This is a genomic window from Pyxidicoccus fallax (genome assembly GCF_012933655.1).
Lineage (GTDB): Bacteria > Myxococcota > Myxococcia > Myxococcales > Myxococcaceae > Myxococcus > Myxococcus fallax.
This window is the reverse complement of the sequence record NZ_JABBJJ010000048.1, coordinates 1-51,719: the sequence shown is the minus strand read 5'-3', so window position 1 is coordinate 51,719 and position 51,719 is coordinate 1. Positions and strand designations below refer to the sequence as shown.

Sequence of the window (51,719 nt, the reverse complement as noted above, 5' to 3'; positions counted from 1 at the left end):
GGGCAGGGTGGCGGGCGCGGCGGCGGGGCTGATGTTGCTGACCCACTGCGGCGGAGCGGAGGAGACAGCGGCACGCGAGACGTCTCCGGTGGAGGACACGTCGAAGCAGGAAGCCGGGCTGGACGCGTGCCAGCCGGTGACGCGGTACACGGACATCACGGTGAAGGTCCGGGAGGACACCTACGTGGCGGAGGCGCAGCCGAATGCCACGCATGGAAGTGAGACCCTGCTGCTCGTGGATGGGTCGCCGCGGATGGAGGCGTACCTGCGCTTCGGAATCGAGCCCTACCTCCTCCAGGACGTCACGCTCACGCGGGCGCGGCTGCGGCTGTTCGCCACGGACGGCAGCACCGACGGACCGGCCATCTACCGCACCAGCGGGAGCTGGGACTCGAGCACCCTGACATGGAACACCCGCCCCGCGCGGGTGGGCAGCGCCCTGGGAGACCTGGGCGCCGTCGCCAGCAACAGCACGGTCGAGTACGACCTGACCGCGGCCATCACGGGCGCGGGCACCTACGACTTCGCGCTGGTGCCCACGGGCGGCAACGGCGTGGACTTCTCCTCCCTGGAGCATTTCACCGCCGACCCGCACCTCGTCCTCACCGTGGCCCGGACCGCCTGCGAGCGCCGGGGCACGGGCGGCAACCTCACCTGGGGCTGGGGGCGCGGCGGCGTGGGAGAGCAGTCCCTGCGCGCCATGGCCATGGACCCGCAGGGCGGCTTCGTCGCCGCCGTCTCCCACTTCCACAGCGGCAACTACGGAGGGCAGACCTTCACCTCGCCGTACGGCCTCGGCCTGGTGAAGTACGACTCGACGGGGACGCACCTGTGGTCGCGGGTCTACGTCGAGTCCAACCTCGACAGCCTGATTGAAGTCCGCGACCTGACCCTCACCCCGCTGGGGAACATCCTCATGGTGGGCTCTTACCAGGGCGCACCCGACCTCGGCACGGGTCCCCTGCCCTACATCGACGGCACGTGGGGCCTCTTCATCGCCAAGTTCTCGCCCAACGGCACCCCGGTGTGGACCCACGGCTTCGCGCCCTCTGGAGAGGTGGACTCCATCTTCGCCTCGGCGGCCGCGGTGGCCACCGACGCCAACGGCAGTCTCATCGTCACCGGCGGCTTCATCGGCGGGCTGAACCTGGGCGGTGAGGAGCTCCAATCCGGGGAGACCCTCTCCCAGTCCGGCATGTTCCTCGCGAAGTTCTCCTGGGAAGGCGAGCACCTGTGGTCGCTGGCGGTCCCCGCGGGTACCAGCAACCCCTGGAGTGACAGCACCGAGGGCCGGGACCTGGTGACCAACGCGGAAGGGCGCATCTTCGTCGGTGGGATGGCGGGCAGCGGTCGCCTGGGTGCCACCCACGGTACGACGCCCTTCGTCGCCGCCTACGGCCCCGAGGGCGCGCTGCTCTGGTCCCGTGCGCTCAACGACGCGCAGGGACACGTGCAGTCGCTCGCGCTCCTGCCCAGCGGCAACGTGGCCTTCGGGGGCGTATTCTTGGGCTCCTTCAGCTTCGCGGGCACCACGCTCACCAGCACCCCCCTCCCCTCGGGCGATCCCGGCATGGACGGCCTGCTCGGGGTGCTGTCGTCAGCGGGCGGCGACACCTGGGTGAAGGCGCTGGGCAACTCCAGCCATGACGTCATCAACCGCCTCGCCGCGGACCCGGCCGGCAACCTCTCCTTCCTGCTGTTCACCTACGGCCAGGTGGACCTGGGGGGCGGCGTGCTGGGACATCCGACACAGGGCACCACCGCCCTGGCGCGCTACACCACCTCCGGCGCGCACCGCTGGTCCCGCGTGCTGGACCCGGCGCTCACCACCGTGACGCTGGGGACCTCGCCCGAAGGCGGGACGGTGGTGGGGGGCCTGTACGAGCGCTTCGTCACCGTGGACAACTCGCTGTTCTACGCGCCCGACGCGGAGCAGGAATTGCTGTTCCTGAAGTTCGGCCCGTAGCGCGCGGCACGATGCATCCAGGCCCGGCGTCCGGAGAGGAGCCCCTCGGCTCCGGCCCCGGGGCGCCGGGCCCTTTCGCTTCGAGCGCGAGCGTTCATGGCATGCTGCGGCCCCATGCCCGCCACCACCGTCGCCCAGTACCTCGCCTCGCTTCCCGCGGACCGCCGCCAGGCCCTGGAGGCGGTGCGGAGCGAAATCCTGAAGAACCTCCCGGAGGGATACGAGGAAGGGATTCACTTCGGGATGATTGGCTACTGCATCCCGCTCGCCCGCTTCCCGGACACGTACAACGGTCAGCCGCTGATGCTCGCGGCGCTCGCCTCGCAGAAGCAGTACATGAGCGTGTACCTGATGACCGTCTACGGTGACCCGAAGCTGGCCACCTGGTTCCAGAAGGCCTACGCGGCGGCGGGGAAGAAGCTCGACATGGGCAAGTCGTGCGTGCGCTTCAAGTCGCTGGACGCGCTGCCCGTGGAGCTCATCGGCGAGGCCGTCTCCAAGGTGAGCGTCGACGAATACATTGCCCACTATGAGCGCGTGAAGGGCGCCTCGAGCACCCGGAGCGCCACGAAGAAGGCCGCGCCGCGGAAGGCGGCCCCCGCGACGAAGAAGGCTCCGGCGAGGAAGCGGGCGGCCAGCAAGGCGCCGTCGAGCAAGAAGGCTCCGGCGAGGAAGCCGGCCGCCGGGAAGACCCAGGCGAGGAAGGCTCCGGCGAGGCAGCCGACGGCGCGCAAGACGTTGGGCAGAAAGTAGCCCTCGCAGAGGAAGACCTCGGCCACGGAAGGCCCATGGCACCACCCACACGTCATGGGCTCGGACGAATATCGTCGACTGGCGAGGACCTCCCGCTCCGTTGTAACTGTTGTTTCGCAATGGCAGACAGCGCCCTCCCCCCGCGCTCCGTCCGCCAAGCCCTGAATTCGCGCACGCTTCCTGGAACGGTGCCCGCGTGCCGTGCCTCTCCTGAAACATGAACCACCGACCGAGGCGTTGGTACGGCGTTTGTATCGGGTGAGGCCCGTCACCGGCCGAGGCGCAACAGCTCGGGGCCAGAGCGGCGGCCGGGTGACTACTGCACCATGAATGCAGTAGCAACGGGCGAGGAGCAGCACATGTCGGGGTGGAAGGTGTGGCAGCAGGCGGGCAGGGTGGTGGGCGCGACGGCGGGGCTGATGTTGCTGACCCACTGCGGCGGAGCGGAGGAGACGGCAGCGGGGGGACAGCCCCAGGCGGGGGAAGCGGCGAAGCAGGAAGCCAGTCTGGATTCGTGCCAGCCGGTGACGCGGTACATGGACCTCCAGGTGAACCTCCAGGAGGACGCCCACGTGGAGGCGGCCATGCCGGATGCCTCGCATCCGCTTGACGACCTCCTGGTGGTGGACGGGTCGCCGCAGCAGGAGGCGTACCTGCGCTTCCAAATCGCCCCCCACCTGCTCCAGGACGTCACCGTCACACGCGCGCGGCTGCAGCTGGAGCTCAAGGACGGCAGCTCCAACGGGCCGGCCATCTACCGCACCAGCGGGAGCTGGATCGCGGACACCCTGACGTGGAACACCCGCCCCGCGCGGGTGGGCAGCGCCCTGGGAGACCTGGGCGCCGTCGCCAGCAACAGCATGGTCGAGTACGACATCACCGCGGCCATCACGGGCGCGGGCACCTACGACTTCGCCTTGATTCCCACGAGTGGCGATGGCGTGGACATCTACTCCGCGGACTCCGCCTCCCGCGCGCCGCGAGTCATCGTCACCGTGGCCGGCACCTTCTGCGAGCGCCGGGGCACCGGAGGTGATGTCAGCTGGAGCCAGGCGCGCGGCGGCGAGAACGACCAGCACGTGCGCGCCATGGCCATGGACTCGCAGGGCAACTCCGTCGTCGCCACGAACTTCTTCCACAAGGGCAACTTCGGCGGACCGACCTTCGCCACGCCCTACGGGTTCGCCCTGGTGAAGTACGCCCCGGATGGGACGCACCAGTGGTCGCGGGTCTACGTCCAGCCCGACCCGGACAGCGAGGTCATCGCCAGCGACCTGACCGTCACCCCGCTGGGGAACATCCTCATGGTGGGCACCTACAAGGGTGAGGTCGACTTCGGCGCGGGCCCCCTGCCCGTTGTCAGCAGCTACGACCATGGGTTCTTCGTCGCCAAGTTCTCTCCCACGGGCGCCCCCGTGTGGGCCCACGGCTTCAACGCGTCCGGCGAGGGGAGCCGCATCCGGGAGTACGCGGCCGCGGTGGCCACCGATGCCAACGGCAGCGCCATCATCACCGGCCACTTCACCGGCTGGCTGAACCTGGGCGGCGAGGAGCTCCAGTCCGCGGAGACGCCCACCCAGGACGGCATGTTCCTCGCGAAGTTCTCCTGGGAGGGCGAGCACCAGTGGTCGCTGGTGGTCCCCGCGGGCAACAGCAACCCCTGGAGCGACTCCTCCATGGGCGAGGACGTGGTGACCGACGCGCAAGGGCGCATCATCGTCGGTGGCCAGGTGGGCACCGGTCGGCTGGGCGCCACCCGTGACTCGACGCCGTTCGTCGCCGCCTACAGCCCGGAAGGCGCGCTGCTCTGGTCCCGCGCGCTCAACGGCGCGCGCGGGCAAGTGAGCTCGCTCGCGCTCCTGCCCGGCGGCAACGTGGCCTTCTCCGGCGCCTTCTCGGGCTCCTTCGACTTCGCGGGCACCACGCTCACCAGCACGCCCAACACGAGCTGGTCCCCCGCGGACGGCCTGGTCGGCGTGCTGACGTCGGCGGGCAGCGACCTCTGGGCGAAGGGGCTGGGCACCCCCCATTATGACGCCATCGACCACCTCACCGCGGACCCGGCCGGCAACATCACCTTCATGATGACCGCCTATGGCCGGGTGGACCTGGGGGGCGGCGTGTTGGGTCATCCGATGCAGAGCGCCTACGCGGTGGCGCGCTTCTCCGGCTCCGGCGCGCACCGCTGGTCCCGCCTGCTGGACCCGAACATCACCCTGAGGGTCCTGGCGGCGTCGCCCGACGGGGGCACGGTGGTGGGCGGTGAGTTCATGCACCCCATCACCGTGGACGGTACGCCGTACACCACGCCCGACCTGGAGTCCGAGCTGCTGTTCCTGAAGTTCGCCCCGTAGTCCGTCCCCGCGCCCCACCCAGGGGCCCGGCGTCCGGGCGAGGGCCTCTCCGCCCCCCGCTCCCAGGGCGCCGGGCCCCGGCGTTTCGAGCGTGTGTGAAAGGTTCCGAAGCGGTTGCTCGCCCGTCGGAACCGACCCACGCCGCGCCGGTGGTCTGGTCCTTCCGTTCACGGTAAGCCAGGGGTGTGGGCCCCGGGCCCGCGGGAGGACCGACATCATGACCGAACACAACGCCATCGCCGCTGGCTTCGTCACCCACGAAGTCACCAACCAGCCCCCGCCGCTCGTCTACGACGCCTGGAAGACGGACACCGTGCTCCGCGAGGCGGTGACCCGCGAGGGCGGCGGCTGGGCCGAGGCCGAGCTGGCGAAGTACGGCCCCGTGGTGTCCGGGGAGATGCAGCAGCTGGCGGTGCTGGCCAACGAGAACCGGCCGAAGTTCAAGCCGTTCGACCGCTATGGCCACCGCCGCGACGAGGTGGAGTTCCACCCCGCCTACCACCGGCTGATGGAGCTGGGCGTCTCGCACGGCGTGCCCGGCTTCGCCTGGCGCAACGAGGACAAGCCCGGCGCCCACGTGGCGCGCATGGCGCTCTTCTACCTGCACAACCAGGCGGACCAGGGCACCAGCTGTCCGCTCACCATGACGTACGCGTGCGTGCCCGCGCTGCGCCACCAGCCGGAGCTGGCGCGCGAGTGGGTGCCGCGCGTGACGTCCACCACGTATGACGGCCGCTTCATCCCCGCGTCGCAGAAGGCCGGCGTCACCGTGGGCATGGGCATGACGGAGAAGCAGGGCGGCTCGGACGTGCGCACCAACACCACGAAGGCGCAGCGGCTGGGCAGCGCGCGCGGTCCCGGCCAGCCGTACGGGCTGGTGGGCCACAAGTGGTTCTTCTCCGCGCCCATGAGCGACGCGTTCCTCGTGCTCGCGCAGGCCGAGGGCGGGCTGTCGTGCTTCCTGATGCCGCGCTTCACGCCGGATGGCGCGCTGAACGCCATCCGAATCCAGCGGCTCAAGGACAAGCTGGGCGACTGGAGCAACGCCTCCTCCGAGGTGGAGCTGGAGGGCGCCTTCGCGTGGATGGTGGGCGAGGAGGGCCGCGGCGTGCCCACCATCCTCGAGATGGTCGCCATGACGCGGCAGGACTGCATGATTGGCTCCAGCGGGCAGATGCGGCAGGCGCTGGTGCAGGCCATCCACTTCACGCGCAACCGCACCGCCTTCGGCAAGCGCATCATCGACCAGCCGCTGATGCGCAACGTGCTCGCGGACCTGGCGCTGGAGCTGGAGGCGCACGTGGCGCTCACCGCGCGCGTGTCCCGGGCGGTGGACGCCAGCAAGCGCGACGCGAAGGAGGCCGCCTTCGGCCGCATCGCCACCGCGGTGGGCAAGTACTGGGTATGCAAGCGCACGCCCGTCTTCATCAACGAGGCGCAGGAGTGCCTGGGCGGCGTGGGCTACGTGGAGGAAGCCAACCTCGCCCGCCTGTACCGGCAGGCCCCGCTCAACTCCATCTGGGAGGGCAGCGGCAACATCCAGTGCCTGGACGTGCTGCGCGCCGCCTCGCGCGAGCCGGCCAGCCGCGAGGCCCTCTTCGCGGAGCTGCTCACGGCGCAGGGCGGACACCCGGCGTTCGACGCGGCGACGGCGCGCCTGCACAAGGAACTGGCCAACACGGACGCGCTGGAGACGCGCTCGCGCTTCATCGTCGAGGGGCTGGCCCTTGCGCTCCAGGCGTCCCTCCTCATCCGCGCGGGCAACACCCTGGTGTCGGACGCCTTCTGCGAGTCGCGCCTGGGCGGCGCCCACGGGCAGACGTACGGCACCCTGCCCGCCCACGCTCCCATGCAGGCGCTCATCGAGCGCGCCTTCGCCGAGGGGGTGCAGTGATGTGGAGCCTCGATGAGGTGCTCACGGTGGCCGCTCGGAAGTACGGCGCGAAGGAAGCGCTCGTCACCGCGAACCGCCGGGTGACATTCGCCGAGCTGGACGCGGCCGTCACCCGCTTCGCCCACCACCTGCGGGCCCAGGGCGTGAAGCCGGGCGACAAGGTCGCCGTCTTCGGCCGCAACTCCATCTCCTGGGCGGTGGGCTTCCTGGCGACGCTGCGGCTCGGAGGGGTGACGGTGCCCCTCAACCACAAGCTGGCCCCGCCGGAGCTGGCCTTCATCGTGGGCCACAGCGAGAGCCGCATCGTGCTGGCGGACGCGGACCTCGCCGCCAGTGTGCCCGCCAGCACCCGCGAGACGAGCCGCGTGCTGCTGCTCGGGGGCGACGACACCCTCGACGGGGTGACGCTGTTCGGCGGCGACGCTCCAGCGCCCCTGCCGCGCGTGGCGTCCTCCGGCGACGTGGCGGAGATTCTCTACACGTCGGGTACGACGGGCCTGCCCAAGGGCTGCCTGCACTCGCACGCCAACGTCCTCTTCGCGGGCATGGCCAGCAGCCTGGCCTACGGCCTGGACTCCACCGACCGCGTGCTGCTGGCCATGCCGGTGTGGCACAGCTTCCCGCTCAACAACCTGCTGCTGGGCAGCCTCTACGTGGGCGCCACGGTGGTGATGATGCCGGAGTACCACCCGCTCGAGATGCTGGAGACGATTCAGCGCGAGCGGTGCACGCTGTTCTTCGGCGCGCCGGTGGCCTTCCTCCTGCCGCTGCGGACCGTGCCGGACTTCGAGCGCTACGACCTGACGAGCGTGCGCACGTGGCTGTACGGCGGCGGCCCCATCGACGCGGACACCTCGCGCCTGCTGGCGAAGCGCTACCGCACCGAGCGCTTCTTCCAGATTTTCGGCATGACGGAGACGGGCCCCACGGGCACGCTGCTGCGACCCGAGGAACAGGTGGCCAAGGCGGGCTCCATCGGCCGGTACGGCGTCAGCGGCTGCGACGTGAAGGTGATGCGCGACCCCACCACCGAGGCGAAGCCGGGCGAGGTGGGCGAAATCTGGATGCGGTGTCAGTCGATGATGCTGGGTTACTACCGTGACCCGGAGGCGACGGCCGCGGCGTTCCATGACGGCTGGTACCGCACGGGGGACGTGGCCCGCATCGACGAGGACGGCTACCTGTTCATCGTCGACCGCATCAAGGACATGATCATCACCGGCGGTGAGAACGTGTACTCGAAGGAGGTCGAGGACGCGCTCGCCAGCCACCCGGACCTGGCCGAGTCGGCCGTCATCGGAATCCCCCACAAGGACTGGGGCGAGACGGTGGCCGCCATCCTCGTGCTGAAGAAGGGGGCCACCTTCGACGAGGCCAGCTTCCAGGCGCACTGCGAGTCCCGGCTGGCGCGGTACAAGTCGCCGCGCATCTACCACGTGGTGGAGTCCCTGCCGCGCACGCCCTCCGGCAAGGTCATCAAGGTCGAGCTGCGGAAGAAGTACGCGGCGCGGGCGTAGGCGAGCCGACCCTCGGCGCCGCCGAGCGTGCGGAAGTCCACGGCCCGTTGCTCCACGGGGCAACGGCCGTTGCCGGGGTGGGCGCCCCTGGTGACACTGCCGTCACCATGCGCAAGCCCCTGATGCTGCTCTTCCTGGCCTCGGTTCCCTTCTGGTTGTCGGCGTGCGGTGATGACGACGACGAAGGCACGCCTCCGGGAGGAGGAGGGCCCGACACCGAGCTTCCCGCCGAGACCTGGTCCTGGGTCGACGTCACTGGCTCGGCCTGTGGCAACGGCCAGCCGACCGGCATTGGCGTCAACCCCACGAAGGACAGCGACGACCTCTTCATCTACATGCAGGGCGGCGGCGCCTGCTGGGACGAGCAGACGTGCTTCGTCGCGCGCACCGCGACCAACCTCGCCACGGGCTATCAGGCGACGCAGTTCCAGTCGGAGACCACCCGCGGCGCCCCCTTCTTCTCCCGGACCCAGGCGGAGAACCCCTTCCGGGACATGTCCTATGTCTTCGTCCCGTACTGCACGGGTGACGTGCACGCGGGCACCGCCGTGCAGACGTACGGCTCGCGGCAGGTGCACCACAAGGGCGCGAGCAACGTGGACGCCTGGCTGCCGCGGCTGGTGTCGACCTTCCCGAACGTGAAGCGCGTGTTCCTGGGCGGCAGCAGCGCGGGCGCCTTCGGGGCGCAGCTCCACTACGAGCGCGTCGCCGCCGCGTTCCCCCAGGCCGAGGTGCACGTGCTGGCGGACTCGGGGCAGATGATCAACCCCAATGGCAACCTCGTCACCACGTGGTTCAACAACTGGGGCGTGTCGGTTCCGGCCGCGTGCACCGGCTGCGAGACGGACTTCACGCGCTACCCCGCGTACCTGGCGGACACCTATCCGGAATCGCGCTTCGCCCTCCTCGCCTGGGACCAGGACGTGGTGCTCCGGACCTTCTTCGCCTACCCCGCGGCCACCTACGAGACGCTGACGCGGCAGCTGCTCACGACGGCCTACGACGGGAACGCCAACGCCCGGTACTACGTGAAGAATGGGGCGAACCACACGTTCCTGGGCACGTTCAACGACATCACCAGCACCACCGGCGTGGCGCTGGATGACTGGCTCTCTGGCTGGGTGGACGGCAACCCGACCTGGAACAACGTGCTGGAACCGTAGCGGAGGCATTTTCGTCCTCCCGGGGGTGCGCTTAAGTGGGGGTCCGCGTCGCCACACACCGCGGGCCCCGCGCCCGCCAGGAGGAATGGAATGTTCGGGAAGCTCGCCGCCGATGCGCTCGGCCTCAGTGACATCGGCTCCGTCATCGCGCCGTCGGACTACGACAAGGTGGACTCCGACGACTACGTGATGCACGAGGACCAGGAGAAGATCTTCTTCCTCATCAAGTCCAAGTCCGACGAGTACTGCTTCACCAACAAGGCGCTCATCCACCTGGACGGCACCAGCGCCGCCAGCAAGAAGCGCATGCTGCGCCGCTACAACTACAGCTCCCACCCCATCTCGGGGGTGATGCTGGAGACGGCCGGCAACATGGACATGGACGTCGAAATCAAGTTCCGCCTGGGCTCGAAGGACTTCTCCATCGACGTGCACAAGAAGCAGCTGGAGCAGGTGAAGGACCTCTACAAGGCGCTGTTCCGCATCTCGGAGATGATGATCGAGAACGAGATCGCGCTCGGCCACGCCAAGGCCAGCCTGGAGGTGGCGTCGTCCACGCTCGGCCGCGGCCAGGCGGGTGGCACGCCCACGGTGGAGGCCTTCAAGGAGCTGAACCAGGCCGCCTTCGCCTGGCTCGCCGGGGCCCAGCAGAAGTACCACGTGAAGGACTTCGGCGCCGTGTTCGAGCGGTACATCAAGAACTGAGCCGTCTGGCGGGGGAGCTGTCGCTTCGGCTCCCCCGCGGCGCGCACCGCTCGTTACGTCCCCCTCCCGACAACGAAGGATTCCAGCCGCGCGCGCAGCTGCACTGGCATTTCCCGCCCCATCCTGTTCAACTGTCCAAGCAGATTTTGGAGGAACACATTTGTGTCGTCTGAGAAGGCCTCAGGCGTCTCAACGAACAGGGGCCATATCGTATCAACAGCCTCCTGCATCGACTCCAATGCCTCCGTGGACTGCCCCAACGCCTGTTGCACGACCCCCAGACTGTTCAAGGAACCTGCCAGTTCCGACAAGAACATCCTGGGCTGTGCTTGCGCCAGCTCACGCCAGAGAGCCACTGATTTCTCGTGAGTCTTCAACGCCTCCCCGAGTTGCCCCATTGCCTCTTGAACCATCCCCAGGTTGTGCAGTGCTTTTGCCCGACCAGAAAGAAACTTATCCGGATATTCATCCGCCAATTCGCGATAGAGACTTTCGGCCTCCTTCAAATCCCTCAATGACTCGGGCAAGCTCTCGGATTTCCGCCAAGCAGAGCCAAGGTTCAGCAGACTCATTGCAAGCGTAGGGAGGAAAGCCCGGGGATGCACTTTTGCCAGCATCCTGAAGAGCCTCACCGCCTCCTCCATCGCGGCTACCGCTTCTTCCAGCCGACCCACGCGCTCAAGTCGGTTTCCCAGGTTGCTCAAGCAGCCCGCCAACTGCTCAGAGACAGCTTCCGGTTGGGTTTCCGCTAGCTTCCGGAAACCATCAACAGCCCACTGAGCCGAAACCAACGCTTCCTGATTCAGCCCGAACTCGGACTGCCGGACTCCTAAGTTGTTCCATGCCGACGCCAGGGAATGCAGAAATGCGTCCGGCCGCATCTCCGCCAATTGACGGAGTATGGAGACCGCCTCTTGTGTCGAGAGCAAGGCATCTCTCAAGAGCCTCATCTGCCCCTGAACGCTCCCCAAATTCAGCAAGACCGAAGCCAGTTGAGGTAGGAATCTATCAGGATGAGTCCTTGCCAACTCGCGCGCAAGCTCCACGGACGCCTGTAGTGCCTGCAACGCTTCCGCGTGCTGGCCGACTGCCTCCTGGGTCATGCCCAGCACGTCCAGACTCGCAGCCAACTCAGATTGAAACTTCCCTGGATACATTGCTGACAGCGAGCGATACGCGACGACCGCTTCTTGGAGTGTTCGTAGCGCTTCGGTCTGTCGTCCGACCTCCGACAACATCAAACCGAGATGAAGCAGTCCATTCGCCGAGACCACCAACTCTTCGGGGCCCGGGTACTTGCTCGCCAGCCGCTGATGGATAGCCACGGCTTCCATGCTAGACGCAAGTGCCAGTTCCCTCAGTCCTGACTCTCGCTGCCGTGCGCTCAAGATATCAAGGCTTCGTGCCAGGAAGACTTCAAGTTCCAGCCGCTTGAGTTCATCCTTCTGGCGCCTCAACTGCCTCCGGTAGATGAAGACTGCCTCCCGACTTGCTGCCATGGCAGCGTCCAGACGACCCAACGTAGCCTGGAACCGACTCAGCCTATCGAGCATAACAGCCCGTCGCATTGCGTCCTGTGAGTGCTTGGCGCCGGGAAGCGCTCGCAGGAGGGTTTCGGTCACCCACTCACCGGCCTCCAGCAATGAAACGGTCAACTCGGGAGTTCCCGCCATCTCTAGCCGCATCGCAACCTCAATGGAGCCCTCACGCTTCAAGACGTCGGCGAGGCATAGTCCGAGACTCGCGTGAGCTGTCCGCTGGCCCAGTGCCTTCGCTGCTTCCAAGGCCGCCACCCCACGACCATTCAGGTCCCGCTCTAGCAGCCGCGTCATCCAGCGGCTGGTTTCCTCGGGGCACTCCAGCGATAGACGACCCAGCAACTCGAATCCCGCCCGAAGCCCTCGTACTCCAGCATTCTGGAAGACACGTTCCAACCACGCTTCGGCATCAATGCCCTCATGAAGCAGGGCACGCAAGACCATGGCGTCGCCCAGGAGATCTGGCTCAAGCCCTCCCAGATAGGCAAGTGAGCCCTCTCTCCACCCCCCTGGATACAGGTCGTGCAACCCGAGCACCAGCGCCTCGTCCCTGATGCCACAGGCACGTGACACCAGTGCCTCGGCTTCGGAACGACTGATGGCGCCACCCAGAAGAGTCAGCGCCGCAACCGCCCTGCGGGTCCGCTCCTTGAGCAGGCGCCTCTCTGCTTGGAACTGGGCCCCGGACTGAACGTTTTGCGCGAGCCAGAAGCGCTCCTCGTGATCGAGGACGTGCCCCATCAAGCTCTCGGCCGTGAACGCCAACCCCTCCACGGTAGCGAGCGCAGCCATATGGATATAGAGGATTCTTTCAAACCTGGGGTCCTTCAAGTCGGGAGGCGACGACCTCAAAGTTGCGCATCCGCGCACCTCCGCAAACCTTCCCACGGCCTGCCGGAACATTTCCTCCCGTTCGGGAATGGACGTGCTACGCGCGGTCACCTCCAGAGGTGGATGCTCGCTCAGCAGTTCCTGAATGAGTGCATCTCCCGCCTGGAGTTCGAGGAGCCAGTCTCCCGCTGTCCGAGCCAGCAGTACAACTCGAAAGGCTGCTCCGCGCCTCGATTCACGCTGGCGTGCGACGAGCTGGAGAAGCGCCTCCAACTGCATACGACTCTCAGCGTAATCGATAACGATGAGCGTAGGATGCTCCGACAGCATCAGAGCCTCGAACCGCGCAGCGTCTGCGGACCGCATCAAGAAGCCTGCGAGCCAGCCTTCCGCCCGCAGCCGCTCGCACCATTCGATGAGCAGGCGCGTTTTCCCGGCTCCTCCTGCTCCGTGGAACACCCGTGCGCTTACCGGCTCCTCGTCGTCACACCAAGCTCGCAGCTCGCGCAACAACTCCGCTCGCACTGGCTCATAGAAAGGAACGTACCGGTAACGAGCACTCAAGAGGGCCGCAGGCCCCGGCCTGGAAGGTGGTCTGGCACTGCCTGCTTCGAGGATATCGCTGAAATCCTCCGCTTGACCTGCCTCGCCTGTCCGCTGGCCGGTGGCAGCGTTCGCCGAAGGCAGGTGTGCACATAGGAATGCGAGCAGGCACTCTGCGGATGCCCGGGCGGCAAACGCTTTGAATCTATCGTCCTTCTCCTCATCACCGAAATCCATGACTCCCTTCATGACGAGCAAGAAAGGAGTCTGGAGTTCGTACGCAACCACTCCGATGGCCCACCCTTCCATCTCCGCCCCAAGCACCGTCCGCACCGCCTCGGACAAGCGAGGAAAGAGACTCCGGTCCTGGGTTACTCTATTCACCGAAGCGATGGCGCCCACATGCACGTGGAAGGGCCTGGGCTCTGGAACGCCCTCCGGATGCAGGAGCCTCTCACGCTCGATGTGACGCCGACCCGTTTCCGTGAGCTTCAGTGTCCCGTCCTCGAGCCATCCCAATTTCCAGAGCCGCTTCAGCACCTCCTTGTAGTCGGCGCATTTGAGTTTACGCTCTGGATGGGAGACTGGGTTTTCATACAGCACGAGACGTTCGAGCAGCCAGTCCCGCTGTGCTTCATAGGGTCTCGGGCGTTCACCCAGCCAGCCGCCGTCTTTGGGTGGGGTGAACGTGGAGGCCTTGCGCCTCCACTCGGCATTGAGGTGATGGACCGAGGCTTCTCTCAGCACACGCTCTTGGCGCTGCCCCGAGTCATCACTCCCCGCTATCAACTTGCCCGCGTCGTGCGCCCATAAGGTGTCCGCAATGATTACGTCACCAAGCTCCACCTTGCCGCGATAGCCAGCGCACACTCCACACATGGCCAAGCACCTGGGAGCGTACTGCTTCACCATCAGGCTCGCACTGACAGTAGCCGATACGCCACCCAGCTCCAGCGCCCGAACCACCGCCACGCGCAGGGTGCCCCCATCCGCAGCTTGGAACGAACGAACAACCACTCCCGGCTCCAGTTCCTCCCATCGAGAGCCAGGTTGAGCCTTGGAGTCGACCTTCAACACTGCGTCGTACTCGTCCCGTATCGCCGTGACGATGAGGACATCGACGCGACTGGCCGAGGCTCGGTTGGCGCCCGACCTACCCATGTTCCCTCCAGCGCGCACTCGCCCAGTGCCAGTTCCGGACCTCATACCCACCTTGTAGCTATGACTCCCGGCAGCGCCAACTGAAGCCGCCTGGAAGCGTGCTCGCCCCCACAGGCCCCTCGCCACATGTTCGCGGTGGGGACACGACTCACACTCCAACTTCCCGGGAATATCCTGCCTGCTAGCATGTCTGGAGGTCCGCCGGGGAGCAGCAGACTCCCCGGGTTCCCGAGCCCCCACATGTCCACCTCTCGCAGGCAGTTGTTGCAGTACTCGCTGGCCGCGGCGTCGATGCTGGCCGTTGGAGTCGACGCGCAGGCCCAGTCGAAGTCCGGCGCGAAGTCCCCGGTGAAGAAGGCAAAGACGCCGAAGAAGATTCTCATCCTCGGCGGCACCGGCTTCCTCGGCCCGGCCATCGTGGCCGCCGCCCAGGCGCGCGGCCACACGCTGACGCTCTTCAACCGCGGCAAGACGCGCCCGGAGCTGTTCCCCAACGTGGAGAAGCTCCAGGGCGACCGGGACCCCAAGAAGGACGAGGGGTTGAAGGCGCTCGAGGGCCGCAAGTGGGACGCGGTCATCGACACCTCGGGCTACTACCCGCGCATGGTGAAGGCCTCCGCGGAGCTGCTGGCGCCCAACGTGGGCCAGTACGTCTTCATCTCCAGTATCTCGGCGTACGCCAAGAACGACATCGTGGGGCAGGACGAGTCCGGCGCCACCGCCACGCTGGCCGACCCCAACGTGGAGGAGATGGGGAAGAACTTCGAGAACTACGGCGGACTCAAGCGGGCCTGCGAGGAAGCCGCCGAGAAGGCCTTCCCGGGCCGCACCGCCAACGTCCGCCCGGGTTACATCGTCGGCCCGGAGGACCGCTCGGACCGCTTCACCTGGTTCCCGGTGCGCTACGAGCGCGGCGGCGAGATGCTCGCCCCGGGCAGCCCGGCGGACCCGCTGCAGATCATCGACGTGCGCGACCTGGCCGAGTGGCTGGTCCACGTGGTGGAGAACAACATCACCGGCGTCTACAACGCGCTGGGCCCCGAGAAGCCCTGGTCCATGGGTGAGCTGTTCGCCGCGTGCAAGAAGATTACGGGCAAGGACACGAAGCTGACGTGGGTGCCGTCGGAGTTCCTCGTGAAGCAGGGCGAGGACGGCGACGGGGAGATTCCCATCTGGGCGCCGCCCCTCGGCAAGTACACGGGCATGCACCGCTACAGCAACGCCAAGGCCGTGAAGGCGGGGCTCAAGTTCCGCTCGCCCGCCACCACCACGGCGGACACGCTGGCGTGGTTCAAGAGCCTGCCCCAGGAGCGCCGCGACAAGATGCGTGCCGGGCTGAAGCCGGAGCGCGAGCAGGAGCTGCTCAAGCTGTGGGCCGAGGCCCAGAAGGGCCAGGGCGCTGCCGCCCCGGCCGCGGGCAACAAGACGCCGTAGCCGCCGGACTGGACGCCTTCACTGCCGTGAGAAGTCGATGAAGGCGTCCCGCTTCCAGTAGTAGTTGAACGCTTGCACGAGTTCGGAGGGGGTGACTTCGGGCCGCTGCATCCGGGCATTCATGACGATGCCCTGTGCCTGGTCCACGGACAGCGTCCTCCGCAGGCCGTGGGCCACGGCGAGCGGAGGCGGCTCGTCCGAGTAGACGTCGTACGCCAGCACCATGGCGCGAGTCTTCGTTTCGAAAGGAGCGTTCCCCTCCACGTAGAGCGCGTGCCCGAACCACGGATACGTCTCGATGCGGGAGAGGATGTTCCCGAGCCACTCGAAGTTCGACATGCGGCTCACTCTACATGCCGCCGTCCAGCCGCACCCACCGGCGCGCCGCGTGAGACTTCCGCACGGCGTCCAGCACCCGCTGGTTGCGCCACCCTTCCTCCAGCGTGACCGTGCCCTCCACCGTAGCGTGCCCCCTGGTCGTGAGTCCCTTCTCCAGTTCGAGCTAGAAGAACAGCCTCTCTTAAGGATCTGCCCGGGCTGTCCTCATCGGGAGAGTGATATACCTGCCCGCCTACAGCCCCGGCTTCAATCCCCCGAGTTGTGGTGGACGCACCTGAAGCGACAGCTCCGCGAGCGCACCCTTCTCGCTACCGCGGAACCGTCCCGAGCGGTGCGGTAGCTGAGTACGGATACACCTCTCAGTCAGCTCGTCTTCTGGTTCCTCTATACCCTATCCTGGCTTCAACTCAACTGCTCTCCGAAACAACGCAGAGCAGGGTAGACACAGACACCCCGGCAGCCGCGCTGTACTGGGTCTGCACTACCCTGGCATCTGCTCGTGCAATACCCCTACAGGGGTATACAAGCCCACTGCTTGAAACTTGTGCACCCCCTGATGCCCGCCTACCCTACCTGCCTCGTAGGGATGCTCAGCCGCAGACCTAAGCGCCAATTGGAGGGGGACAGTGCGTCTCGCTGAAATAGAAATCCGAAACTTCAAGGGACTTGGGAACATAACTATAACAATCCCTGCTCTCGACCCGTCTCGCCCGGGCTCAGCGAACTTTGTCTCCATCATCGGTCGCAACAACGTAGGCAAATCATCAATTCTGCAAGCCATCTGCCTTGCAAGTCCGCACGTTCCCCCTACTGCTCCGAATGAAGATCACTTCCCACATCGAAGCCTCAGCAGAGGCCCTATTGAAGTAACGCTGACCTTCGACAACCTTACGGAAACCGATCAGCAGGAACACGCAATCCGCGCCCATATTCACGAGGGACGGTATCGCGTTCGCAAGCGATGGCACCTAGACGAAGATGAAAACAAGATCGTCAGAGCCATCGAAGCATACGCCCCAACCGAGACTTTGGATCTTCCCAAGGACATCACCTGGGCGCAACTCCTGCAGCATAGCGCCGCCACAATTGCACTGGCCGAAGAGTACAAGCGTAGGCACGACAAACCGCCCAGGAACAAGCTGTCGCCCAAAGTCATTGACGCACTCAAGGACATCGCCCGAGAGATAAACTCCCCGCTTCGTCAACCCAATCTTGAGTGGAGCACCAATCCCGGCGGCATTTCGCCCAACGTAGACAAAGTATTCCCACGCGTCATTTTTCTTCCGGCGCAGACGGAAACAAAATCCGCGATCAGTTCGGGCATCAAGGATTCTGCGTTGTATCAAATCGCAGACGCGATGTTTACCGACGAGCTATCGAAACACAAAGCGGTGCGCACCTTCAAGGCGGCCGCCGACTCGCTCACCCATTTGTTCTCTGACTTGGGGAAACACCGGATCGTGGGCAACTTGGAAAGCGAGATCTCCAGTCGCCTAGGACGGTTCATCGATCTCACCGCAGAACTGGACCTAAGAGCGCCTGATGTAACTGCCGATCTAGCCAAGATGACGTCTATTTGGGTGAAAGATGGGGTACTGAGAACCTCGCCAGAACACCAAGGCCATGGCGCTCAGCGTGCCCTGGTTCTTTCCCTGCTTCATTTACTGGCGGAGAAGAAACGACATAGCCAGGACGCATCTCAAGCAATTCTCCTCCTCGTAGAGGAACCAGAGGCATATCTCCACCCCCAGATGTGCCGTAAAATGCGCGACGTACTTGTTGACATCGCAAGGAATAGCGTAGCCCAAGTCATCTGCACAACGCATTCGCCAGTATTCTTGGATCTAGCGGACAGGCATGATGGCATCGTTCTCCTTCGGAAGGCGGAAGGAGAAGCCCAGGCACTACAGCGCAAGGAAGATCTCTTCGGCGGCGCATCGGAACAAAGGGAGCGGCTCCGTATGCTCCTCAACTTCGATCCCACTGTGAATGAGGTTTTCTTTACGGGAGGCCAGGCAGTATGCCTCTTCGAGGGGGATACAGAACTGGTGGCGCTTGATGCGATAGCTGAGCGGCTGGAGACCTTAAGCCGCCTCGATCGGCAAAAGTACCTGACCGCACGCCGAGACGTCACCACAGTCAACTGCCGAGGCAAATGGACCATTAGAGCATTCCAGCGTGTCCTGAATAACTTCAACATTGGCTATCGGGTTGTACACGACCGTGACCGCGAAACCGCAGCCGAAGGCGCAAACTCGAAAATCCTTGAGCTTGCGAGCGATCCGAGTCGGGTCCATATTCACTGCGAAAATATTGAAGAGGCATTCTTTGGCGCTCCTTTGAAAAGCGACAGAGACAAGCCCTGGCAGATCAGAAAGAACATCCAAGCGATGAGCGAAGCCGATCTCACCTCGCCATCAAGTGCCCTTCGTAAGTTCTTCGAGTTTGTTCTTGGGTGTAAACTTGAATCATTGGCGCCGAACATACAAGCTCAAGCTATTGACTCACCTATTGAGCAGGACACCACATCGTCGACATTGTTCTCGCAACGCGCTCGGCGGAATCATCGTGAACGCATCGCTACAGTTTCAGCATCGAGCCTGAAGTTCCACCAAAGCGAACAGCTTTCTGTGCTTCTGCCTACCTCCAGACAGGGGCTGCGGGTACCACAACTCGAACGCCAAGCCATACGGGTCGTCCATACAGTCCTCGGAGACCTACTAGCGGTACGCATCGCAGATGAATCCATGAGGGATACGCTTGCTCCAGCAGACGTTGTCCTCTTAAAGCCCATGGACTTCCTGCTGCCATGCTATAGGCCTGACGCAAGCATCATGTCTTTGGCCTCATTCAAGCAAAGCGTCGACAATGAAGACATCGTTCTCGCCGCCGTCAATGAAGACATTGCAGACGGGCATTACGACCTCCGCCGCGTGACTTTGAGAGACCATGGGAAGCACGGAAGCGAGCGCTGGAGCCTCAGACTCCATGCAGACAATCCCGAAACTCGTTGGGGCGATCGTGGCACGATGCTCATTTATAAGGAAGATGCGGTTCGTTTCTTAGGAAAGGTTGTTGGCAGGTTGCCTGAGGAGGATGGGGATGCGCTCCGTAGACGACCGGCCGAAGCGCTTATTGCAGCAGCACTGCGATTGCCAGAGAAGCCGTTCGTCGTGGAACCTCCAAATCCCTTGCAGCAGATCGATGCGACAAACGTGATTCCCAAGACTTAAGACGCTTCTTCTGCACGGCAAGCAGCCGCTTCCTCCTGCTGATTTATGCCAGCAGGAGGATGGTCGCACTGGAGGCTAGCCTGGATCGATCACGAGTAGAGGGGACGCCGCGTAGCGACCGACCGATAACAGGAGAGTTCTCAAGGCTTTCCACCCATCGGCAGGAGCTACGCGGTGAAAACAGCGTGTCCCCCAAAGCAGCTTGAGTTCGGCGGCGTCGGACGGCGGAAGTTGGTAGCCACGTTCGATGCGGACCACATCTCCTCGGACGGGGGGCTGGTGCTGCTGCACCGGACCGACCGGCGGTTCGGGCTGATGCGCAAGATCGCGGCCTGTTTCCGCGACCTTCGCGCCCCGGACCTCATCCACCACTCCGTGGAGGAGAAAGAAGAATTGTTCCCTACACAGGGGCTTCCGACAACAGCCATGATCAGCTTGGAGTCGGCAGTAGTAATCACATCTTTCATACGCTCCCGTCCAGCCGCACCCAGCGGCGCGCCGCGTGGGACTTCCGCGCGGCGTCCAGCACCCGCTGGTTGCGCCACCCATCCTCCAGCGTGGCCGCGCCCTCCACCGTGGTGCGGCCCGCGCGCAGCGCCTCCGTGAACGCTCGGGCGTAGCGCAGGAAGCCGCGGGCCCACTCGTTGTCCGGCAGGCCCTGCGGCAGCGGCTCCTCCGCCGGCAATTCCACGCGCTCCCACGTGCGGCCGCCCACCGTGGAGCGCCACAGCTCCCGCCCCTCCACGCGCAGCCCGCCGCGCTCGCACGACACCTCGATGCCGTGAACGGGCTTGCCCGGCGCCACCGATGACAGGTCGATGGACGCCGTCGTCTTGCCGAAGCGCAACAGCAGCCGCGCCTCGTCGTCGCTCGTCACCGGTCGCACCTGCCCGGTGAGCGGGTCCGGCCGCGAGGTGGTGTGCGTCGACATCTCGCCCAGCACCTCGTCCGGCTCCCCCGCCAGCAGAAAGCGCAGCGCGTCCACCGCGTGCGAGCCCAGCGCGCCCAGCAGTCCCCCACCCTGCCCCGCGTCCGACCACCAGTCCCACGGCCGGTCCGGGGGCGCGCGGTTGTCGTTCCGGTAGTACACGTGCGCATGCCGCACCGGGCCCAGCTCCCCCGAGTGCAGCAGCTGCCGCATCCGCTCGCGCTCCGGTAGGAAGCGCAGCTCGTGGTCCAGCAGCGCCAGCACGCCCCGCTGCCGCGCCGCGCGCCACATCACCTCCGCCTCCGCCGCGTCCAGCGCCGTGGGCTTCTCGCACAGCACCGCCTTGCCCATCTCCAGCGCCGCCAGCGTCATGTCGCGGTGCAGCGCGGGCGGCGTGGCGATGCACACCAGGTCCACGTCCGGCCGCATCACCACCTCGCGCCAGTCCCTCGCCACGTGCGGCACCCCGAGCTGACGCGCCGCGTCCTCCGCCCGCTCCCGCCGTGCGCTGGCGATGGAGACGACCTCCACCCCCGGGAGCGCCCGGAACGCCGGGACCTGCGTGGTGCGCGCGAAACCCGCGCCGATGACGCCAATTCGAATGAGACGTGCGGCGGTCATGACCCCTCCTTTGGGAGCAGACGCACCCGCAAGCCTGCGGTCCTAACGAACCCGTTGCCAGCGGCACCAGTTTCCAAGTATCCGAGAATTGGCAGCTTTCACCGGCTCACAGGCCTTCCTGATGACTTCCAGAAAACTCCGCTGGTCCGCGGTCGCAGGCGTCCTGCTGCTCGCGGCGGCCGTGGCGCTCGTGTGGCCCCGCGGCGACACCTCTCCCACCTCTGGCGACAGCACCCCGCCCGAGTCCGCTTCCTCCACCCTGGCCACCGCGGGAGGCCCGGGCGCGGGCTCCGGCGCGGCCCCCTCCCCCGAGGAGCCGCAGCCCGCGGTGGAGCAGATTCCGATGCCGGGGTGCTGGGACGGGCTCCAGGAGTTCGACCGGAGTGTGTCCATGGACACGTTCCGCGCGGCGCTGCTGGCGGCCATCTCCAACAAGGACCGCTACCTCGCCGCGTACCTCCAGGAGCGCCTCACGGAACTGGTGGGCAATGACGCGGGCCGCGCGCTCCAGGTGCTCGAGTGGTCCAAGGGCACGAGCCACCCCGAGCTGGGCATCTACATGGAGGCGCTGAAGGCCGCGCCCGCCGTGCACGACCCGAAGGTGTCCGGCCAGCTCATGAAGATGGGCGAGGACAAGGGCGCGACGCTGCAGGCCCGCTCCGCCGCGCTGGACGCGCTGGAGACGCAGAAGCACCTGGGCGCGGGAGACCTCAAGCGGCTGAAGAACGTGGCGCTCGACGAGACGGTGGACTCCGTCGCCTGGGTGGCCACGCGCACCATGGGCCGGGTGATGAAGGAGGACTACGAGCGCACCGGCAACTACAAGCCCTACTGGAAGGAGCTGCTCGACATCAGCGGCAAGTCGGACGACATGGCCGTGCGCCTGCTGGCGCTGGAGATGCCGTCGTACTCCAACCCGCTCATCGAGGACGACTCCTTCGCTGAGCTCAAGCGCATCCTCTCCAGCGACCGCGAGCGGGACGTGCGCGAGATGGCCGCCTTCCGCCTGGGCGTCACCAGCTCCCCGGACAAGGCGCTCGCCATCTACAAGGAGGCCTTCGACAAGGAGCACGACGTCTGCGTGCGCTGGGCCATCTTCCGCTTCGCCGTGCGCGTGGCCGGCGCGGACGCGCTGCCGCTGCTGGCGGAGTTCGCCGCGAAAGATTCGCGCTTCACGCAGGACTACACCGAGTTCAGGGACCTCTACGCGTCGGGCACGGTGGACTTCGCCCGCATCTGGCTGGGCAAGGCGGAGCACCACTCGTGCCTCGTCGAGGAAGGAGCGCCGCACTGATGCACCCCACGACGATGAAGACCTTGAAGCGCGCGGCGCTCGCGTCCGCCCTGCTGTCGCTGTTCCCCGCTTCCGCCCTGGCGACGGGGCCCCAGACGACGCCGCTGAAGCCGGCCACCTGCACGGTGGAGTCCATGCTGGACGACGTGCGCGCCGCGCTGAAGGGCGGCTCGCCGGCGCTGCAGCGGTACGTGAAGTGGCGGCTGCGGGAGGCGGCGCTCGCCATGCCGGCGGAGGGGCTCCAGGCGGCCCTGGCCCGCGAGACGGACCCCGCCGTGCTGGAGGCGCTGGGCGGCGCGCTGGCCACCAAGGCGAGCAACGCCGAGTCCCCCGCGCTGGTGCAGCCGCTGCTGGCACGGGCAAGCGGTGACTCGGACCCGGCCATCCGCGCGGCGGCGGTGCGCGGACTGCGCGGCGTGCCCTCCGTGGAGTTCATGGAGAAGAACGGCGGCGTGGTGACGTACGAGCAGCTCGTGCGGGACGCCTCCCCCGAGGTGCGCGCGGCGGTGGCGGACAACCTCGTCTCGGAGAGCGCGGACGTCTACAGCGGACATGACCGCCGCGTGTCGGAAGCGGCGGTGGCCACGGCGGCCGCGGCGGAGGACCCGGCGGTGGCGGCGAAGCTGCTGGGCGAGGTCTCCATGGAGGCCGTGGGCCCCGCCGCGGTGGAGCAGGTGACGAACCAGCTCCGCGCCGAGGACCCGAAGCTGCGCGCGGCGGCGGCCACGGCGCTGGGCGGCGTGCCCGGCGCGGCCTCCCAGGGCGCGCGCGGCTCGCTGGTGGACCTCTTCAAGAACGACAAGGACCCGGCGGTGCGCAAGGCGGCGCTGCAAGGCATTGCCCGGCTGGGCATGTCCGGCGCGAAGCCCGTGCTGGAGTCGCTGCGCGGCGTGGACCGCGCGATGGACCCGGAAATCGATGCGTGGCTGTCCGCCCTGAGCCTCAACCTCCAGGAGTGGGAGCTGCTGCTGCGCGAGAAGCAGCGGCTCCGGAGGTGACCCCTGCCTCACCGCAGTACGCAGTGCCGCAGCGTAACCCCCAACGAAAGAAGCCCCTCATGAAGACGATGAAGTTGACGATGGCCGCAGTGGCCCTCGTGGCGGCCGGCTGGGCCACCACCGTGGCCGCGGCGACGGCCGTGGGCCCCATCTGTGACACCGCCGCGCGCGTGGGCTCCACCACGTACTACTCGTGCTCGGGCAGCAGCCACAACGCGCTCGACATGAGCAACGGCACGTGCAGCGTGTGGAACCACCGCGGGATGATCAACGTCAGCCGCTACTACGGCTACTACGGCGGGTGTGCGAACAACTGCAGCGGCGGCACCACCTGCAACGGTGGCGCGGGCAACTACTACGTGGTGACGGGCGGCAGCGGCTGGGACTTCCGCCAGCTCCACCTGAACTCCAACGTGTCGTCCGGCTCCAAGACGTGCGACCGCTGCGCGCTGGGCCTCGTGGGCTCCACGGGTAACTCCACCGGCGCTCACGTGCACGCGGACAACCGCCAGTACGGCACCCGCAAGACGGCCTGGTACACCAGCGTCGGCACCACCTGCGGCTCCAGCGCGTACTGCAACAACCGCGTCGGCACCCCGACGCTGTAATCCGCCCTGCTCCCCATGCCCCGCTCCGGCCTTCGTGTGCCGGAGCGGGGTTGTTTGTTTTCAGGGGTGAATCACGGAAGCGCCGGGGTCCATTCGTCGACCTCGACCTCCAGAGGGGACTCCGTCGCGACGGCCCCCAGGGCTCTCCTGAGCGTTCTAGCGTCGCTGCCCCCCAGGAAGAACCCCATGACACGGGCTGGGTCTGCCCTTGGCGTGCTCTTGCAAATCAGTACCGCATCTGCCCGCTCATAGAGCCCGCAGAAGGAGCCGGTAGGAATCGGGGTCCGGAATCCAAGACGCCTCAGGACGGGGTCGAGGCTCGGGAGGATATCGGGCGTTTCGCCAGCAAAGCTGCCTTCGCACTGCTGCGGCAGCTTGTCGACCTTGAACGTCCAGAGCGCCCTGAATGCCAACAACTCACGGAAGGTCTCGAATCCGCCATGGACCTCGCCTTCCGGAGTAAATGCATCGAAGACGCTGGCATCTTCTCGAACCGGAGCATCGAGGTCGTAGAAGGTATGAGGCATCATGTCCCTGGACTCACGTCCAATGAGCAGGAACCGAGGATGTGACGCCACCTTCCGCTCGGCGTAACAGGCAATCACCCCCTGCGCGGAGAAGTCGATGTACGGATGCGTCAGGGCCCCCATGCTCCGTCCCATGCGAGACAAGAACCAGCGGTAGAACCCTGGCAACGGTCTCCCCGCAATCCGCTCCACCTGCGCGATCTCCTCGGGCGTCGCGCCGCGCCATTGCGCCTCGAGCCCCGGGATGGCTCGTAGGAGCAACTCCTCGAACTCGGATTCTAGCCCTCGTGCTGACATTTTTCCTTCTTGTCTCCAGGACACAACATCAGAGGGAGAAGAAGCTCACACGCCCCACAGGGAGGAACGGTTTCTCCATGGTGAAATTGCCGTTCCTCAACCTCCCCCGTCTTCGCGTTCCGGAACTTGATCTTCTCCCTGGTTGGATTGCCAGAAGTGCCTCCAAACCAGCGTTCCGTCAGGGAGCCGGGATAGGCATCATGCTCCAATGCGGGCAGAAGGGCCTTGGGACCAGCACAGCTTCCTGGTGGGTAGCTCGTGGGAGAACTCTTGGCCTCTTTGAACCTCAAGAAGCGACGTTCTGCCTGGTCCCAGATCTTCTCCAGGCGTTTCTCATCCTTATGGAAACGCCTCTTGAGAAAGTCGCGAACGGCTTCGCGTGTGGCCTTGCTATCTCGTCCCGCCCGAGGCTTATCGACGAACACATCCGCTTCTTTTGGTGCTCGCCAGCCCGCACCGAGTTCCTTGACACTATCGTAGAGCGCTCTACAGGTCACACTCGATTGGTCAGCATATTTCCACGTCTTGCATTGACATTGAACAACACCAAGCATTGTCGATGAGACGTCTTCGTCGGAGCTACCACGCACCTTGCTCTCAAATTTTCTCGCGAGATCTTGCGCGCAGTTCCTGGTTTCTTGAGACTCTTCCAGGGCACCATGCTGTTTCTGGCAGAGAGGACAGTTATCTTTGCCATCCACCGCCGAAACAAAACCGCTTGCTTGAATCACTCCCAGCATCGTCGCCGCGTTAGCGGGGCTCCCGCTCGGCCCGCAGTTGTTGAGCATGGGGTCGCCAAGCAACTGGACGTTCTTCCCGTCGAACTTCACGTCCATCGAACCAGGGCCCACGAAGCGGGTCGGCCCTTCGACGTTCGCTGACACCAGGCCGCCACCCGTTCCTTTACTCGCCACATCTCCCATGGAGCCGAAGGTGGCTCCACGGACGGCGACCTTCTTCCCCGCGATGGTGACGGTCTTGGAGTAGTTCTTCGGGTCCTGTCCGCTCTTCCCGATGTTGGGAAGCGGAGTCGGTACGAAGGGCGCGGGCGGCCCTGGCATCTTGCAGACGTTGGGCAGGGTCGCGGCGGCAACCCCGCTGCTCCCCTCTGTCACCGGCGTCTTCGGCGCATTCACCGTGACTTTCGTCATGCTTTTGCCCCCTTGCCCCCTGTGCTTGTCCCCACAGGGTGCATCACACCTTCCATTCTACCATCCAAGCCCCGCTCACGCGTCCGGCGGCTGTCCCTCCGTGGAGATTCGGCGCAGCAGCTCGGCCGTGGGCCGGTCCGCGGGGAAGAAGGACTCGATGGCCAGCTCGGACAGCATGACGTCCACCGGCGTGCCGAACACCGTCGTCGTGCTGAACAGCGACAGCAGCCCGTAGCGCGTGTTCAGGCGCAGGGGAACGACGGCCCCCAGGGGCTCGCTCTTCGCGGAGCTCTTCGCGTGCGCGCCACCTCCGGGCGCGGGCAGAGCGCTCAATTCCTCATGCAGCGCGGCGAGCTTCGTGTCGGCGGTGATGTCCACCTGCCGGTGCAGCCGCCCCAGCACGTGGTGGCGCCACTGCGCCAGGTCGGCGATGTGCGGCGCGAGCCCCTTCGGGTGCAGGCTGACGCGCAGCACATTGACGGGCGGTTCGAGCAGCTCGGGCGAGACGCCCTCCAGCAGCAGCCCCACCGCCTTGTTCGCGGCCACCAGCGTCCAGTAGCGGTCCACGGCCAGCGCTGGATACGGCTCATGCCCGGTGAGCACCATGTCCACCGCCTCGCGCGCGGCCTGGAGCGCGGGCGCGTCCAGGCTCCCCTCTGGATAGACGGGCGCGAAGCCCCCCGCCACCAGCAGCGCGTTGCGCTCGCGCAGGGAATGTCGAGCTCCTCCGCGAGGTGCAGCAGCATCTCCCGGCTTGGCTTGGAGCGGCCGGTCTCCATGAAGCTGACGTGGCGGGCGGACACCTCCGCGCGCAGCGCCAGCTCCAGCTGGCTGAGACTCCGTCGCTGGCGCCAGTCGCGCAGCATCTCTCCCACGGGGCGGCTTTGCGTCATCATCATGCCCGGAACATAGAAACGCGGCGTAGTGCGTCCAATTACCTCGCACGTAATTGAGGGCGGAACGCGGTCCGCGCATCTTGGTCCCATCAAGACGACGGCGGGAATCGCCGCCGCTCCTGACCACCCGATGGAGACCCGACCATGACCGCGATTGCTTCCTCGAAGACCCTGCTGGGCCGCACCCTGCTGCTGGATGGCGTCATCAGTGGAGCCACCGGCGCGCTGATGTTCCTGGCCGCCGCGCCCCTGTCGAACCTGCTGGGAATGGGCGAGAGCCTGCTGCGCATCGCCGGCTTCAGCCTGCTGCCCTTCGCCGCGCTGCTGCTGTTCCTCGCCGCGCGGCCGAGCGTCCCCCGTGCGCTCGTGTGGGGCATCGTCGGCGCCAACGTGCTGTGGACCGCCGACAGCCTCCTGCTGCTGACCACCGACTGGGTGGCGCCCACCACGCTGGGCTACGCCTTCACCCTCTTCCAGGCGGTGGCTGTCGCGGGCTTCGCCGCGCTCCAGTACGTGGGGCTGCGCGGCGCGCGCACGCTGGTGCACGCCTGAGATGACCTACCCGACCCATGAAGGCGCTGTCACCGCCCGGCTCGGCCACGAAAAACGGTTCCCGAGACACACCGCTCGGGAACGACCTCCCTGCTGCTTCAGCCCGCCAGCAGCGCCGCGCCGATGAGGCCGCTGTCGTCGCCCAGCTCGGCCTCGGTGATGAGCAGTCCCTCGCGGGCGGTCTGCGACGCCCACGCCTGGACGCCCTCCACCACGCGGCGCCGCAGGCCGGGACAGTGGGTCAGCACGCCGCCGCCCAGGATGAGCCGCGCGGGGTTGAGCACCGTCACCTGGTTGGCCACCGCCATCGCCAGGAACAGCGCCGCCCGCTCGTAGACCTCGCGCGCCGCGGCGTCGCCCGCCTCGACCGCCTGCTCCAGCGTCACCGGGGTGATGCGCGCCGGGTCTCCCCCGCTCAGCTTCGTCACCGCCGGGGACTTCCCACCCTCCAGCAGCTCGCGCGTCTGCGCGATGAGGTTGTGGCCGCCCGTGTAGGCCTCCAGGCAGCCCTGCTCACCGCAGCCGCAGCGCCGGCCATTGGGCACCACCTTGATGTGGCCCAGCTCACCCGCCACGCCGCCCGCGCCGTCCACCAGCCGCCCGTTGGCGATGATGGCGCTGCCCACGCCCGAGCCCACGAACACCACCAGCACGTCCTGGGCCCCGCGCCCCGCCCCCGCATGGAACTCGCCCCAGGCCGCGGCGGACAGGTCGTTCACGATGCGCACCGGCTGCCCCAGGCGCGCCTTCAACATCTCGCCCAGCGGCACGTTGCGCCAGCCCAGGTTGGGGGCGACCGACAACACGCCCGAGTCCTTGTGAATCTGCGCGGCGGCACCGACGCCGCACCCGCCCACCAGCACTCCGGCGGACTTCACGGCCTCGGACGCAGCCTGGGCAATGGTCTCCACCACGCCCGCGGGGTTGCGCTCGGCCAGCGCCACCTTGGCGGAGGCCAGCATCTTCCCCGCCGCGTCCACCACGGCGGCGCGGGCAAAGGTTCCTCCCAGGTCGATTCCCAGCGTCGGCATCGGAATTCCTTTCTCAGCCCTTCAGCCTGGAGACCAACGTCCCTACCAGCGCCTCGACTTCCTTCTGGCGCGCCTCGTCCCGCAGCCTGCCCTCCGGCGTGAAGGCCTCCGCGGCCTTCTGCACATGCACCTGGGTGGGGAGAACGTGCGCCCCCACCGAGGACATCACCTGCCGCAGGTGCGGCTGCATGCGCGCCGTGCCGAACACGCCCGGCGAGGCGCCCATCATCGCCACCCACTTCTCCTGGAACAGCCGGCCCGGCGGACGCGACACCCAGTCGATGGCGTTCTTCAGCCCACCCGGAATGGACGAGTTGTACTCGGGGCTCGCGATGATGAGCCCCCGCGCCTTCCCCAGCCGCTCGCGCAGCTCCGCCACCGCGGGCGGCAACCCCTGCGCCTCCACGTCTCCGTCGTAGAGGGGCAGGTTCAGCGTCTTCAGGTCCACCACGTCCACGTCCGCTCCGAGCGAGCGGGCGTGGGCCACGGCGGCCTCCAGTAGCATGCGGTTGAAGCCCCCGGTCCGGAGGCTCCCACTCACGGCGAGGATGTGCGGGCCGGCCATGGCTCAGCCACCGACTTCCTTCTGCACCTTCGCCACCGTGCCCTCGATGAGCGCCTGGATTTCCTTCAGCCGCTCCGGGGTGTTGGCCTCGAAGCGCAGCACGAGAATCGGCTGCGTGTTGGAGGCGCGGATGAGGCCCCAGCCGTCGGGGAACGTCACGCGCACGCCGTCCACGTCGATGATGTCGTGCCCCGCCGCGCGCAGCGTCTCCGTGGCGCGCTTGACCATCTCGAACTTCTTCTCCTCCTTCGTGTCGAAGCGCAGCTCGGGGCTGGCGTACGTCTTGGGCACGTCGGACAGGAGCTGCGACAGCGGCTTGGGCTCGTTGGTGAGGATTTCGAGCAGGCGCGCCGTGGAGTAGATGGCGTCGTCGAAGCCGAAGTAGCGGTTCTTGAAGAAGATGTGGCCGCTCATCTCGCCGGCCAGCTCCGCGTGCTCCTCCTTCATCTTCGACTTGATGAGCGAGTGGCCCGCCTTCCACATGACGGGCTTGCCGCCGTGCTTCTTGATGTCGTCGTACAGCGTGTAGCTGCACTTCACCTCGCCGACGATGGCCGCGCCCGGGCTCTCCTTCAGCACGTAGCGGCTGAAGAGCACCATGATCTGGTCGCCCCAGAGGATGTTGCCCTGGTCGTCGATGACGCCGATGCGGTCGGTGTCGCCGTCATAGGCGATGCCCACCTCGGCCTTCTCGCGCTTCACCGCCTCGATGAGGTCCTCGAGGTTCTCCACCACCGTGGGGTCCGGGTGGTGGTTGGGGAAGGTGGCGTCCATCTCGCAGAACAGGGGCACCACGTCGAAGCCCATGGCCTTGAACAGGGGCACCGCCACCGCGCCGCCCGTGCCGTTGCCGGCGTCGATGACGATGCGCATGCCCTTGCGGCCCATCTTCACCGTCTGCTGGATGAAGTGGTTGTACGAGGTGATGATGTCGTAGGGCTCCACGCGGCCCTTCTTCGAGCCCACCTCGAAGTCCTTCGCCTCGATGAGCTTGCGCAGGGCCTGGATTTCGTGGCTGTGGAAGGTCGTCTTCCCGGCGCCAATCTTGAAGCCGTTGTACTCGGGCGGGTTGTGGCTGCCGGTAATCATGGCGAGCCCGTCCACCGGGAGCGTGTTGGCCGCGAAGTAGGTCAGCGGCGTGGGCACCACCCCCACGTCCAGCACGTTGAGGCCGGTGGAGGTGAGGCCCGCGCAGAGCGCGTCACGGAAGCGGGTGGAGGACTCACGGCAGTCCCGGCCCACCACGATGGAGCGGCCGCCCTGACGCCGGATGATGGTGCCCAGGCCCTTGCCCAGCAGCTCCACCACGTCGACGGTCAGGTCCTTGTCGACCAGACCGCGGATGTCGTACTCGCGAAAGATATGCGTGTTCATGAAGGTGTCCCCGCCCCCCGGGATACCGGTGGGCATGACAGAGGGCGGCGGACTCTACACGAGCACGGGGCTTCGCGGCAGACGACTCACGGGCCGGGCTGACTGCTGAACGACTCGGCGCCCCGGGGCTGCCGGCCGTACGCCTCCCCTGGGGCCAGCGGGGCGTACCAGAGCAGGTCCAGCGCCATCATCCCCGCCTCGTCGAACAGGCCCACCTCCGAGCGGTTCGGGTCCAGCGTCAGGGGGAAGGTGGCGTGCTCCCCCGGCGCCAGCGTCCGGGCCGGAAGTTGGGGGGCAAAGGGTACCCGGGTGTCATTGGACAGGCGCAGGCCGCCCAGCTTCACGGGCTCCGTCCCCCGGTTGTAGAGCTGGACCCAGAAGGCGCCGGACGCGTCCTTGCCCACCCGGTCGATGACCAGGGGGCCCTGGCCATGCTTCTCCAGCTCGTCCAGGTGCGCGAGCAGCCAGGCGCGGCGCTCGCGCACGAAGCGGCGCAGGTACTTCGCGCTCTCGGCGGCGTGGCCGGTGCTGACGTACGGGTCCAGCGCCTTGCCGTCCTTGCCGGGCAGGATGAAGGGGGCCAGCAGCGCGTGCATCTTGTCGATGCGGGCGCCCAGCTCCTCCTCGGTGAGGCGCGTCTCCAGCAGCTTGCGCATGCGGGAGATGTAGCGCTTGCGCAGGTTCGGGTCGTCCATGATGCGCGTGTCGAGCGTGCTCCAGGTGGGCCGCATGTCGGCGTAGCCCAGGTCATCCCGCCGGTGGACGTACAGCTCGTAGACCTTGGGGGAGTACCCGGTGAAGCCCGGGTGCGGGTAGTCCTTCTTCACGCCCTGGTTGGTGTGGAGCACCTTGCGGTTGTAGAGGCTGAGCGCGTTGTTGAGGTCCCACGGGACGAACGTCCAGCGCGCCGTCTCGCGGCTGTAGATGAGGAAGCTGCGGGCGTCCTGGTGTGTGTGATTGACGATGAAGGAGTCCAGCACCATCCAGGTGATGTAGTCGTCCAGCTCGAAGTTCTTCTGGACGTAGGCCTCGAAGCGGTCCGGCGGCGTGCGGTTGAGGCCGTCCAGCAGCTTCCACAGCCCGGTCCACGGCTGGTCCTCGTTGGTCCGCTTCTCCCAGGTCTCCATGTACGACTGCTTGGGCAGCGGCCGCAGCTCGCAGTCGTGCATGGCGCAGCGGTAGATGTCGCCGTCCTCGTCGATGCCGTGCGAGCGCAGGAAGTCCTTGGTGATGGACTCCAGCTCCGTATAGACGCCCTGGTACTCGTTGTTGACGTACAGGTTCACGTAGCGGGCGCGGGGCACGTCCAGGCCCAGGCTGGCCGCCGTGTCGTACCAGAGCTTCTCCGTGAGGTAGCCGCCGTCCTTGTACGCGGCGAGCAGCTCGATGCGCTTCACGCCCTCGAAGCGGTCCTCCTTGTCGAAGCGCACCTGCCAGGGCTTCTTCACCTCTTCGCGCGTGGAGCGGCCGCGGTAGCGCACGTCCACGGTGTACGTCTTGCCGCCCGCGGTGAACTGGGCCGGTACCTCGTAGTCGCGGTCCTCGAGGTTGTCGTTCAGCGCCTGGAGGTTCTCGGCGGAGACGGTGAGCCGGTACTCGGGGATGGAGGTCTGCAGCACGGGCCATTGCGGCGGCGGCTTCGTGGGGCCTCCATCCGGCGTGCCAGAGTCGGGTGTCCCCGAGTCGGGTGTCCCAGAGTCCGGCGTGCCCGAGTCGGGCGTCCCCGCGTCGTCGGGCGTCCCGGAGTCCGGTGTCCCCGCGTCGTCGGGCGTCCCCGCGTCGGGGAGCGGCGTGGGCCGGTCATCCAGGCCAGGGTCGTCCGACGGAATGTCCGGAGGTGGAGGAATCGAGGACGCGTCACCACACGCGCCCAGCAGCAACATCAATCCAGCAAGCAGGGCAAATCGTTTCATGTCACCCGGCGCCTACAGCAAGCGACACGCCAGGGGATTTGGCCCGCCTCTTGCCAGGAGAGGCGAAGCGCGGGGACCCGGGGAGGGAAAGGCTTTGCCCGCCCCGGGTGGCGAGCCTCTCAGGGCATGGCCCCGGAGGACAGGGTGGAGGCCGCCGGGGCCACACCGTGCGCCTTCTGACGGAGGTCGTCATAGTGGCGCAGCCAGGACACGTTGAGCGGGTCCAGCGAGAGCGCCTCGGCGTAGCGGGACAGCGCGTCACGCAGGGCGCGCTGCACCTCCAGCGCGTGGCCCTGCGTGAAGAGGGTGCGCGCGCGGGCCTCGGCGGCGGGACGCGCGGCCAGGAAGGCGCGGCGCATCGGCTCCACGGCCTCGTCGGAGAGGCCCGCCCGCACGCAGCAAGACAGCCCGGCGAGGTTGCCGCGGATGGCGTCGAAACCGGCGCGGTTCAGCGGCTCGCCCAGGGTGCGCCGGGCGGCCTCCACCCGCTGGCGCAGTGACTCCAGCGCGCGGCGCTGCTCGGCGGGCAGCGTGCGCTGGCGGAAGGCCTCCAACCGGCGCAGCGCGGCGATGGCGCGGCGGCGCACCTCGTCGAAGTCCACGTCGGGCCGCGCGCCCAGGAGGGCGTACGGGTCGCTCGCCACGGCGGCGGCGCGAGACAGCAGGCGGGCAAGCTCCCCGTCCGGCCGGGGCTCCGCGCCGCGCGGCCGCTCTCCCGCGAGCGCCTGGGCCAGCAGCTGGCGCAGCGGCTCCCCGGGCTCGGCGTACTGGACGAAGACGCCCGCGTCCACGTTCCACAGGCGCGCCTCGTCCTGGGTGACGAGGCGGACGACGTCGCACTCGCACGTCACCGTCCGCCCGGCGAAGGACAGCTCCGCCGGCAGGCGCGCCGCGAGCGGGGGCAGCACGCCGTTCCACGCGGCGAAGAAGCCGTCCGTCGTCACGTCACCGGCCTTCACGGCCACCAGCTCCTGGGAGACGGGCAGGCCCACGCGCACGGCCAGGCCCGGAGGCGCGGGGACGCACGGCGCGGAGACCTCCACCACCGGCGCGGGAGGCAGGCCCAGGGAGGCCTCCCTCAGCGCGAGGTGCAGCGGCGTGGCGCCGTCCTCCGGGACGACGCCTCCGAAGATGCTGACGTTCACCCCCGGCACCAGGGGAATGGGCCGCGCCATCATGCTCGGCGTCAGGGGAATGGGGTGCGGGAGGATGTCCCAGGGCACCCCCGTGACGGGAGCGGCGTCCACGGGCCTGGCCACGGGCGCATCTCGCACCAGGTCGTCCACCACGATTTCGATGTCCTCCAGCTCCTGCTCCTCCACGGGAGCGGGGCGCGGCGCGGGACGCGCGGCAGCGCCGAGGCAGCCCGCGAGCGCCTCGCGGAAGGCGCGGGCATCCGGGAAGCGCTCCTCGGGGCGCTGGGCCAGGGCGCGCAACAGCACGGCCGAGAGCGCTCCGGGCACGCTGGGGTTGAGCGCGTGCGGCTCCGGCGGCGCCAGCTCGCCCACGCGGCCGAAGCCGAAGGGCAGCCGCCCGGTGACGAGCAGGTAGCCCACCACGCCCAGCGCATACAGGTCCGCGCGGCCGTCCACGGCCTCACCCGCCCACTGCTCGGGCGCGATGAAGGCGGGCGAGCCCACCACCATGCCGCAGGCGCGCTCCTCCTCGGAGAGGCTGGCGCTGAGGACGGCGCTGGCGCCGAAGTCGAGCACCTTCACCCGCCGCTCGCCGCGCGCGTCGCGGGTGAGGACGAGGTTGTCCGCGGAGAGGTCGCAGTGCACCAGCCCGCGCGCGTGCGCGGCCTCCACCGCCTCCAGCGCCTGGACGAGCAGCTCCACCGCCTCCACCGGCGCCAGCGGCATGGGCAGCCGCGAGAAGGGCTCCCCGTTGGCGTACTCCATGAGGAGGCACGGCAGGCCGCCGGGGCCGGGGCGCGCGTCGAGCGCGCGGGCCACATGCCGGTGCGTCAGCTCGCGCAGGGCGCGGGCCTCCCGGTAGAAGCGCGTGCGCATCTCCGGCCGCGCGGCCAGGTGCGGGTGCAGCACCTTCACGGCGAAGCGGTGCCCGGTGGGCGGATGCTCGGCGAGGTACACCGTGCCCAGCGCCCCCGCGCCCAGCCGGCGCTTGAGCACGAGCGGCCCGTGCCGCTGACCCTCCAGCGAGACGGCCGGGCAGGCGCTCCCAGCCGCGTGTTCCACCGCGCAGTGCTTGCATGCCATCGACGCCACCACCTCTTGCGCCCCGGGGTTGGGGCGGGCGGCGTTGGCACTGCAACCTCCGTGCAGTGGCGCTTCGTCCGGGAGTGGACAGGGCAACCTCCCGGGAGAGCGAGTGCGCAGGGGAGCGGGTCAACACGCACCCGTAATTCTTCCAGAGGGAGCCAAGGAGGGCCTCGGAAGATTCGACTGTCACCCCCGCCCGCGGGCTCCGGTGCCGAGGGGGAAATCCTTCCATGCCCGTCCGTCACCTCGGCCGCCGCGGCTGTAGCACGCACAAGCACAGCGGCTGGCTTCATGCCCTGTTCCTCGCGCTCGGAGTGCCGCGGGCTTCGGCCCTCGGCGCGTCGGAACGAAAGTTCCTCACAGGCGCTCGGCCGTCGGACTGCTGGGTTGCTGCTTTCACGCTGCTCGGGCGGAGCGGGCTTCCCAGATTCAGGGGGGCCCAGGGCCTGGGCTGCGCGTGGAGGTTCCGCACATGTCGAGTCAGCCAGTGATGCCAGCGGCCTTCCTCGGGCACGGCAGTCCCATGAACACGCTCGAGCACAACCGCTACACCGAGGCGTGGCGCGCCTTCGGTGCATCCGCCCCCCGCCCGCGGGCCATCCTCATGGTGTCGGCGCACTGGTACATCAACGCGACGGCGGTCACCGCGATGCCGAGGCCCAAGACGATTCACGACTTCTACGGCTTTCCCCAGCCGCTCTTCGACGTGCAGTACCCCGCGCCCGGTCTGCCCGAGCTCGCCGAGGAGGTCGCGGACGTGGTGAAGCCCACCTATGTGGGCGCGGACGTGGACAGCTGGGGCCTGGACCACGGCACGTGGTCGGTCCTGGTGCACGCCTTCCCGGCCGCGGACGTGCCCGTGGTGCAACTGTCCATCAACGCGCTCAAGCCACCCGAGTACCACCTGGAGCTGGGAGCAAAGCTGGCCCCGCTGCGCGAGCGCGGCGTGCTCGTGATGGGCAGCGGCAACGTCGTGCACAACCTGCGGGCCATCGACTGGGGCTCGCCCCAGGGCGCCTTCGACTGGGCGCGGCGCTTCGACGAGCAGGCCCGCGCGTTGATGAGGGAGAAGCCCGCGGACGTGCCGTCCCTCGTCGGACACCCGGACTTCCCGCGCGCGGTGCCCACTCCGGACCACTTCGTTCCGCTGCTCTACATCGCCGGGCTCGCGTCAGCCGCCGGCACGTCAGCGAACGTGCTGGTCGATGGATACGCGTACGGCTCACTGTCCATGACGTGCTACACGCTCGGCGCGCGCTGCCCTCCCGTGGGGCAAGGGCGCGAGGAGTCGGCCCCCCTGACCGGCGCGGCACCGCCCGACAGCGCCAACGTGTGAGCGCGCACGTGGAGGCGTCCGTGGCGCGTGACGCCTGCTTCGGCCGGACAAGCCCCGGAAGCGCTCGTCGAGCAGGCCGCGGGTTCCCGGGGCCCGCTCGACGTGGCCCGCTCGGAGTTACAGGAACTTCGTCATCTTGCGAGCCTTGAGCGCCTCGACGACCTTGCGCACGTCCTGGCTCTTGTCCTTCGGCACCACGAGGACGGCGTCGCCGGAGTCCACCACCACCATGTCGGTGAGGCCCACGACGGACAGCGGGCGCTTGTCGGCGAGCACCACGCAGTTCTTGCAGTCCACCACCACCGCCGAGTCACCGGACACGACGTTGCCGTTGGCGTCGGCGGGGCGCACCTCGGGAATGGCGGCGAACGAGCCCACGTCCGACCAGCCGAAGTCACCCGGCAGCACCGCGATGTTGGACGCCTTCTCCATGACGCCGTAGTCGATGGAGATGGACGGCAGCTTCGGGAAGACCTTCTTCAGCACGGCCCCGAAGGTGCGCTTGCCCGCGGCCTTGCGCATCGCCTCCAGGCCCTTCTTCATCTCCGGCATGTGCTGCTCGAAGGCGGCCAGGATGACGTCCGCGCGGAACAGGAAGATGCCGCCGTTCCACAGGTAGTCACCCGAGGACACGTACGTGCGCGCCGTCTCCAGGTCCGGCTTCTCCTTGAAGGCCTGCACCTTGCGGCCGCCGCCCTCCAGGGGCTCACCCACCTGGATGTAGCCGTAGCCCGTCTCCGGGTGCGCGGGCTTGATGCCGAGCGTGACGAGGTGGCCCGCCTCGGCGAGCTTCGCGGCCTCGGCCAGCGTGGCCTTGAAGCCGGGCACGTTGGCCACGTGGTGGTCCGAGGGCAGCACCACCATGACGCCCTTCGAGTCGCGCGCGGCGACCTGCACGGCGGCCAGGGCGATGGCGGGCGCGGTGTTGCGCGCCACGGGCTCCACCAGGAGGTTGGCCTTGGGCAGTCCCTTCACCAGCTTCGCCGCCGTCTTCGCATGCAGCGGGCCGCAGACGATGAAGGTGTCCTTCACCGAGGCGAGCCCCTTGAGGCGGCCGGCGGTGTCGGTGATGAGCGGCTGCTTGGAGGCCAGCGGCAGGAACTGCTTGGGCCGGGCCTGTCGGGACAGCGGCCAGAAGCGGGTGCCGGAGCCACCGGCCATGATGACGGGGTAGAGGGCCATGCGGATGTCGAACTCCTGAGGGCGCACGGTCCACGCCGGCGCCAATGGCGGCGCACCATACCGTTTCGCCTTTTCCGGGAAAGGGGGCGCTTGCCCCGGGGACCCGGGTCCTCCCGGCTCCAGGCCGCCCGCCTGCCCCCCGCCCGGGGGGCCCGCGAAGACGGGTGAGAGTTTTGACCCGCCCCCAAAAAGCCAGTCTCATGCCGCGCTGTTGGACTTCCTCAAGGCCAGATCCACCGGGCTGACGCTCGTCCTCACCGTCGCGCTGGCGTTGGGGCTGTCGCTTGCCCCGGTTCCCGAAGCGCTGAGCCCCATTCCGAGCCTGCGACGCGCCGGCCCGGTCGGGCCCAAGCTGACGGCGCTCGTGCTGCCGGCGTCGCTGACGGGAAAGCGCCCCGCGCGCCCGCCCTCGGACACGATGGTCGCGGACGCCCCCGGTGCGCCCGCCCTTCCTCCAGAAGAGGAGGACGAGGCGCCCGACGCCGGAGCGGCCCTCGCGGACGCCCCCGCCCTTCCCGCCGTGCCCACGAAGCCCGGCATCGGCCTGGAGGAGCTGAGCGCCCCCACCCTGGCCCGCGCGCTGGAGCTGGAGTCCCTGCGCGAGCGCATGGGCGCCCAGCACGTGGACATCGAGCTCAACTGCCGGAAGGCCGGCGCGGACGGAGCGTGCCTGGAGGACGGGCTCGCCCCCTTCACCCGCGCCCTGGCCGAGCTGCGCGCGGACACCCGCCGGACGCCCGTGCGGGTGGTGCACCTGGGCGACTCGCTCATCGCCTCCGACTACATCACCGACACCGTGCGCGACCGCCTCCAGGAGCGCTTCGGCGCGGGCGGCAAGGGCTTCCTCTTCATCACCCGCCCGGCCAGCGCCGGCCGCTGGACGCGCTCCGGGCGCGGCTCGGACGGCTGGGTGATTGAACGGCTGGTGGACACGAAGTGGCCCCGCGACAGGGTGGGCTGGACGGGCGTGGCCTTCAGCTCCAGCGGCGGCTCGCAGAGCACGCGCTATGACGTGGAGGGCTCGCGGGTGGCGGAGCTGTTCTTCCTCGCCCAGCCCGCCAGCGGCTCCGTGGCGCTGTCCGTGGACGGCAAGACGCTGCAGCGCGTGCAGACGCGCGGCTTCTCCAAGACGAAGTCCGAGGCCGCCTTCGCCCGGGTGAATCTGCCCGAGGGCGCGAAGACGCTGTCCCTCACCACGTCCGGCAAGGTGGAGTTGCACGGCGTGTCGCTGGAGACGGGCGCGCCCGGCGTCGTCTACGACACGGTGGGCCTCCTGGGCGGCATGGCCGAGGTGTACCTGCGCGCCCAGCCCGCCGCCTTCCGCGCGCAGCTGCGCCAGCGCAAGCCGTCCATGGTGGTGCTGATGGTGGGCGGCAACGAGGCCTTCTTCTACTCGAGAGACCGCACCACCCTGGACGAGGTGCGCCAGCAGATGAAGGACCTGGTGGCCCGCGTGCGCGCCAACGTGCCGGACGCCGCGTGCCTCGTCATGTCCCCCATCGACGCGGGCGTGCGCACCATGAGCGGCGAGGCCATTCCGCGTCGCGGCTCCAAGGAAGTGGGCGACATCTTCCGCGAGGAGGCCCGCGCCGGTGGCTGCGCCTTCTGGGACGCCTACACCGCCATGGGCGGCGAGGGCTCCGCGCTGCGCTGGCTCGACGAGGGGCTGATGCTGGAGGACCTCGTCCACCCGCGCGCCAAGGGCTCGGACCTGCTGGGCCACCTCCTCGACCTGGCGCTGCAGCGCGCCTTCGCGAAGTCCCACGCGCCGCTCGTCCCCGTCAGCGACACGCCGGGCCTGCAGGGCGCGGACGCGGCGCTGGTGAAGACCTTCTCGCGGATGAGCCGCCGCGAGGCCGGCGAGGCCCTGCGCCTGGGCATCTCCCAGCTCGGCGCGTCGCACACGGCCTCGCACTACTTCACAGACGCGGTACGCGAGGTGCTGGCTAAGCGCTTCGGCGACGCGGGCCGGGGCTTCATCGCCGCCGGCAAGCCGTCCCAGCGCCTGGACGCCGCGCGCGTGGCCCGCGAGCTGGAGGGTGACTGGACGGTGGAGGACGCGCTGGAGGCGCCCGCTGGCGGCCTCTGGGGGCTCACCGGCGTGCGCGCCGTGGGCGCCCCGGGCGCGAAGCTGCGCATCCAGTTCTGCAAGGGCTGCCCGGACGCGAAGACGCCGTCGGGCCGGTTGGACCTGTACACGCTGGACATGCCGGGCGCGGCCGCTCCGGACATCACCGTGGACGGCGAGCCCATGCCGCCGGACGCGCCGCTGCCCGAGCCGCTCGCCGCGCCCACCGTGCGCGTGCGCTCCTTCCCCGTCTCCGGCCCCGCGCACACCGTGCAGGTGGCCGCGCCGGCCAACGGCGGCGTCACCGTGCTGGGGGCCTCGCTGGAGCACGACACGCCCGGCGTCGTCCTGGACGCGCTGGGCCTGCCCGGCGCCACCGCCTTCAACCTGCGGGACATGGACGCGGCGGCGGTGGACACGCAGCTCACCTCGCGGCGCCCGGACCTGCTCGTCTTCTGGTACGGCACCAACGAGGCCAACAAGGCGGACCTGGACGCGGCCGAATTGCGCCGCGACTACACCGCGCTCATCGGCCGGCTGCGCAAGGCCACCAACGCCGAGTGCCTCCTCGTGGGCCCCACGGACCGGCTGGCCCAGGACGCCAACGGCCGGTGGAGCGAGGCCCCCGCGCTGGCGCCAGTGCTGAACACCCTGCCCCAGGTGGCGAAGGACGCGGGCTGCGCGTACTGGTCCGCGCGCGCGGCCATGGGCGGTGAGCGCTCCATGCTGCGCTGGCAGCGCACGCAGCCGGCGCTGGGTCACCCGGACGGCGTGCACCTGACGCCGGAGGGCTACGCGCGGCTGGCGGGCGCGTTCGTGCGCGACTTCCTCGCCGCCTACGAGGCCCACAAGAAGGGCCAGCCCACCGCGCGCGTGGAGGACAACTGACGTGCTGTCCCACAGCCTCCAGTACCTGGTCTTCGTCATCGCGGTGTTCGCCCTCTACTGGGCGGTGCACCGCCAGTATTGGGCCCGCATGGCCGTACTGCTGGTGGCGAGCACGTACTTCTACGCCGTCTTCACGCCCTTCCCCCTGCTCATCTTCCTGGTGGGCGTCACGGTGGACCACCTGCTGGTGAAGGGCATGGCGCGCGTGCGGTCGCAGGGCGCGCGCAAGGCGCTCGTCACGCTGTCCGTCGTCTCCAACCTGGGCCTGCTGGCGGGCTTCAAGTACCTGGAGCTGTTGCGGCAGACGGCGGTGTCGCTGCTGGCGCCGCTGGGCGTCGAGGTGCGCACGGAGCCCTTCAGCCTGCTGTTGCCGGTGGGCCTGTCCTTCTACGTCTTCCAGGCCATCAGCTACACGGTGGACGTGTACCGGGGGAAGGCGAGCGCGGAGCACTCCTTCTTCGAGCACCTGCTGTACATGCTCTTCTTCCCGCGCGTGGTGAGCGGCCCCATCGTCCGAGCGTCGGAGCTGATGGCGCACTTCCGCGAGGTGCCGTCGCTGACGGCCGAGCAGGGCGGCCACGCGCTGTTCCGCATCGCGGTGGGCCTGGTGAAGAAGCTGGTCATCGCGGACGTGCTGGGCAGCGGCATCGTCGACCCGGTGTTCGGCGCGCCGGAGAAGTACGCCTCCGCCGAGTGCATCGTCGCCGCGGTGGCCTACACCTTCGAGCTCTACTACGACTTCTCGGGGTACTCGGACATCGCCATTGGCGTGGCGGCGCTGTTCGGCTTCAAGTTCCCGGAGAACTTCAACCGGCCGTACCTGGCGAAGAACATCGGCGAGTTCTGGAACCGCTGGCACATGAGCCTGTCCACGTGGCTGCGGGACTACCTGTACCGGCCGCTGGGTGGCAACCGCGTGTCCAAGCCGCGCGTGCTCTTCAACCTGATGACGGTGATGGTGCTGGGCGGCCTGTGGCACGGCGCGGACTGGCGCTTCGCCGTCTGGGGCGCGGTGCACGGCGTGGCGCTCGGCATCTCCCGCTGCTGGGAGTGGTGGGTGGGCAAGCCCGAGTCGCCGGGCATCCCCCGCGTGGCGGTGGGCATGCTGGCCACGTTCACCATCGTCGTGCTCACCCGCGTCGTCTTCCGCGCGGCGGACATGACCCACGCGGGCGAGTTCTACGCGCGGATGATGGCGGGCGTGCCCGGCATCGCCAACGTCAGCCCGCTGGTGTGGGGCATGCTGGCGGCGGCCGTGTTCTTCCACGCCGTGCCCATGAAGCTCTACACCGTGTCGTCGGAGCTCTTCGTGCGGATGCCCGTGCCGGTGCGCGCCGTGGCCCTGGTGCTGCTCGGCCTGGGCATCCGCCACCTGTCCGCCGTGGAGACGCGCCCGTACGTGTACCTGCAGTTCTAGACAGCGCGGACGGCATCGGCCGTAGACATTTTCAGCATCACAGCAAATCAGGTGATTCCAGACAACCCCGGGTATCGTGCGCCCGGGCCATCGACCTTCGCGGAGGACTTCGCGAGCCGGTGTGCCCCATCCCGTACGACTCCGAGGAATCACCATGCGCAGACCCCTGCTGTTCCCGCTGTGTCTCTCACTCGCCCTGGGCTGTGCTCCCGAGCCCGCGTCCCCCGACGCGCCGGTCGAGGGCGCTCCGGCCGAGGCGGCGAGCACGGCGCCACTGCTGGCCCCCCTGCCGAAGCTGCGTGTCAGCAGCAACTCGCGCTTCCTGGTGCGCGAGGACGGCACCGGCTTCTTCTACCTCGCGGACACCGCGTGGGAGCTGTTCCACCGCCTCAACCGCACCGAGGTGCAGACGTATCTGCAGAACCGCGCGGACCGCGGCTACACCGCCGTGCAGGCGGTGGCCGTGGCCGAATTGGACGGCGTGAATACGCCCAATGCGCATGGGGACCGGCCGTTCCTCAACGGCAACCCGGCGACTCCCGCCACGACAGCGGGCGCGGACCCGGCGGACGCCACGCAGTACGACTACTGGGACCACGTCGACTACGTCGTCGGTGAGGCCGAGGCGCGCGGCATCTACGTGGCCATGCTGCCCACGTGGGGCAGCCACGTGGTGGGCGGCACCATCAACACGTCCAACGCGGAGGCGTATGGCCGGTTCCTCGGCAGCCGCTACGCGAGCCGCTCCATCATCTGGGTGCTCGGCGGAGACCGTCCCGCGAATGGCTACGAGGCCGTGTGGCGGGCCATGGCCCGGGGCATCGCCATCGGCGTGTCCGGCACCGAGGACTACAGCCAGGTGCTGATGACGTACCACCCGCCGGGCGGCGCGAAGTCCTCCACGTGGTTCCACAGCGACGCGTGGCTGGACTTCAACATGCAGCAGAACGGGCACTGCACGAACACGGACGTGTGGAACCGCATCGCCGCGGACTACGCGCTGACGCCCACCAAACCGACGCTGGACGCCGAGCCGCTCTACGAGCAGCACCCCATCTGCTTCAACGCGGGCGCCAACGGCTACTCCAACGACTACGAGATTCGGAAGTTCGCGTACTGGGACGTGTTCGCTGGCGCCTTCGGCCACACGTACGGGCACCACTCGGTATGGCAGATGTACGCGCCGGGCCGCTCGCCGGTAAATGGGCCGCAGAACTACTGGTACGAGGCCATCAACCAGCCGGGCGCCGCGCAGATGCGGCACCTGCGGCGGCTCATCGAGTCGCGGCCCTTCCTCGTGCGGATTCCGGACCAGGGCGTGCTCGCCTCGGCGGCGGGCTCGGGGACCAGCCGCGTGCAAGCCACGCGCGGCTCGGATGGGAGCTACGCCTTCGTCTACAGCGCGGCCGGACAGCCCTTCACGGTGAACATGGACCGCATCGCCGGGGGCACGGTGCGCGCCTCCTGGTACGACCCGCGCGTCGCCACGTCGCAGGTGATTGGCACCTACCCGAACACGGGGACCCGCCAGTTCGTGCCACCCTCCAGCGGCGCGGGAAATGACTGGGTGCTGGTGCTGGACGACGCGTCGCGGAACTTCCCGCTGCCGGGCGACGTGCTCCAGCCGGGCTCGCTGTACCGGGCCATCAACCTGAACGGCTCGGCCACGGTCATCGACGGGCAGAGCTGGGAGGGGAGCAACGCGCCGAACTACACGTACACGGGGACGGCGTTCGCCAATCAAGCGGTGACGCTCAACCCGGCCACGGACGCGAACCGGTCGGCGATGATTCGCTCCTCCATCTGGAGCACGTCGGCGGCGGTGCGGCTGCAGTCGGTGCCGTCGGGCACGTACACGGTGTACCTGTACACGTGGGAGGACAATGACGCGGAGACCTTCAGCATCTCGCTGGAGGGCTCGGTGGTGCAGGCGAACTACAACAGCGGCTCCGCGGGCACGTGGCGGCGGCTGGGGCCGTGGACGGTGAACGTCACGGACGGCACGCTGGACCTGACGACCTCGGGTGGCGCGGCCAACCTGTCCGGCATCGAGGTGCACCGCGCGAACAGCCAGCCGAGCGGCTTCGTGCGCGGCATCAACTTCAACGGCGGCGCGGTGACCATCGAGGGCAACGCGTGGCTGTCGTACTCAGCGGCGCTGTCGAGCGGGCTGACGGTGAACGCGCCCAACCTGACGACCACCACCGTGACGCCGAACCCCGCGACGGACGCGGCCACGAACGCGATGCTGAACACGGCCATCTGGAAGCAGGCCGCGGACCTGCAGGTGGGTCAGCCGGTCTCCAACGGCAGCTATCAGGTGTACCTGTGGGTGATGGAGAACTACCAGTCCAACGCGCGCTCGTTCCGCGTGCGGCTGGAGGGTGTGGAGGTGGCCAGCGGCGTGGGCAACCTCGCGCTCGGCGCGTGGAGGAAGTACGGCCCGTACACCACGTCGGTGAGTGACGGGTTCCTCAACCTGGACCTCGTCGCCACCACGGGTGACACGCACCTGATGGGCATGGCGGTGTTCCGGTAGCCGCCCCGCGTGAAGTGGGCCCGCCGGGAGCGTGTGGCTCCTGGCGGGCCTGGCCGTGTTTCCTCGAAAGGATTTCGCGATGCTGATGACACTGCTCCTGGTGGTGCTGGCCGCGTCTCCCTGCTCACCGTCCGAGACGACGGCGGTGTGCCAATGCAAGCAGGGCGTCGCCTCGGCGTGCGAGGCGCTCCGGCAGACCGACCCGAAGCTGGCGGCGAAGCTGGAGCAGGAGGCGGCGCAACGCGCGCAGCAGGCCTCGAAGCCCGTGGTGCTGACCGGGCAGCAACACCACGTCATCTCCAAGCGCATCGCCGACGTCTTGAGCAAACACGACACCCTCAAGGGTCTGTATCAGGCACGCGACCCACGCTTCGTCACCCAGGCCGTCGACAAGGCAGCGCATAATGGGTACCAGCACTGGCACCGGCAGGTCGACGAAGAGGTTGTCACCTGGCTCTGGAACAATCGAACGGCGACACCCGCGCAGTTCGAAGCCTTCTTGCGCTCCATCTACTCGCGCCCTGAGATGCTGGCGAGGTTTCCCAATGGGTTCTGAGCCCCACTCTCCCTCACGATTCTTCGTCCTCCGTAGCGAGAGAAACACCCGCTACGACACCGAGTTCTTCATCATCGATGAGACAGAACCAGGTCCCGCGCCTCGGTGTCCACGATGTGGCGGCGTCGTGGGGATGTTGACGTGGCGCCCGCCGCACCGCGTGAAGCTGCAGTTCCACGGGGAGGAGCCCGGTGACTTCGTGCAGTTCCTCGGCGTGGGTCCGTACCTCATCGTCTCGGAACGCTTCGCGGACGCATTCCGAGCAGAGGGACTCACGGGCCTGCACGGATTTGAACCTGTAGAGGTCGCCAAGATCCGGCGTCAGCGGCGCCGTTCCAAGACTGACTACGCGCTACCGCATTACTTCTTCGTCACCGTGTCCTTCGGCTCGGCGCTGGTGGACGAGGCTCGGAGCCAGATTCTGCGGCCGGGCCCCTTCACCTGCGACTATTGTCGCGCCATCGGCACAGACGGCTTCAATGGCTTCGTCCTGGAGCCAGGAAGCTGGAACGGAGACGACGTCTTCGAGCCTCGGGGCCTCGGAGTGCACGTCGTCTCGGAGCGCTTCGCGCACTTCGTCTCCAAGCACCAGCTGACCAACATCGTGCTCACGCCCACGGAGCGCTACGTCTGGGACCCGCTCCGGCGCTTCTCCCAGCCCGTCTCCGGTTAGCCCTTCAGTTGCTCAACCCCAGCGTCGCCGCCATGCCCGGCACCTGCGTCACGTGGTTGAGGAAGTCCCGGAGGATGCGCGCCGTGGCGCCCCAGATGACGTGGGTGCCGTACGTATAGAAGTACAGCTCGCGCTCGGCCCCGAAGACCTCCCGCTTCTCCACGCGGAGGATGGACGGGTCCAGCAGGTTCGCCAGCGGCACCTCGAGGATGAACGCCACCTCGTCCGCGCTCGGGTTGTACTGGCCGTCACCGGGGATGACACCCACGAAGGGGCTGACGCGGTACTGCGAGATGGTGGGCACCTCGTCCAGCATCCCGAGCACCCGCACCCGCCGCCGGTCGACTCCCAGCTCCTCCTCCGTCTCGCGCAGCGCGGTGTGCAGCGGCGTCGGGTCCTCCGCGTCGCGCCCGCCCCCGGGGAAGCTGTACTGGTCCGCGTGCGTACGCAGCGTGGGCGGCCTGCGCGTGAAGAGCACGTGCGGCACCCCGTCCCGCTCGAACACGGGCACCAGCACCGCGGCCTCCCGCAGCACCAACCCCGGCAGGTTCACCGGGCGCGCCGGCCGCGACGACAACCGCGACTCCAGCGATTGGAACAACGCCTCCACGCTCACGACTCACGTCCCTCTCTAGTCCGTTACCTGCTTCTCGACCTGCTGCTTGCCCGGCTCGGGCGGCACGTCGACGTTCTCCAGGCCCGAGCGCGGGCTGAGCTTCCCCATCTGGAGCAGCACCAGCAGCAGCACGCCCAGCGCCACGCGGTACACCACGAACACCAGCATGGTGCGCGAGCGCAGGTAGCTCAACAGCCAGGCAATGGCCGCCATGCCCGAGCCGAACGCCACCAGCGTGCCCACCCACAGCGAGAGGGCGGACGGGCGCTCGGTGGCCTCCAGCAGGTGCTTGAGCTCGAAGACGCCCGCCAGCGTGGTGGCGGGGATGGACAGCAGGAAGGAGTAGCGCGCCGCGTCCTCGCGCTTGAGGCCCAGCGCCAGCCCGCCCGTCATCGTCGTGCCCGAGCGGGACGAGCCCGGAATCAGCGCCACCGCCTGGAACAGGCCGATGAGGATGCCGTCCTTCCACGTCATGTCCGCCAGCGTCCGCCGGTGCGAGGCGGTCCGCTCCACCACGAAGAGGATGAGCGCCAGGATGATGAGGCTGCCGGCGATGACGTACAGGGAGCGGAACTCGTTCTCGATGAGCTTCTTGAAGGCCAGCCCGCACACCCCGATGGGCAGCGTGCCCACCAGGACGAACCACGCCAGCCGCGACTCCAGCGTGCCGAAGGGCTCGCGCCGCGCCAGCCCCCGGAAGAAGGCCGCCGTCAGCGCGACGATGTCCTTGCGGAAGTAGATGAGCACCGCGGCCACCGTGCCCAACTGGATGACCGCCGAGTACGCCGCTCCCGGGTCCTTCCAGCCGAACAGCTCCGGCGCGATGCGCAGGTGCGCGGTGGAACTGATGGGGAGGAACTCGGTGAGACCCTGGACCAGACCCAGGACGATGGCTTCGAGGAGGCTCATAAGCGCGGGCCCCGGATGTATGCCCGGACACCCCCGCCAGCAAGGGCGTTCGTCCGCGTGTGTGTGCGCCCACACGCACCGCCCCCGGGTCCGGGTAGGCTGGACACCGCGCCATGCCCCCTGCCCCACCGTGCCCCTGCTGCTCCGGCCTCCGCTACCGCGAGTGCTGTGCCCCCTTCCACCGCGGCGAGGCGGAGCCTCCCGACGCCGAGCGCCTCATGCGCAGCCGCTACAGCGCCTTCGCCCAGCGTGACGTGGCCTACCTGTGGAAGACGCTGCACCCGGACCACCCGGACCGCGCGCGTCCCCGCGACGAATACCTGCGTGACTTGCGCGCCTACGCCCAGGGGCACCAGTTCCCCAAGCTGGTGGTGATGGACCGGCGGCCCCCGGACGCCAGCGGACTGGCGCAGGTGCTCTTCTTCGCCAAGGTGTTCGAGAAGGGGAAGGACCGCTCCTTCGTGGAGCGCTCCGACTTCCGCCACGACGGCACCGGCTGGCGCTACCTGTCCGGCGTGGCGCGCCTGCCGAAGGAGCTGCCCGTCCCGCCGGAGTCCCTCACGCTCGCCACGTTCCCGGAGTAGCGCGGGGAAGGTGACGCGGTAGCCGCCCGCCTCGGAAGGAGGAAGGCGGCCACCGGTGCATCACGACCTGGCGCTCAGGCCACGTCGCCGGAAGACCGCGGGCAGATGCCGCCCGTGTCATCCGGGTCCGGCGGAGGCTTGTCGCCAATCTCCGTCGAGTCCGGCTCCTCCCCGGGGCCCGTGGGCCACGGGATGGAGTCGAAGAAGCCGGCGGAGTGCCCGGCCACCGCGAGCATCCATGGCAGCCGCTGCGGCTGGATGTCGCCCGGGTCATTGGGGCCATTCGGCGGGTCGTCTCCAATCTCCCCCGAGTCCGGCTCATCCCCCGGCCCCGTGGGGAACAGAATGGGCCCGGAGGACTCCACGAGCCGGACCGGGCCCGCCACGTGTGCCGGCACTTGCGGCTGGATGTCACCCGGGTCACGAGGACCATTCGGCGGCGGGTCGCCAATCTCCGTCGAGTCCGGGTCCTCCCCGGGCCCATGCGGCACCACGATGGGCCCCACGGGCCCGGTGGCCCCCATCGCCGCACCCGAGCCCAGCACCATCACCACGAACATCCACAACCGATGCTTCATCTCATCCCCCTCAATGCGAAACGGGCCGGCCCATCCCGTCTCGGAATGCACCCTATCGAGGGGCTCTGACACCGCACGTGCCGCCCGCACGCATCACGGGCGGCACACCGCCATAAGCCGCTACCGGGGAACCGGGGCCCCGGGCACGGGCTGCGTGCCGGAGCCGGTCACCGGGTCGCTCACCCCATCCACCGCGATGGCCGTGGTCCAGGCCAGGCGGGTCAAGGTCTCGATGGGCTTCGGCCCCGCGTTGCCCGGATCCTTCGGATCCGGCGGCGGGTCATCGCCAATCTCGTTTGCATCGATGCAGGGGTCGAGCGTCTCGTCATCCGCCCCCGAGCTCGTTTCCCCGGAAGTGGCTCCGGCGGCCGCGGCGACACCGCCGCTCGCGCGCCGGGCCCCCGGCACCTTCACGGGAGCGGTGTAGAGGACGACCGGCACACCCGCCTTGTAGGCGTTCGCGAGGAACGACTCTCGCGCGGCCCGCGTTCCAGACACGAGGTAGGTGAACGACCGGGTCCGTACATTGACGCCAGCCGCATGGAACGCCCCGGTCTCCTGACAGAGGAACCCGACGACATGCGTCGCTCCCGGCGGAGGAGATGCCCCCGGCGGCAGCTCCTTGACTGGCGGAGCCGCGGGCACCGGCCCCGGCTCGGGGCAGGTATCCGGCGTGGGCCTGGGTTCCCCGAAGATGCGGCAACCCGACAGCGAAGCCGCCAACAACACACACCACACGAGTCTCTTCATCGTCGACTTCCCCCTCACACTCAGGATGGGAACACCCCATCCTCAATCAAATACAAGCACCGAGCGCACCCAACTCTCGGGGTCTCGCCCGAGCCATTCCATGCGCACGCCACGAAGGGCAACCGCCGCGGGCGCGCCATGCCGGATACGCTCTCGAACGGCATTGAAGAACGCTCCGGCCTCCGCATCCGGCACGTCCACCGTGGCGGCAATCACCGCGCGAGCTCCCGCCTTGATGAATGCGTCCGGCAGGCTGAATCGCTCATACGTCCACGGTGCTCCATGCGCGGCTCGACAGGCCGCCAGGATGACCAGCGGCTGCCCTCGGAGCCGAAGCTCCTGGACCTCTCCTGCTGTCAACGCATAGCGGCCGCCATCTTCCTGGGAAAGCACCAGCAACGACGCCTCGGAGAGGTTCGGGTTCACCAACCCATGCGCATGGACCTCGACCTCCGTGGCGTCGGTCATCTCCTCCATCACCCGAGAAGGCGTGGCCGCCTGCCCGGAGAGGACCGTGGTTCCCGGATCCAACGAACCGTCCCACGTATTCAGCGACGGCAGGCCCAGGCCGCGAGGCGCCACGACATCCGCCACCACCAGGCGCCTCGAAGGACCCGAGACCGGGGCTCCAGGAGGTGGCCGCGGCACGTAGTAGGCCCAGGCCATATCGACGGGCAACAGGCCCGCCCGGCCATGCAGCGGCGGGCGCGCCACGACGGCAACCTGCTGGCACGCACGCAGTGACGCCACCAGTGGCTCGGGAATGAGTCCTCGGAGATCTTCCCTCAATGGCGCGGTGCGGCTCGCGTCGTGGTGACTGAGCATTCCGCCATCTGGACCGAGACTGATGGCCAGCGTTCGCTCGTCATCCACCGTCACCGCGAGCAGGCACTGCCTGGGAAGGGAGCCCCCCAGCTCCTCACCGAAGAGCGCCAGCGCCTTCTCGTACTCACCTGCCCTCCCGGCGGAGAACACGAGCGAGGTGTAGCTGTATGCCTGGGCCTTGCGTGCGTGCACGTCGTATGCGGGAAGTTGCCGCGCCTCGGTGATGGCACGCCGGAGCAGCGCCTCGCCCCGCGCCCGGTCGCGCTGCACATGGAAACGCCCTTCGATGTGCGTGACGAGTGCACGCTCTCCCGGAGAGAGACTTCCCCGCTTTCGCAGAACCTCCATCCCCTCCTGCAGCTTGCGGTCCTGCTCCACGTCGGGATGCGTCCGCGAGAGGTCCACCAGCGTCTTGGCGGCGGACAGCAACAGCGGAGCATCGCACGACAGCGCGTCAGCCATGCTTGCCCGCGCTTCCACCCAGGAGAACTCCTGCAGCCGGGCCAGGGCATCATTCGCCCGGACGAAATGGCGGATGTTGCAGTCGTCCGGGGTCCGCGCGAGACGCTCTTCCAGGTAGGCCCGTGCCAGCGCGGCCTTCCCCAGAAATCGGGCGTTCTGCCCGAGTTGCAGCAACTGCACTCCCTCGGTCCATCGACTGTCATCGCGATATTCCGTGAGCGCCGCCTGCGCATGCCGGTTGGACTCGGGCAGGCGATGGAGCTGCCGGTAGAGGTTGGCCAGCGCCTCCTCGATGGGGATGCAGCGGTAGCCGATGGGCTGCGCTTCGCAGCGGTCCGCCGCGGCGAGCAGGAACTGCTCGGCCCGCAGGAACTCGCCGCGCCGGATGGCCGCGAGTGCCTTCTCATGGTCCGCCAACAGCAGGAACCAGGGGTCCCCCACCTCGGTGGCCAGTCTCTCGAACGTGTCCAGGTGCGCGTCGACCTTCTTCTCATGGACGAGAGCGCCCATGAACAGGTCGCGCTCGCCCGCCCGCAACGAATCCTCCAGGAACCGTGGCAGCCCCCCCTCGACCTGATGCGTGCGATACAGCTCCAGGTAGCGGGCAGCCAGTGGCCCTCGGCGGCGGAAGTCCCGCGATTGCGCCCAGCGGATGGCCTCCCGCAGGGCCGAATCGCCGTAGCGTGTATCCAGCGCCTCGGCCAGCGGCATCAGCGCCTGGAGCCGCTCCACCGAATCCGCCGCGCGGATGGCTTCATACAAGTACGCGCGGAAGACACCGGGCTTCGACTGGAGCATGTCTGGAGGAACGGTGTTCGTGCCGGTCACCAGCGCCTTGGCGGCGTCCATCGTCTCCTTCCACCGGTCCACCAACCGCGCACGCAGCACCTGCGCACGCGACCGCGCCTCCCCCGCCCAGCCGTGCTCCCCCAGCTCGGCCACGGCCTCGAAGGACCGCGCCGCCAGGGCCCACAGCTCCAGCTCGCCCAGCACCAGCCCGCGGTTCCACAGCGCCTGCGCGTGCTTCGGCTGCGCGCTCAGCACCCCCTCCAGCAGTTCGAGCGCCTCCGCGTAGTCCTTCCGGTCCAGGGCCAGCAGCGCCCTGTCGCTGGCCACGTCCGGCGATTCCGCCGCCTTCGTGAGATACGGCGCGGCCATCTCCGTGTTGCCGCGCACCAGGTACGCCGCCGCCAGCCCGTGCACATCCCCCTCCGCCTCCATCCGCGCCAACTCCGCCAGCGGAGCCGGAGGAGGCCGCGCCCCCGCGTCTCCCGAGCGCATGGGCCCATAGGGACGGTGGACGTCCGCTCCGGGGTAGCTCACCCGGGCCTCGATGGTGCGCGTGGGCGCGTGGGCCAGGAACAGGGCCGGGGACACCGGCTTCGCCCCCGCGCTCCGCCACTTCGGAAGGCCCACCGCCGCCGCGACAGCGCCCGCCACGACCGCCAGGCCCATGAGCGCGGCCCAGCGCAGACGTGGACTCCAGACATGAGGATTGTGCTCCACCGCCGAGCTCCCTACCTGTGTGCCGTGGCAATCCACGCCCACCCAACGACGGCGCCCGAAAATCTTCCCCGCCCGACGCTATGTCGCGTCCGGTGACACCGCGACATCCACTTGCCCGGCGCAACGGGTTTCATCTTCGCTGTACGGCGGAAACGCGCCGGAGCCCGCCACCGTGAGTCCACGAGGCCGCAGCCCCACGCTTCCGTGTCCGGGACACCACGCCGCCTCACTTCACGTGCCTCGCCAGAGCTGGCCCAGGCCTTGCTCCAGCCCCACCCTCCACGGCGGAACCGCGGTCCACCGCCCACACCGTCCCAGGAGTCCCTGAATGCTCTCGTCCCACCGCACGCGCGCCGCGCTCTTCGCGCTCACCACACTCGTCTCCACCGCCAGCGCCGCGGCGAAGCCACCCGCCCCGAAGC

37 protein-coding genes and 2 pseudogenes are annotated in these 51,719 nt (G+C 68.2%); 21 read left to right on the top strand and 18 right to left on the bottom strand.

Features of this window, described 5'->3' with window-relative positions:
• The 7 genes from HG543_RS13320 to HG543_RS13290 form a co-directional block, all read left to right on the top strand.
• Positions 1–1,966 (top strand): CBM96 family carbohydrate-binding protein (locus tag HG543_RS13320; protein ID WP_169345113.1); only part of this gene is annotated, 1,966 nt, incomplete at its 5' end.
• Positions 1,967–2,080: 114 nt separating this feature from the next.
• Positions 2,081–2,719 (top strand): DUF1801 domain-containing protein, encoded by a 639-nt coding sequence (locus tag HG543_RS13315; protein ID WP_169345112.1) that lies wholly within the window; start codon positions 2,081–2,083, stop codon positions 2,717–2,719.
• 359 nt (positions 2,720–3,078) lie between these two features.
• Positions 3,079–5,073: a CBM96 family carbohydrate-binding protein gene (locus tag HG543_RS13310; RefSeq protein ID WP_169345111.1), complete on the top strand. Its 1,995-nt coding sequence runs from the start codon at positions 3,079–3,081 to the stop codon at positions 5,071–5,073.
• A 217-nt stretch (positions 5,074–5,290) separates the two neighbouring features.
• On the top strand, positions 5,291–6,967 hold the full coding sequence (locus HG543_RS13305) for an isovaleryl-CoA dehydrogenase (protein ID WP_169345110.1): 1,677 nt from the start codon (positions 5,291–5,293) through the stop codon (positions 6,965–6,967).
• On the top strand, positions 6,967–8,484 hold the full coding sequence (locus HG543_RS13300; RefSeq protein WP_169345109.1) for a class I adenylate-forming enzyme family protein: 1,518 nt from the start codon (positions 6,967–6,969) through the stop codon (positions 8,482–8,484). Before HG543_RS13305 ends, HG543_RS13300 begins: the two co-directional genes overlap by 1 nt.
• A gap of 107 nt (positions 8,485–8,591) precedes the next feature.
• Positions 8,592–9,647 (top strand): pectin acetylesterase-family hydrolase, encoded by a 1,056-nt coding sequence (locus tag HG543_RS13295; protein WP_169345108.1) that lies wholly within the window; start codon positions 8,592–8,594, stop codon positions 9,645–9,647.
• Positions 9,648–9,737: 90 nt separating this feature from the next.
• Positions 9,738–10,352, top strand: coding sequence for a PH domain-containing protein (locus tag HG543_RS13290; protein ID WP_169345107.1), 615 nt, complete (start codon positions 9,738–9,740; stop codon positions 10,350–10,352).
• A gap of 53 nt (positions 10,353–10,405) precedes the next feature.
• Here the strand turns inward: HG543_RS13290 and HG543_RS13285 are convergent, their stop codons facing one another.
• The gene (locus HG543_RS13285; protein WP_169345106.1) at positions 10,406–14,425 is read right to left on the bottom strand and encodes a tetratricopeptide repeat protein; all 4,020 of its coding nucleotides are present in this window, start codon (positions 14,423–14,425) and stop codon (positions 10,406–10,408) included.
• A gap of 240 nt (positions 14,426–14,665) precedes the next feature.
• On the opposite strand from HG543_RS13285, the gene HG543_RS13280 reads away from it, so the two are divergent.
• Positions 14,666–15,859 (top strand): SDR family oxidoreductase, encoded by a 1,194-nt coding sequence (locus HG543_RS13280; protein ID WP_169345105.1) that lies wholly within the window; start codon positions 14,666–14,668, stop codon positions 15,857–15,859.
• A gap of 18 nt (positions 15,860–15,877) precedes the next feature.
• Here HG543_RS13280 and HG543_RS13275 read toward each other — a convergent pair whose 3' ends face one another.
• Complete coding sequence (locus tag HG543_RS13275) at positions 15,878–16,198, bottom strand: DUF7716 domain-containing protein (protein ID WP_169345104.1); 321 nt, start codon at positions 16,196–16,198, stop codon at positions 15,878–15,880.
• Between the two features lie 626 nt (positions 16,199–16,824).
• On the opposite strand from HG543_RS13275, the gene HG543_RS13265 reads away from it, so the two are divergent.
• Positions 16,825–19,431, top strand: a complete 2,607-nt coding sequence (locus HG543_RS13265; protein WP_169345103.1) for an AAA family ATPase — start codon at positions 16,825–16,827, stop codon at positions 19,429–19,431.
• A gap of 174 nt (positions 19,432–19,605) precedes the next feature.
• A pseudogene (locus tag HG543_RS56275) lies at positions 19,606–19,800 on the top strand (transposase); the annotation flags it as partial.
• A 94-nt stretch (positions 19,801–19,894) separates the two neighbouring features.
• Here the strand turns inward: HG543_RS56275 and HG543_RS13255 are convergent.
• Positions 19,895–20,980 (bottom strand): Gfo/Idh/MocA family protein, encoded by a 1,086-nt coding sequence (locus tag HG543_RS13255; protein ID WP_169345102.1) that lies wholly within the window; start codon positions 20,978–20,980, stop codon positions 19,895–19,897.
• Positions 20,981–21,101: 121 nt separating this feature from the next.
• Between HG543_RS13255 and HG543_RS13250 the strand changes: the two genes are divergently transcribed.
• Genes HG543_RS13250 through HG543_RS13240 form a run of 3 tightly spaced genes read left to right on the top strand, consistent with a single transcriptional unit; the run spans position 21,102 to position 23,880 of the window.
• Positions 21,102–22,274 (top strand): HEAT repeat domain-containing protein, encoded by a 1,173-nt coding sequence (locus tag HG543_RS13250; protein WP_169345101.1) that lies wholly within the window; start codon positions 21,102–21,104, stop codon positions 22,272–22,274.
• Complete coding sequence (locus HG543_RS13245; RefSeq protein WP_169345100.1) at positions 22,274–23,272, top strand: HEAT repeat domain-containing protein; 999 nt, start codon at positions 22,274–22,276, stop codon at positions 23,270–23,272. Before HG543_RS13250 ends, HG543_RS13245 begins: the two co-directional genes overlap by 1 nt.
• 59 nt (positions 23,273–23,331) lie before the next feature.
• The gene (locus HG543_RS13240; RefSeq protein ID WP_171817932.1) at positions 23,332–23,880 is read left to right on the top strand and encodes a M23 family metallopeptidase; all 549 of its coding nucleotides are present in this window, start codon (positions 23,332–23,334) and stop codon (positions 23,878–23,880) included.
• A 71-nt stretch (positions 23,881–23,951) separates the two neighbouring features.
• Here the strand turns inward: HG543_RS13240 and HG543_RS55250 are convergent, their stop codons facing one another.
• The 4 genes and pseudogenes from HG543_RS55250 to HG543_RS55245 form a co-directional block, all read right to left on the bottom strand.
• Positions 23,952–24,704, bottom strand: coding sequence for an SMI1/KNR4 family protein (locus tag HG543_RS55250; RefSeq protein ID WP_246356987.1), 753 nt, complete (start codon positions 24,702–24,704; stop codon positions 23,952–23,954).
• Positions 24,686–25,855, bottom strand: a complete 1,170-nt coding sequence (locus tag HG543_RS13230) for a DUF4150 domain-containing protein (RefSeq protein WP_169345098.1) — start codon at positions 25,853–25,855, stop codon at positions 24,686–24,688. Before HG543_RS13230 ends, HG543_RS55250 begins: the two co-directional genes overlap by 19 nt.
• Positions 25,856–25,930: 75 nt before the next feature.
• Positions 25,931–26,542, bottom strand: a complete 612-nt coding sequence (locus HG543_RS13225; RefSeq protein ID WP_343073343.1) for an MmyB family transcriptional regulator — start codon at positions 26,540–26,542, stop codon at positions 25,931–25,933.
• Between the two features lie 83 nt (positions 26,543–26,625).
• A pseudogene (locus HG543_RS55245) lies at positions 26,626–26,721 on the bottom strand (transcriptional regulator); the annotation flags it as partial.
• A gap of 174 nt (positions 26,722–26,895) precedes the next feature.
• Between HG543_RS55245 and HG543_RS13220 the strand changes: the two are divergent.
• Complete coding sequence (locus HG543_RS13220) at positions 26,896–27,303, top strand: hypothetical protein (protein ID WP_169345097.1); 408 nt, start codon at positions 26,896–26,898, stop codon at positions 27,301–27,303.
• Positions 27,304–27,401: 98 nt separating this feature from the next.
• Here the strand turns inward: HG543_RS13220 and HG543_RS13215 are convergent, their stop codons facing one another.
• From HG543_RS13215 to HG543_RS13195, 5 genes are all read right to left on the bottom strand, one after another.
• Positions 27,402–28,334 (bottom strand): ROK family protein, encoded by a 933-nt coding sequence (locus tag HG543_RS13215; RefSeq protein WP_169345096.1) that lies wholly within the window; start codon positions 28,332–28,334, stop codon positions 27,402–27,404.
• A gap of 13 nt (positions 28,335–28,347) precedes the next feature.
• On the bottom strand, positions 28,348–28,899 hold the full coding sequence (locus tag HG543_RS13210; protein ID WP_169345095.1) for an NADPH-dependent FMN reductase: 552 nt from the start codon (positions 28,897–28,899) through the stop codon (positions 28,348–28,350).
• A gap of 3 nt (positions 28,900–28,902) precedes the next feature.
• Entirely contained in the window at positions 28,903–30,273 is a 1,371-nt protein-coding gene (locus HG543_RS13205; RefSeq protein ID WP_169345094.1) for a phosphomannomutase/phosphoglucomutase, read from the bottom strand.
• Positions 30,274–30,359: 86 nt separating this feature from the next.
• Positions 30,360–32,186 carry a CotH kinase family protein gene (locus HG543_RS13200; protein WP_169345093.1) on the bottom strand — a complete coding sequence of 609 codons (1,827 nt, stop codon included), beginning with the start codon at positions 32,184–32,186 and terminating at the stop codon, positions 30,360–30,362.
• 119 nt (positions 32,187–32,305) lie between these two features.
• Positions 32,306–34,405, bottom strand: coding sequence for a serine/threonine-protein kinase (locus HG543_RS13195; RefSeq protein ID WP_169345092.1), 2,100 nt, complete (start codon positions 34,403–34,405; stop codon positions 32,306–32,308).
• 475 nt (positions 34,406–34,880) lie between these two features.
• Here HG543_RS13195 and ygiD point away from each other — a divergent pair, with 475 nt between their 5' ends.
• Positions 34,881–35,744, top strand: a complete 864-nt coding sequence (gene ygiD, locus HG543_RS13190; protein ID WP_169345091.1) for a 4,5-DOPA-extradiol-dioxygenase — start codon at positions 34,881–34,883, stop codon at positions 35,742–35,744.
• Positions 35,745–35,861: 117 nt separating this feature from the next.
• On the opposite strand, the gene HG543_RS13185 is transcribed toward ygiD, so the two are convergent.
• Positions 35,862–36,926, bottom strand: a complete 1,065-nt coding sequence (locus HG543_RS13185; protein ID WP_169345090.1) for a mannose-1-phosphate guanylyltransferase — start codon at positions 36,924–36,926, stop codon at positions 35,862–35,864.
• Between the two features lie 211 nt (positions 36,927–37,137).
• On the opposite strand from HG543_RS13185, the gene HG543_RS13180 reads away from it, so the two are divergent.
• The 5 genes from HG543_RS13180 to HG543_RS55240 all read left to right on the top strand — a co-directional run bounded on the left by HG543_RS13180 (position 37,138) and on the right by HG543_RS55240 (position 45,067).
• Positions 37,138–39,882, top strand: a complete 2,745-nt coding sequence (locus tag HG543_RS13180; RefSeq protein WP_169345089.1) for a GDSL-type esterase/lipase family protein — start codon at positions 37,138–37,140, stop codon at positions 39,880–39,882.
• Position 39,883: 1 nt separating this feature from the next.
• A complete protein-coding gene (locus HG543_RS13175; RefSeq protein ID WP_169345088.1) occupies positions 39,884–41,299 on the top strand; it encodes an MBOAT family O-acyltransferase in 1,416 nt (471 codons plus the stop codon).
• A 154-nt stretch (positions 41,300–41,453) separates the two neighbouring features.
• A complete protein-coding gene (locus HG543_RS13170; protein WP_169345087.1) occupies positions 41,454–43,838 on the top strand; it encodes a glycoside hydrolase family 140 protein in 2,385 nt (794 codons plus the stop codon).
• Positions 43,839–43,917: 79 nt separating this feature from the next.
• On the top strand, positions 43,918–44,394 hold the full coding sequence (locus tag HG543_RS13165) for a Wall-associated protein precursor (RefSeq protein WP_169345086.1): 477 nt from the start codon (positions 43,918–43,920) through the stop codon (positions 44,392–44,394).
• 133 nt (positions 44,395–44,527) lie between these two features.
• On the top strand, positions 44,528–45,067 hold the full coding sequence (locus HG543_RS55240; RefSeq protein ID WP_246356986.1) for a hypothetical protein: 540 nt from the start codon (positions 44,528–44,530) through the stop codon (positions 45,065–45,067).
• Between the two features lie 4 nt (positions 45,068–45,071).
• Here HG543_RS55240 and HG543_RS13155 read toward each other — a convergent pair whose 3' ends face one another.
• Together HG543_RS13155 and HG543_RS13150 are read right to left on the bottom strand one after the other, a co-directional pair.
• Positions 45,072–45,683 (bottom strand): CoA pyrophosphatase, encoded by a 612-nt coding sequence (locus HG543_RS13155; RefSeq protein WP_169345085.1) that lies wholly within the window; start codon positions 45,681–45,683, stop codon positions 45,072–45,074.
• A gap of 15 nt (positions 45,684–45,698) precedes the next feature.
• Positions 45,699–46,592: an undecaprenyl-diphosphate phosphatase gene (locus tag HG543_RS13150; RefSeq protein ID WP_169345084.1), complete on the bottom strand. Its 894-nt coding sequence runs from the start codon at positions 46,590–46,592 to the stop codon at positions 45,699–45,701.
• A 113-nt stretch (positions 46,593–46,705) separates the two neighbouring features.
• On the opposite strand from HG543_RS13150, the gene HG543_RS13145 reads away from it, so the two are divergent.
• The gene (locus HG543_RS13145) at positions 46,706–47,176 is read left to right on the top strand and encodes a YchJ family protein (RefSeq protein WP_169345083.1); all 471 of its coding nucleotides are present in this window, start codon (positions 46,706–46,708) and stop codon (positions 47,174–47,176) included.
• Between the two features lie 74 nt (positions 47,177–47,250).
• Here HG543_RS13145 and HG543_RS13140 read toward each other — a convergent pair whose 3' ends face one another.
• From HG543_RS13140 to HG543_RS56785, 3 genes are all read right to left on the bottom strand, one after another.
• Positions 47,251–47,754 carry a hypothetical protein gene (locus tag HG543_RS13140; RefSeq protein WP_169345082.1) on the bottom strand — a complete coding sequence of 168 codons (504 nt, stop codon included), beginning with the start codon at positions 47,752–47,754 and terminating at the stop codon, positions 47,251–47,253.
• Positions 47,755–47,874: 120 nt separating this feature from the next.
• Positions 47,875–48,504, bottom strand: a complete 630-nt coding sequence (locus HG543_RS13135; RefSeq protein ID WP_169345081.1) for a hypothetical protein — start codon at positions 48,502–48,504, stop codon at positions 47,875–47,877.
• A gap of 42 nt (positions 48,505–48,546) precedes the next feature.
• Complete coding sequence (locus tag HG543_RS56785) at positions 48,547–51,297, bottom strand: CHAT domain-containing protein (protein WP_169345080.1); 2,751 nt, start codon at positions 51,295–51,297, stop codon at positions 48,547–48,549.
• Between the last annotated feature and the right edge of the window lie 422 nt (positions 51,298–51,719).

Excerpts from the sequence above, each read along its gene's own strand:
- HG543_RS13205 (WP_169345094.1), bottom strand. The coding sequence starts at position 30,273 with ATGAACACGCATATCTTTCGCGAGTACGACATCCGCGGTCTGGTCGAC.
- HG543_RS13210 (WP_169345095.1), bottom strand. The coding sequence starts at position 28,899 with ATGGCCGGCCCGCACATCCTCGCCGTGAGTGGGAGCCTCCGGACCGGG.
- HG543_RS55240 (WP_246356986.1), top strand. The coding sequence starts at position 44,528 with ATGTTGACGTGGCGCCCGCCGCACCGCGTGAAGCTGCAGTTCCACGGG.
- HG543_RS13150 (WP_169345084.1), bottom strand. The coding sequence starts at position 46,592 with ATGAGCCTCCTCGAAGCCATCGTCCTGGGTCTGGTCCAGGGTCTCACC.
- HG543_RS13290 (WP_169345107.1), top strand. The coding sequence starts at position 9,738 with ATGTTCGGGAAGCTCGCCGCCGATGCGCTCGGCCTCAGTGACATCGGC.
- HG543_RS13230 (WP_169345098.1), bottom strand. The coding sequence starts at position 25,855 with ATGACGAAAGTCACGGTGAATGCGCCGAAGACGCCGGTGACAGAGGGG.
- HG543_RS13170 (WP_169345087.1), top strand. The coding sequence starts at position 41,454 with ATGCGCAGACCCCTGCTGTTCCCGCTGTGTCTCTCACTCGCCCTGGGC.
- HG543_RS13300 (WP_169345109.1), top strand. The coding sequence starts at position 6,967 with ATGTGGAGCCTCGATGAGGTGCTCACGGTGGCCGCTCGGAAGTACGGC.
- HG543_RS13220 (WP_169345097.1), top strand. The coding sequence starts at position 26,896 with ATGACCGCGATTGCTTCCTCGAAGACCCTGCTGGGCCGCACCCTGCTG.
- HG543_RS13250 (WP_169345101.1), top strand. The coding sequence starts at position 21,102 with ATGACTTCCAGAAAACTCCGCTGGTCCGCGGTCGCAGGCGTCCTGCTG.
- HG543_RS13140 (WP_169345082.1), bottom strand. The coding sequence starts at position 47,754 with ATGAAGCATCGGTTGTGGATGTTCGTGGTGATGGTGCTGGGCTCGGGT.
- HG543_RS13275 (WP_169345104.1), bottom strand. The coding sequence starts at position 16,198 with ATGTCGAACTTCGAGTGGCTCGGGAACATCCTCTCCCGCATCGAGACG.
- HG543_RS13215 (WP_169345096.1), bottom strand. The coding sequence starts at position 28,334 with ATGCCGACGCTGGGAATCGACCTGGGAGGAACCTTTGCCCGCGCCGCC.
- HG543_RS13280 (WP_169345105.1), top strand. The coding sequence starts at position 14,666 with ATGTCCACCTCTCGCAGGCAGTTGTTGCAGTACTCGCTGGCCGCGGCG.
- HG543_RS13315 (WP_169345112.1), top strand. The coding sequence starts at position 2,081 with ATGCCCGCCACCACCGTCGCCCAGTACCTCGCCTCGCTTCCCGCGGAC.
- HG543_RS13285 (WP_169345106.1), bottom strand. The coding sequence starts at position 14,425 with ATGGGTAGGTCGGGCGCCAACCGAGCCTCGGCCAGTCGCGTCGATGTC.
- HG543_RS13305 (WP_169345110.1), top strand. The coding sequence starts at position 5,291 with ATGACCGAACACAACGCCATCGCCGCTGGCTTCGTCACCCACGAAGTC.
- HG543_RS55250 (WP_246356987.1), bottom strand. The coding sequence starts at position 24,704 with ATGTCAGCACGAGGGCTAGAATCCGAGTTCGAGGAGTTGCTCCTACGA.
- HG543_RS13165 (WP_169345086.1), top strand. The coding sequence starts at position 43,918 with ATGCTGATGACACTGCTCCTGGTGGTGCTGGCCGCGTCTCCCTGCTCA.
- HG543_RS13200 (WP_169345093.1), bottom strand. The coding sequence starts at position 32,186 with ATGAAACGATTTGCCCTGCTTGCTGGATTGATGTTGCTGCTGGGCGCG.
- HG543_RS13145 (WP_169345083.1), top strand. The coding sequence starts at position 46,706 with ATGCCCCCTGCCCCACCGTGCCCCTGCTGCTCCGGCCTCCGCTACCGC.
- HG543_RS13310 (WP_169345111.1), top strand. The coding sequence starts at position 3,079 with ATGTCGGGGTGGAAGGTGTGGCAGCAGGCGGGCAGGGTGGTGGGCGCG.
- HG543_RS13255 (WP_169345102.1), bottom strand. The coding sequence starts at position 20,980 with ATGACCGCCGCACGTCTCATTCGAATTGGCGTCATCGGCGCGGGTTTC.
- HG543_RS13135 (WP_169345081.1), bottom strand. The coding sequence starts at position 48,504 with ATGAAGAGACTCGTGTGGTGTGTGTTGTTGGCGGCTTCGCTGTCGGGT.
- HG543_RS13295 (WP_169345108.1), top strand. The coding sequence starts at position 8,592 with ATGCGCAAGCCCCTGATGCTGCTCTTCCTGGCCTCGGTTCCCTTCTGG.
- ygiD (WP_169345091.1), top strand. The coding sequence starts at position 34,881 with ATGTCGAGTCAGCCAGTGATGCCAGCGGCCTTCCTCGGGCACGGCAGT.
- HG543_RS13195 (WP_169345092.1), bottom strand. The coding sequence starts at position 34,405 with ATGGCATGCAAGCACTGCGCGGTGGAACACGCGGCTGGGAGCGCCTGC.
- HG543_RS13240 (WP_171817932.1), top strand. The coding sequence starts at position 23,332 with ATGAAGACGATGAAGTTGACGATGGCCGCAGTGGCCCTCGTGGCGGCC.
- HG543_RS13245 (WP_169345100.1), top strand. The coding sequence starts at position 22,274 with ATGCACCCCACGACGATGAAGACCTTGAAGCGCGCGGCGCTCGCGTCC.
- HG543_RS13185 (WP_169345090.1), bottom strand. The coding sequence starts at position 36,926 with ATGGCCCTCTACCCCGTCATCATGGCCGGTGGCTCCGGCACCCGCTTC.